This is a genomic window from Streptomyces sp. NPDC047061, assembly GCF_040643955.1.
GTDB lineage: Bacteria > Actinomycetota > Actinomycetes > Streptomycetales > Streptomycetaceae > Streptomyces.
Genome location: NZ_JBEYVI010000060.1, coordinates 1 through 45,155 on the forward strand (window position 1 = coordinate 1; position 45,155 = coordinate 45,155).

Annotated in this window: 27 protein-coding genes; 17 read left to right on the forward strand and 10 right to left on the reverse strand. The window is 70.0% G+C overall.

Translation table 11 applies throughout. The features are described 5' to 3' along the window. The 3 genes from ABZ887_RS46490 to ABZ887_RS46500 form a co-directional block, all read right to left on the reverse strand. Nucleotides 1-2,382, reverse strand: a 2,382-nt coding sequence (locus ABZ887_RS46490; protein ID WP_361304910.1) for a type I polyketide synthase, incomplete at its 3' end; no start/stop codon positions are given. A gap of 129 nt (nucleotides 2,383-2,511) precedes the next feature. Further along, nucleotides 2,512-3,270 (reverse strand): helix-turn-helix transcriptional regulator, encoded by a 759-nt coding sequence (locus ABZ887_RS46495; RefSeq protein ID WP_361304912.1) that lies wholly within the window; start codon nucleotides 3,268-3,270, stop codon nucleotides 2,512-2,514. A 120-nt stretch (nucleotides 3,271-3,390) separates the two neighbouring features. After that, complete coding sequence (locus tag ABZ887_RS46500) at nucleotides 3,391-7,074, reverse strand: S8 family serine peptidase (protein WP_361304914.1); 3,684 nt, start codon at nucleotides 7,072-7,074, stop codon at nucleotides 3,391-3,393. A gap of 301 nt (nucleotides 7,075-7,375) precedes the next feature. Between ABZ887_RS46500 and ABZ887_RS46505 the strand changes: the two genes are divergently transcribed. Both ABZ887_RS46505 and ABZ887_RS46510 read left to right on the forward strand, forming a co-directional pair. Continuing rightward, nucleotides 7,376-8,101 (forward strand): response regulator transcription factor, encoded by a 726-nt coding sequence (locus tag ABZ887_RS46505; RefSeq protein WP_361304916.1) that lies wholly within the window; start codon nucleotides 7,376-7,378, stop codon nucleotides 8,099-8,101. Continuing rightward, entirely contained in the window at nucleotides 8,098-9,609 is a 1,512-nt protein-coding gene (locus ABZ887_RS46510) for an ATP-binding protein (RefSeq protein ID WP_361304917.1), read from the forward strand. Before ABZ887_RS46505 ends, ABZ887_RS46510 begins: the two co-directional genes overlap by 4 nt. 85 nt (nucleotides 9,610-9,694) lie before the next feature. Here the strand turns inward: ABZ887_RS46510 and ABZ887_RS46515 are convergent, their stop codons facing one another. Beyond that, a complete protein-coding gene (locus ABZ887_RS46515) occupies nucleotides 9,695-11,962 on the reverse strand; it encodes an NEW3 domain-containing protein (protein ID WP_361304919.1) in 2,268 nt (755 codons plus the stop codon). Between the two features lie 375 nt (nucleotides 11,963-12,337). On the opposite strand from ABZ887_RS46515, the gene ABZ887_RS46520 reads away from it, so the two are divergent. Together ABZ887_RS46520 and ABZ887_RS46525 are read left to right on the forward strand one after the other, a co-directional pair. Beyond that, nucleotides 12,338-13,429 (forward strand): lytic polysaccharide monooxygenase, encoded by a 1,092-nt coding sequence (locus ABZ887_RS46520; RefSeq protein ID WP_361304921.1) that lies wholly within the window; start codon nucleotides 12,338-12,340, stop codon nucleotides 13,427-13,429. Nucleotides 13,430-13,816: 387 nt separating this feature from the next. Beyond that, the gene (locus ABZ887_RS46525; protein WP_361304923.1) at nucleotides 13,817-17,089 is read left to right on the forward strand and encodes a GH92 family glycosyl hydrolase; all 3,273 of its coding nucleotides are present in this window, start codon (nucleotides 13,817-13,819) and stop codon (nucleotides 17,087-17,089) included. Between the two features lie 60 nt (nucleotides 17,090-17,149). Here the strand turns inward: ABZ887_RS46525 and ABZ887_RS46530 are convergent, their stop codons facing one another. After that, nucleotides 17,150-20,893: a GH92 family glycosyl hydrolase gene (locus ABZ887_RS46530; RefSeq protein WP_361304925.1), complete on the reverse strand. Its 3,744-nt coding sequence runs from the start codon at nucleotides 20,891-20,893 to the stop codon at nucleotides 17,150-17,152. A gap of 424 nt (nucleotides 20,894-21,317) precedes the next feature. On the opposite strand from ABZ887_RS46530, the gene ngcE reads away from it, so the two are divergent. The 10 genes from ngcE to ABZ887_RS46580 all read left to right on the forward strand — a co-directional run bounded on the left by ngcE (nucleotide 21,318) and on the right by ABZ887_RS46580 (nucleotide 35,315). After that, complete coding sequence (gene ngcE, locus ABZ887_RS46535) at nucleotides 21,318-22,769, forward strand: N-acetylglucosamine/diacetylchitobiose ABC transporter substrate-binding protein (protein ID WP_361304927.1); 1,452 nt, start codon at nucleotides 21,318-21,320, stop codon at nucleotides 22,767-22,769. A 29-nt stretch (nucleotides 22,770-22,798) separates the two neighbouring features. Next, entirely contained in the window at nucleotides 22,799-23,725 is a 927-nt protein-coding gene (locus ABZ887_RS46540) for a sugar ABC transporter permease (protein ID WP_361304929.1), read from the forward strand. A gap of 4 nt (nucleotides 23,726-23,729) precedes the next feature. Further along, nucleotides 23,730-24,629, forward strand: coding sequence for a carbohydrate ABC transporter permease (locus ABZ887_RS46545; RefSeq protein WP_361304931.1), 900 nt, complete (start codon nucleotides 23,730-23,732; stop codon nucleotides 24,627-24,629). A 363-nt stretch (nucleotides 24,630-24,992) separates the two neighbouring features. After that, nucleotides 24,993-26,192 (forward strand): ROK family transcriptional regulator, encoded by a 1,200-nt coding sequence (locus ABZ887_RS46550; RefSeq protein WP_361304933.1) that lies wholly within the window; start codon nucleotides 24,993-24,995, stop codon nucleotides 26,190-26,192. 133 nt (nucleotides 26,193-26,325) lie between these two features. Further along, complete coding sequence (locus tag ABZ887_RS46555; RefSeq protein WP_361304935.1) at nucleotides 26,326-27,417, forward strand: substrate-binding domain-containing protein; 1,092 nt, start codon at nucleotides 26,326-26,328, stop codon at nucleotides 27,415-27,417. A 328-nt stretch (nucleotides 27,418-27,745) separates the two neighbouring features. After that, nucleotides 27,746-28,537, forward strand: coding sequence for an ATP-binding cassette domain-containing protein (locus ABZ887_RS46560; protein ID WP_181803054.1), 792 nt, complete (start codon nucleotides 27,746-27,748; stop codon nucleotides 28,535-28,537). Nucleotides 28,538-28,578: 41 nt separating this feature from the next. Then, nucleotides 28,579-29,886 carry a sugar ABC transporter permease gene (locus ABZ887_RS46565; protein WP_361304957.1) on the forward strand — a complete coding sequence of 436 codons (1,308 nt, stop codon included), beginning with the start codon at nucleotides 28,579-28,581 and terminating at the stop codon, nucleotides 29,884-29,886. A gap of 255 nt (nucleotides 29,887-30,141) precedes the next feature. Next, nucleotides 30,142-32,055 carry a 1-deoxy-D-xylulose-5-phosphate synthase gene (gene dxs / locus ABZ887_RS46570; RefSeq protein ID WP_361304937.1) on the forward strand — a complete coding sequence of 638 codons (1,914 nt, stop codon included), beginning with the start codon at nucleotides 30,142-30,144 and terminating at the stop codon, nucleotides 32,053-32,055. 239 nt (nucleotides 32,056-32,294) lie between these two features. Then, entirely contained in the window at nucleotides 32,295-33,791 is a 1,497-nt protein-coding gene (locus tag ABZ887_RS46575) for an amino acid permease (protein ID WP_361304939.1), read from the forward strand. Nucleotides 33,792-33,863: 72 nt separating this feature from the next. After that, a complete protein-coding gene (locus ABZ887_RS46580; RefSeq protein WP_361304941.1) occupies nucleotides 33,864-35,315 on the forward strand; it encodes a glycosyltransferase family 39 protein in 1,452 nt (483 codons plus the stop codon). A 90-nt stretch (nucleotides 35,316-35,405) separates the two neighbouring features. Here the strand turns inward: ABZ887_RS46580 and ABZ887_RS46585 are convergent, their stop codons facing one another. After that, entirely contained in the window at nucleotides 35,406-35,774 is a 369-nt protein-coding gene (locus ABZ887_RS46585) for an NTP pyrophosphohydrolase (protein ID WP_361304943.1), read from the reverse strand. Between the two features lie 64 nt (nucleotides 35,775-35,838). Here ABZ887_RS46585 and ABZ887_RS46590 point away from each other — a divergent pair, with 64 nt between their 5' ends. Together ABZ887_RS46590 and ABZ887_RS46595 are read left to right on the forward strand one after the other, a co-directional pair. After that, nucleotides 35,839-36,855 (forward strand): hypothetical protein, encoded by a 1,017-nt coding sequence (locus tag ABZ887_RS46590; RefSeq protein ID WP_361304945.1) that lies wholly within the window; start codon nucleotides 35,839-35,841, stop codon nucleotides 36,853-36,855. Nucleotides 36,856-36,896: 41 nt separating this feature from the next. Then, complete coding sequence (locus tag ABZ887_RS46595) at nucleotides 36,897-37,283, forward strand: hypothetical protein (protein WP_361304959.1); 387 nt, start codon at nucleotides 36,897-36,899, stop codon at nucleotides 37,281-37,283. Between the two features lie 85 nt (nucleotides 37,284-37,368). Here the strand turns inward: ABZ887_RS46595 and ABZ887_RS46600 are convergent, their stop codons facing one another. From ABZ887_RS46600 to ABZ887_RS46610, 3 genes are all read right to left on the reverse strand, one after another. Continuing rightward, nucleotides 37,369-39,498 (reverse strand): 3-hydroxyacyl-CoA dehydrogenase NAD-binding domain-containing protein, encoded by a 2,130-nt coding sequence (locus ABZ887_RS46600; RefSeq protein WP_361304947.1) that lies wholly within the window; start codon nucleotides 39,496-39,498, stop codon nucleotides 37,369-37,371. Beyond that, nucleotides 39,495-40,712, reverse strand: a complete 1,218-nt coding sequence (locus ABZ887_RS46605) for an acetyl-CoA C-acyltransferase (protein WP_361304949.1) — start codon at nucleotides 40,710-40,712, stop codon at nucleotides 39,495-39,497. Before ABZ887_RS46605 ends, ABZ887_RS46600 begins: the two co-directional genes overlap by 4 nt. Before the next feature lie 340 nt (nucleotides 40,713-41,052). Then, a complete protein-coding gene (locus ABZ887_RS46610; RefSeq protein WP_361304951.1) occupies nucleotides 41,053-42,084 on the reverse strand; it encodes a hypothetical protein in 1,032 nt (343 codons plus the stop codon). Between the two features lie 848 nt (nucleotides 42,085-42,932). Here ABZ887_RS46610 and ABZ887_RS46615 point away from each other — a divergent pair. Beyond that, nucleotides 42,933-43,664 carry a TetR/AcrR family transcriptional regulator gene (locus tag ABZ887_RS46615; RefSeq protein ID WP_361304953.1) on the forward strand — a complete coding sequence of 244 codons (732 nt, stop codon included), beginning with the start codon at nucleotides 42,933-42,935 and terminating at the stop codon, nucleotides 43,662-43,664. A 61-nt stretch (nucleotides 43,665-43,725) separates the two neighbouring features. Here the strand turns inward: ABZ887_RS46615 and ABZ887_RS46620 are convergent, their stop codons facing one another. Then, on the reverse strand, nucleotides 43,726-45,006 hold the full coding sequence (locus ABZ887_RS46620; RefSeq protein ID WP_361304955.1) for a ribonuclease D: 1,281 nt from the start codon (nucleotides 45,004-45,006) through the stop codon (nucleotides 43,726-43,728). Between the last annotated feature and the right edge of the window lie 149 nt (nucleotides 45,007-45,155).

Consider the following 45,155-nt stretch of genomic DNA (forward strand, 5'->3'; position numbering starts at 1 on the left):
GGGGTCGGTGAGTTGTTCTTCGGTGGCGGTGCGTCCGGTGATGTTGGAGATGACGGGCAGTTGGGTCGGGTGGTAGGTGACGGTCTCGGCGGTCTTCTGGAAGTCGGTGAGCATGGGTTCCATGAGGGCCGAGTGGAAGGCGTGGCTGACCACCAGGCGGCGTGTCGTGATGCCCTGGGTGGCGAGCCGGTCCGCGAGGGTGTCGAGGGCGTCGAGGGGGCCGCTGACGGACGTCGCGTGCGGCGAGTTGACGCCCGCGACGTCGATGCCGGTGCCGTCGAGGTGGGGGAGCAGCTCGGTCTCGCCCGCCTGGACGGTGAGCATGCCTCCGCCGGCGGGGAGTGCGCTCATGAGCCGTCCGCGTGCCGCGATGAGCCGGGCGGCGTCGTCGAGGGTCCAGAGTCCGGCGAGGTGGGCGGTGGTGAGTTCGCCGATGGAGTGCCCGAGCAGCTGGTCGGGGCGGACGCCGTGGTCTTCGAGGAGCCGGAAGAGGGCGACCTGGAGCGCGAACAGCGCGGGCTGTGCGTAGGCGGTGTCGTTGATGATCTCGTCGCCGCCGAGGATCACCTCGTCGAGCGGCCGGTCGAGATACGGGGTGAACGCGGCGCAGACCTCGTGGAAGGCGGCGGCGTAGACCGGGAACGCGGCATGCAGGCCCCGGCCCATACCGGGGGACTGGCTGCCCTGTCCGCTGAACAGGAACACGGTCCCGCCGTCGCCGGGCTCGCCCGTCACCAGGCGTGGGTCGGGCGCACCGGAGGCGAGCGCCGACAGGGCTCCGGCGAGCGACTCCCGGTCGGAGCCGTCCACGATGACGGCTGCCCGCCGCGTGAACAGGGCACGGGCCGTCAGGGACGCCGCGAGCCCGGCGGGGGACGCCTCCGGGGCGGCGGCCAGATGACCGGCCAGCCGGGCGGCGGCGGTGCGCAGCGCCTGAGGGGTCCGCGCCGACAGCGTCACCACGACCGGGCCGGCGGGCGGCTCGGCGGTCTCCCGCCCGGGAGCCTGCTCGAGGATGACGTGGGCGTTGGTGCCGCTGATCCCGAACGACGACACCGCGGCCCGGCGCGGACGTCCCGTGTCCGGCCAGGACGTGGCCTCGGTGAGCAGCGCGACATGGCCGTCCGCCCAGTCGACGTGCGGCGACGGCGCGTCCACGTGCAGCGTCTTCGGCAGGACGCCGTGCCGCATCGCCTGCGTCATCTTGATGACGCCCGCGACGCCCGCCGCGGCCTGCGTGTGCCCGAGGTTCGACTTGACCGCGCCCAGGTAGACCGGCAGGTCGGCGGAGTGCGCGCGCCCGTAGGTGGTGAGCAGCGCTTGTGCTTCGATGGGGTCGCCGAGGGTGGTGCCGGTGCCGTGCGCCTCGACGGCGTCGACCTCGTCGGGGGAGAGCCCGGCGTTCGCCAGCGCCAGCTCGATGACCCGCCGCTGGGCCGGTCCGTTCGGCGCGGACAGCTGCGTGGTCGTCCCGTCCTGGTTGATCGCCGAACCCTTCAGCACCGCGTGCACCGGATGCCCGAGCCGGACGGCGTCCGACAGCCGCTCCAGCAGGACGAGCCCGATTCCCTCGCCCCAGCCGGTGCCGTCGGCGGCGGCCGCGAACGACTTGCACCGGCCGTCGGGGGACAGGCCCCGCTGGCGGCTGAACTCCAGGAAGACCGACGGCGTCGACATCACGGTGACGCCGCCCGCCAGCGCCATCGAGCACTCGCCCGACCGGAGCGCCCGCGCCGCCAGATGGATCGCGACCAGCGACGACGAGCAGGCGGTGTCGATCGTCACGGCGGGCCCCTGGAACCCGAACGCGTGCGAGACCCGCCCCGAGGCGACGCTGCCCGCGCTGCCCTGCCCGAGATACCCCTCGACCTCGGCGGGCGCCCGGACGATCCGCCCCCCGTAGTCGTGGTACATCACCCCGGCGAACACGCCGACGTCGGTCCCGCGCAGTTCCGCGGCGTCGATTCCGGCGTTCTCGACGGTCTCCCACGTCGTTTCCAGAAGAAGCCGCTGCTGCGGATCCATCGAAAGCGCCTCACGCGGATTGATCCCGAAGAATTCGGCGTCGAATTCCCCGGCGTCATGCAGAAATCCCCCGTACCGCGTATAACTCGTGTGCGCCTTCCCTGGATCGGGGTCGTACAGCGAGGCGACGTCCCACCCCCGATCGGACGGAAACTCCGAAACGGCGTCCCGCCCGTCGGCGACCAGCTCCCACAGTTCCCGAGCCGACCCCACCCCGCCGGGATACCTGCACCCCGTCCCGACGATCGCGATCGCCTCACCCTGCCGCTCTTCGAGCTCCCGCACCCGCTCCCGCGTGCGATAAAGGTCGTTCGTCGCCCGCCGAAGATATTCGCGAATTTTCTCCTCGCCGGACATCCAACCTCCCACACAGCGCGACAGAAGCTCCTCCGCGCAGCGTAGGTCCGCCCCCTAACACCCCCCTTCAACTCCCCTTAAGCGGCACCGAAACCCCACCTCACCTCGGGGACACGGCGCCCCGTTCCGCTACAGCCAGCCGCGTTGAGCGGCCCGCAGACCGAGCTGGAACCGGCTCGCCGCCCCGAGCCGTTCCTGCAGGTCGCTCACCCGCCGCCGCAGCGTTCGCAGACTCACCCCCAGATGACGGGCCACCGCCTCGTCCTTCATCCCGGCCGCCAGCAGCCGCGTCAACGTCTGCTCGTCCTCGGAGAGTTCGCCGCCCACTTCGGGCCGGCCGAGCGGGGTCGCCTGCTGCCAGGCCAGTTCGAAGAACTTCTGCAGAGCCTCGGTGACCGCCGAGTGCCAGACGACGACGGCGCAGTAGCCGCCCGCCGCGGACGAGGTCAGCGGGAGCATCGCCCGGCGTCCGTCGACCACCAGCAGCTTCAGCGGCACGGACGGCAACACCCGGGCCTGCTCACCGAGTTCGACCATGTTCTGGACGCGGGACAGAGCGTTCGGATCCTCCAGGTCGCTCGCCGCGTAGAGGCCGCGTGAGACGATCCCGCGCTTCAGCAGGTCGGCCTGGAGGTCCGCCTGCGGTGCGGGCGGGGCGAGGTACGGCGGAGTGTCGAAGAGGCACACCTCGTGCTCGGCGCGGGCGTACATCTCCTCCAGGCGGGCCGCGATGGCGCCCTCGCCGGAGGCGACCTCGATCAGCCGGGACGGCTCCTCGCGCAGCTGGGCCGGGGTCGCCCTGGTCAGCAGCGCCCAGCCGGCCGCTCCCGCGTCGGGCTGATGCAGGATCGACTGGTACACCACCTCGTCGAAGGCGGAGACCCCCACCGCGGCCCAGGGGCTCGCGGCAGGGGTCTGTCTTGCAGGATCTTGTGCCCTGTTCACCATGGCTCGCCACGGTAGAGGGTCTTTGCTAAGGATCCTTACCGTGGCTCGTCGGGGCGTTGCTCACTTCAGGCCGAACGCCCGCAGCACGGTCTGGTCGATCCCGTTGCCGTCCAGGTCGGTGGCCCGCACCCGCAGCGACACCGTCTCGGCACCCTTCGCCGGCCTGAACCGCGCCGTGCCCTTCCTGACCTTCACCTCCTTCCAGGACGTGCCGTCGTCGTAGGAGACCCAGGCCTGCAGAGTGCTCGCCCGCACGCTCCCCAGCTGGTTCGCGACCGGCAGCCCGATCTTCACCGTGTGCCCGCGGTCGGCCCGGTTGAGCAGGTCCAGGCCCTTCGGGTTGATGCCGACCGTGAGCAGCGGCAGTGCCGTCTTGGTGTCGGTGTGCGCCGAGGGGAAGGTCCACTCGGTGTGCGTGCTCGTCGAGTACCTGGCCCACTCCGCCCTGCGCTGCACGTCCAGTTCGAAGCGGTACGCGGCCCGGTCCGCCGCCACGTCGAAGATGCCGTACCCGCCGAGCGTGGAGTCGCCGACCAGTTGCCCGTCCGCGTAGAGCTTGCCCTTCGCGGTGTTGTCGATGCCGTCGATGGCTCCGTAGTGGCCCGGCGTGGAGTCGGTCAACTCCGGTACCCGGAAGGTGAGTCTGTCTCCGTCGCGTGCGGAGAGCCCGTACTCCGTGCTGCTGCCCGGCCGGACGACCTGGCGCAGCCAGTCCTCGGCGGGCTCGGTTCCCGGCTCGGTGAAGGTGCGCAGCGGGCTCCACTCGCCCTTCAGCGTGTCCCACTTCGGATAGACGACGTGCCAGGTACGGGTGTCCGGGTCGACGTAGTAGTACTCGTCACGCTCCGTGCCCAACTGCGTGGGCACGCTGGTCTCGATGCCGAAGCGCTGCCAGGGCCGGAAGGTGTACAGGGTGTCCGCGCCCATGTCGCCTGCCGTGGCACCGTAGTAACGCGCCGTGCGCTGCACCGTGTCGGACTTGTCCAGGCGGTAGGTCTGGTTCGCGGTGATGGCGCCGCTCTGCGCGGCGAGCAGGTTGTAGACGTAGGGGCTGGTCGGCGTGCCGTTCAGCTTCAGCTTGACCTTCTTGCCGGTCTTCAGCAGGCTGCCGAGTTCGGCGCCCTGCTCACCGGTGGCGATCATCAGCGGGACGGTGGTCGCCCGGTCCACCGCCTCGATCCAGAAGCCCGGGGTCTTGCGGTAGGCGATCAGGTAACCCGCCCCGGCCCTGGTCGCGTTGTCCAGCGCGGACTGCGCCCGCTCCGTGGCGCCGAGCGCGACCACCGCCACCTTGCCCTTCACGTCGAGCCCCGCGAAGTCCGCCTCGGTACCGCCGCCCGCGTCCACCGCCTGGACCGTGTGCTCACCGCTGAACTTCAACGGGAAGTCCTCGTACGTCTGGCAGTAGTAGAGCGAGGAGAGCGACGTCTTCGGCGAACCGGTGACGCTCGCCGTCAACTCCTTCGCGTACAGGCGGAACTTGGCGTAGAAGCTCAGGGTGCCCTCGGTGACCTGCTGGGTCGGCGCCACGTAGACGTGATCGGTCCAGAAGCCCTGGCTGTAGGTGAGCCCCCAGGCGCTGCCCGGCCCGCTGCGGTACCAGTTGGTGCTGAAGCCCTGGAACTCGGAGTCCTCCTTGGTCTTCGGCTTGATCTCCACCGCCTTGCGGGCGTCGAGCACCACCGCGGTGTCCCCGTCGACCTTGATCTCCGGGTTGCCGACGATCGACGTGCCCACGGCCAGACCGCCCGCGTCCCGGTCCGGGATCCAGGTCGCGATGGAGTAGGTGCCGGCCGGTACCCGCCAGGTCCAGCCGGTGCCGATGAAGCCGTACTCGTCGGGGTAGGCGCCGTTCAGCTCCTGGAGCGTGTAGATCGACGCCCCGGTGGACGGGTTGCCCTCGCGGTCCACGATCGAGAGCTTGAGGTCGTAGGTCTTCGGCGCCCTCTGGAAGCCGACGCCCGTGGTGACCTGGACGCCGTCGGCACTCGCCGTGACATGGCCCGTGTAGCGGCCCTGGGCCTCCTGCGCCGGGTCGACGGTGACCGGGAGCGTGGCGGTGCCGTGCGCGGGCACGGTCAGCGCGTCGGCGCCCAGCGTGAGGGCGGCGAGCGACGACGAGACCTTCAACTCCACCGCCTTGTCGGTGGTGTTGGTGTACGTGATGTCCTTTTCGACGACCCCGGTGTCGCCGTCCTCGAACTCGCCGAAGCTCAGCGTCGGGGTCGCGAAGACACCTTGCTCGACCGCCCGCACCGCGTCGACCCGCCCGTCGCCCTGCTCGAACACGGAGTTGACGGTGTTCGTCTTCGCGGTACTGGCGAGGGACTCCTTGATCTGCTCGCCCGTCCAGTCCGGATGCGCCTCGGCGACCAGCGCCGCCGTGCCCGCGACATGCGGGGTGGCCATCGACGTACCGCCCGCCGTCGTGTAGTAGTCGTCGACCGGCGTGCTGCCGGGCATGCTGGTGCCCGCGGCGCGGGCCGCCGTGATGTTCACGCCCGGCGCGGTGATCTCCGGCTTGACCGCGTAGTCGCCGATGCGCGGGCCCCGGCTGGAGAACGAGGCCAGCTGGTCCGACTTGTCGACGGCGCCCACCGTCAGTGCCGAGTCGGCGATGCCCGGGGTGCCCACGGTCTGCTCGCCCGGCCCCGCGTTGCCCGCCGCGATCACGAACAGCGTGCCGGTGGCCGCGGACAGGTCGTCGACGGTCTCGCTGAGCACGTCCGAGGGGCCGGACGCCGTACCGCCCAGGGACATCGAGACGACCTTCGCGCCGGAGTGCGCCGCCCACTCCATGCCCGCGATGATCCAGGAGGCCTGACCGCTGCCCGTGTTGTCCAGCACCTTGCCGACCAGCAGCCGGGCGCCCGGGGCCACCCCCTTGTACCGGCCGCCCGAGGCAGCGCCCGAGCCGACGATCGTGGACGCCACATGGGTGCCGTGGCCGAAGCCGTCCTGCACGGTCTCGTCGGGTACGAAGCTCTCCGAGTCGGCGATCTTGCCCGCCAGGTCCGGGTGCCCGAGGTCCACGCCCGTGTCCAGGACCGCGACCTTGATGCCCGTGCCGTCGTATCCGGCCTTCCACACCTCGGGTGCGCCGATCTGCGGCACGCTCACGTCGAGGGACGCCTTCACCTTGGCGTCCAGCCAGATCTTGTCGATGCCGTCGCCGAGCCGCTTCGCGGCCTTCGCGGTGGGCGCGGTGCCGAGCGGCGGGGCGATGTCCGACCAGAACGCGCTCGACTTCCTCGCGCTGAGCGCCGCTCCGTCGATCCCAGGCAGCGCCAGCGTCCGGCGCGCGCCCTCGGGGGTCTCGGCGCCCTTGCCGTACGTCGCGATGACCGGGGTGCTGCCGGTCTTCGCGTCCGTGTACCCCTGTGCGACCAGCTGGGAGACGTTGAACAGGGCAGGGTCGAGGCGGCCCGCCTTGATCAGCGGGATGGCGTCCGCCGGCACGACGCTGACCTGGCCGTCCTTCTCGCTCGACAGGAAGGTGGCGGCCTCACGACCCTTGCCGCGCCGGACGTCGACGGCGTTCTTGCCGTCCGCTCCGACGGTGAGCGTCACGGTGTCGCCGGTGATGAGGGTGACGGTCTGCGGTGGGGTGGTGGTGCTCGGACCCGTGAGGGACGTGACGGGTGTGGTGACCGGGGACCCCGGAGCGGCTGCCGCGGGCGTGATCGCCCCCGCGAGCAGTCCGGCCGCTCCTGCCACGGCCCACAGGGCGTGGAGTCTTCGCATGGGTGGACGTCCTCCCCTGAACATGGAGACGCTTCCGCCCGGTAAAGCGGAAGCCAGAGATCAGAGTGGGCGCCGGGTCAGCGGTGGCTCAAGGGATCACGGTGGCCGGAGCGTGCCAATGCCCGCTTCGATCACGGCAGTTGGCGCACACGCCTCGTCCGGCGGATCCGGTCGCGACCGGCCGCGACCGGCCGCCCCCGGACCTGACGTCCGCGTTCCGGCCCCCGCACCCGCCCCGTCCCACGGCTTCGGCTCAGTGGGAACACAGCATTCCCTCAGCGAACCGGCACAGACTTGCTACATGTCTGCCACCGCAGGGGTCCGAACCGGCCGGGTCCGCGTCCTCATCGTCGACGACGAGCCCGGTCTCACCGAGTTGCTCTCCGCCGCCGTCGCCGACGCGGGCTGGCGGCCCTACCCCGCGCTCGACGGGCAGACGGCACTGCGGCTGGCCCGCGGCTGCGCCCCGCACGCGGTGGTGCTCGACGGCATGCTGCCCGACCTCGACGGCCTGCAGGTGCTGCGCAGACTCCGCTACGAGATGCCGAGGCTCCCCGTCCTGATGCTCACCGCCCGCGACGCCATCGAACACCGTATCGACGGCCTGGAGGCCGGGGCCGACGACTACGTCACCAAGCCCTTCTCCCTGGAGGAGGTCGTGCTGCGGCTGCGCGGACTCCTGCGCCGGGCCGGCACCGAACAGCCGCCCGCCGACGACTCGGTACGGGTCCTCGGCGACCTGGTGCTCACCGGAGAGTCCCGCGAGGTGCAGCGGGCCGGCACCCCGATCAAGCTCACCGCCAAGGAGTTCGACCTGCTCAGCCTGCTCCTGGACCATCCGCGCCAGGTGCTCAGCAAGGCCCAGATCCTCGACCACGTCTGGAGCACCTCCTTCGACGGGGGCGGCAACCTCGTCGAGGTCTACATCTCCAGCCTGCGGCGCAAGATCGACCGGGGGCGGGCCCCGATGATCCACACTGTGCGCGGCATGGGCTACGTCGTCCGGCCCGTGGAGGAGAGCAGATGACCGCCCGGCTGCAGAGCCGCTCGCTGCGCACGCGACTGCTCGTCTTCATCACCGCCGTCCTCGTCTGCGTGTGCGCCGCGATGGCCCTGACCACGGTGTTCGCCCAACGCGCCTATCTCATGGGCAACCTGGACAACCAGGTGGGCGACGCGGCCGAGCGCGGCGTCGGCGGCGCCGCCCTGCACCCCGACCTCACCCGCGACCTGACCTTCCTCAACGAGAGCGGCCACCCGGCCGGCATGCTCGCCGCCCGCCTGGACGCCAAGGGCGACATCATCAACGCAGCCGTCGTCAGCCAGGACGCACCCCCGCGCTCCCTCAGCACAGCCCAGACCGACGCCCTCGAAGGCCTCGCACAGGACGGTTCCACCCACACCCGCCAGGTCCCCGGCCTGGGCACCTACCGGGTCACCGCCCTGAACGCGAGCGGTGTCCGCGTCCTGGCCGGGCTCCCCATGGACAACGTCCTGGACACCATCAGCGGCCTGGTGGAGGTCGAGACCGTGGTCGCCGGCGTCGGCCTCACGATCGCGGGTTGCGTCTGCGCGGTGGTGATACGACGACAGCTGCGCCCCCTCGGCCGGGTCGCCGCCACCGCCGTCGAGGTCTCCCACGCACCGCTCGGCCGCGGCCAGGTGACCGGCCTGACCCGGGTGCCCGAGCGGGACACCGACCCCGGCAGCGAGGCCGGGCAGGTCGGCGCCGCCCTCAACCGCATGATCGACCACGTCGAGGCGTCCCTGGCGGAACGCCAGCGCAGCGAGGAACAGGTGCGCCGCAGCGAGGAGCGCATGCGCCGCTTCCTCGCCGACGCCAGCCACGAACTGCGCACCCCGCTCGCCTCGATCGCCGGGTACGCCGAGCTGATGAACCGCGGCACGGACCGTATCGAACCCGGCCTGGCCTGGCGCCGGGTCAACGCCGAGTCGGCCCGGATGCGCAGCCTGGTGGAGGACCTGCTGCTGCTGGCCCGCCTCGACGAGGGCCGTCCGCTGCAGTCCGCCGAGGTGGACATGGCCGCACTGGTCGCGGAGGCCGTGTGGGACGCGCGGGCGGCCGGCGCCGGGCACGTCTGGCAGCTCGAACTCGGCCTCGACAGCCCGTCGCTGGTGCTCGGCGACGAGGCCCGCCTGCACCAGGTGGTGGCCAACCTGCTGGCCAACGCGCGGGTCCACACCCCCGTCGGGACCACCGTGACCGCCACGGTCGACGTCACCCCGACCACCTGTGTGATCCGGGTCCGCGACGACGGCCCCGGCATCCCGCCCGCCCTTCTCCCGACCGTCTTCGAACGCTTCACCCGGGCCGACACCTCCCGCACCCGCGCCGGCGTCCTGGAGGGCGGCTCGGGCCTGGGCCTCGCGATCGCCTCGGCCATCACCACGGCCCACGGCGGCCGCCTCGACGTGGACAGCGTCCCGGGCCGCACGGAGTTCACCCTGGAACTCCCGGTCACCGAACTCCCGCCGACCGGAACGGCGATCGGCGCCCGCACGGCACCCGTGTAGCCGGGCACCGTGCGGGCGGACACCGAGATCGCCCGGACCGCTGGGGATCGGACCGTTGAGGATCGGACCGCTAGGGATCGGATCGCTAGGGAGTGGTCGTGAACGTGTCGAAGTCGGCCTCGCCGGTGGTGCCCGAGGCGTGCGAGGTCTGGGTGAGGCCGACGTCCTGGGTGGCCGCGGCGGTCGGGACGGTGATGGTGCCGACCAGGTTCCAGGTGGTGTCGTCGGTGGAGTAGTAGCCGCTGTACGTGGTGCCGTCGCGGACCAGCTTCAGCCACGAGGGGTAGGTGGCGGTGCCGGTGGAGTCCTGGGAGTCCAGCTTTCCGTCGCCGTCGCTGTCCCAGTCGAGGAGGTAGCCGTTGGAGGGGGTCGCGACCAGGGCCAGGTAGCCGGCGGAGCTGTCGGGCTGGGTGATGTCGTTGCGGACCATGATCCCGGCCTTCGCCCAGACGCTCGTGTTCGACTGGGAGTCGAGCTTCACGGTGGTCACGGAACCGTCGTGCTCGGCCCCCGGCAGATAGACCGTGCCGTATTCGTTGGTGCCGTTGTACAGGTCGGCGCCCTGGGCCCGGATCCCGAGCCGGCTGCCGGACTCGCTGAAGCCCGCCGTGGTGGAGGCGAACGTCCGGTACGGGGCCGTCACCTGGTGGTTGACGGTGATCGTGTCACCGGCGGTGAGCCTGGTCCTCGCACCCGACCGGAAGCGGTAGACGGCCGTCCCCTGGAAGTCGCTGGAGGCGAAGAGTTCCGCCGAGGGCGGGATGGCGACGGAGTAGGTGGCCTTCAGCGCGTGGCCGCCCCGGATCGTCCGGGCCGACGTCGCGGACTTCGTGGTGATCTTCGTGCCGGACGGCCCGGTGAGGGTCAGAGCGGTGTCGGTGACCGGCCGCGACCCGTTGTCGGACAGGACCGCGGTCACGGTGCGCGTGGTGCTGTCGCTCGACGCGGGGGCCCAGTTCAGCGCCAGCGAGACGTCCGGAGCCGCACCGGCCACCGGATGGCGGCTGGGATGCACCCGGTACAGGACCACACCGTGCGGCGGCACGTTCGCCGCGATCCGGCCGGCGGACTCGGTCAGCCGCTGGTTCCACAGGTCCCGCAGGGCGTAGTCGCGTGCCGCGGGCAGACCCAGCGCGGCCGCGGTCGTGGCGACCTCCCGGGGAGCCGAACCGGTGTTGAACAGACCGACGACCACGTCACCGTCGCGCTCGGTCTTGGCGAACACCTGGGAGTTCGTGTCCGAGGAGATCCGCCGGGCGTCGATGCCGTCCTGGTCGACCGCGAGCACGTCGGTGTTCTTCAGCAGGGCGAGGTCGGCGGGATCGAGGTGGGTGAGGTCGGTGCCGAGGATCAGCGGGGAGGCGGCCAGCGACCACAGGCTCATCTGCGTCCTGCGCTCGTCGGGGGTCAGGCCGTTGTGGTCGCCGTTGCCGATCTCCAGGGAGTCGTAGTCGTTGTACCCGCCGGGGCCGCCGTACGGGGCCCACGCGGCGACCTGGTCGAACCGGGAGGCGACCGAGGCCCAGGTGGTCAGCGGATAGCTGCTGTCGTCCGGCCCGCAGTAGCACTCGATGTCGCCGCCGGTGCGCCAGCCGTTGGACAGCTTGGCCCAGGTGGCCGCGTTGTTGATGTCGAGGTTGTTGGACAGCTCCAGATGGATGGGCCGGCCGGTGTGCTTCAGCGCGTCCGACCAGGCCTGGACGTCCTGTTGGTCCCAGGTGCCGACTCCGTCGATCTTGAGATAGTCGATGCCCCAGCCGGCGAACTGCCCGGCCCAGGAGTCGATGAACGCCTGCGCACCGGGCTTGGTGTAGTCGATGCCCACCATGCCACCGCAGTTGTAGTTGTTCTCCGAGGTCGTCGTGGCGATGTCCCGGGCGTGGTACGGGGTTCCCTGGATCGCGGTGTTCTGCGCGACCGCCTGCTGGGAGATGCCGGGAGTGACGTACAGGCCGAACTTCAGCCCGAGGGAGTGGACATGATCGGCTACCACCTGGACGCCGTTCTCACCGCCCCGGGGCGGGAACTTGGCGGGGTCGGTGACCCAGCGGCCGTACTGGTCGACGTCCGGCCCCTGGCTGCCCGGGCACTGGTACCAGAAGTCGTCGACGTTGGCGTAGACGAACCCGTTCTTCGCGAGCCCGCTGTCCTTGAGCGCCTTCGCCTGCGCTTCTATGGTCTGTGCGGTCGGATTGCGGCGGACGAAGCTCCAACTGCTCCATCCGAGCACGGGTTTGAGCCCGACATCGTTGTCATCGGCCAGCGCAGACCCCGCTCCCGCACCGGTGATCCCTGTGGCGAGCAGCAGCGCTCCGGTGAACGCGGCCAGCAGGCCGCGGATCTGTCTTCTCATGAGTTCTTCCTCCATCGCAGCGCCCTGACAGCGCGACGGTCGGTATCGGAAGGCCAATGGCTCAGAAACCGTCAAGAACCAACCTCATGGCCGCGTCAAGTGAACATGACCGAACTCCAGTCACCACATGGCGTGGTTGGCCAAAAAAGGGTCAAGCCTGTGCGCCCACTGTGGTGACCCGGCTGTCCGATTTCGTCGGCCGTCCGCCGTTTACAGCCGCCCCCGACCGCGCTAGCTTCACAGGGGAGTGGGGTGGGAGCGCTCCCATCGGCTTCGGCGGACCGGAACCCGTTGACGCGCCGGGCTCGCTTCCACCCCGCGCTCGTCCCCGTGACCCGCGCACGGCCATTCACCCCACACAGAGGTAGATCTGTCATGCCTATGACAAACAGGCAACTCCTCTCCCGTCTCCCCCGATTACCCCGCCCCACCAGGGACCGAGCCCTGTTCCTCACCCTCCTCGCCGTCCTCACCACGGTCCCCGCCCTGGCCCTGATCCTGGCCGCCGGCACCCCGGCCCAGGCGCACGGCACCCCGATGAAACCCGGCAGCCGCACCTTCCTGTGCTGGCAGGACGCGCTCACCGACACCGGGGAGATCAAGCCCGTCAACCCCGCCTGCAAGGCGGCCCAACAGGTCAGCGGGACCACGCCGTTCTACAACTGGTTCTCCGTGCTCCGCTCGGACGGCGCCGGCCGCACCCGCGGCTTCGTGCCCGACGGGCAGCTGTGCAGCGGCGGCAACCCCAACTTCACCGGCTTCGACCTGCCCCGCGACGACTGGCCGGTCACGCATCTCACCTCCGGCGCCACCGTCGACTTCTCCTACAACGCCTGGGCGGCGCACCCGGGTTGGTTCTACGTTTACGTCACCAAGGACGGCTACGACCCGAACCGGCCGCTGACCTGGGACGACATGGAGAACACGCCGTTCCTGACCGTCGACCACCCGCCGCTCAACGGCACCCCGGGCACGGTCGAGGCCAACTACTCCTGGACCGGGCAGCTTCCGGCCAACAAGAGCGGGCGGCACATCATCTACATGGTGTGGCAGCGCTCGGACAGCACGGAGACCTTCTACTCCTGCTCGGACGTCGTCTTCGACGGCGGCAACGGCGAGGTCACCGGCATCCACGACCCGGGCAACCCCACCGAACCCCCGCCCGGCACCTGCACCGCCACCCGGACCACGACCAACAGCTGGCCCGGCGGCTACCAGTCCGAGGTCACCGTCACCAACAGCGGCGACGTCCCGATGCTCGGCTGGATGGTCGACTGGACGCTCCCCGGCGGGCAGTCGGTGGCCAGCCTCTGGAACGGCAACGCCACCTACAGCGGACAGGACGTGATGGTCCACAACGCCGGCTGGAACGGCTCGCTCAGTCCCGGACAGAGCACGACGTTCGGCTACGTCGTCCAGGGCGACGGCGGGGACAGCGCGACCGGCCTGCCGTGTCAGGTCGGTTGACGCACGCGATCCGCTCTGGGCGGACCCGGTGTCGGTGCGCACCGGGTCCGCGAGCCGGGCAGGCGAGGGGGGGTGGGTGGGCCTGTCCGGGTGGGAGTTGCTCGAAATGCCTCTTGAGCGCCTTGCTGTGCGCCTTGCCGTGTGCCTTGCTGTGCGGCTTGTGTCGACGCCGCGGCGGGCGACAACGTTGTCTCATGGTTTGTGCGTGACTTTACCGTCTCAACCGACAACGATGTCAAGGCATTTCGGATCGCCCGACCGGGTGAACCGGTCCGATGGCCTGCGGGGAATTCGCGGTCTTCCGTGGTAACGGTGGCGCACGTTACTGTCCCTGCGGCTTGTGCGACCCGTGGTGCGCGACCCGTCCGGAGGAGGAAGGGCCGCGTCATGCGTTTCCGACCCATGTCCCTGCTGCTGGCCGCGGTACTCGCGGCAGGCGGCGCCACCCCCGCCCTCGCGGCGACCACCAGCGCACCCCCAGAACTGGTCAAGGACCCCACGGCGTACGTCGATCCGCTGATCGGCAGCAAGAACGGCGGTGACACCTTCCCGGGCGCCGTCGTGCCGTTCGGCATGCTCTCCTGGAGCCCGGAGAACACCAGAGGCGACGCGACGAGAACGGCCGCACCGGGCGGCTACCAGTACGACGCCACCCGCATCCGCGGCTTCAGCCTGACCCACATGTCCGGCACCGGCTGTGCGGGCGGCAGCGGCGACATCCCCTTCTTCCCGTACGCCGGCGAGGTCACCTCGTCCCCGGCGGGGGACACCAAGGACGCCGTCTACGCCTCCGACTTCAGTCACGCCGACGAGACCGCCGAGCCCGGCCACTACAAGGTGGGCCTCGCCTCCGGTGTCACCGCCGACCTCACCGCGACCACCCGTACCGGCTCGGGCCGCTTCACCTACCCGGCCGACAAGCCCGCCTCCCTGCTGATCCGCACCGCCAACTCCGAGGTGGGCTCGGCTGATTCGACGGTCTCCATCGACCCGGCGACCCGCACCGTCTCCGGCTCGGTCACCTCCGGCGACTTCTGCGGCTATCTCGACCCCGAGGGCCAACGCTCCTACTACACCCTCTACTTCACCGCCCACTTCGACCGGGCCTTCACGGCCACCGGCACCTGGCAGGACGACCGGCTCAGCCCGGGTTCGACGACCGCCTCCGGCGGCACCGGCGGCTTCTCGGCGAACGGCGGCAGGCCCGTCGCCGGCAAGGGAGCCGGCGGATACGTGCAGTTCGCGCCCGGCTCGGACCCGGTGAACGTCAAGGTCGGTATCTCGTACGTCAGCCAGGCCGCCGCCGAGGCGAACCTGCGGGCTGAGAACCCGCCGCACCGCTCCTTCGACGCCGTCCGCGACGCGGCCCGCCGCGCCTGGCGCGACCGCCTCGACGCCATCCGGGTCGGCGGCGGCACCGACGCCGACCGCACCACCTTCTACACGGCGCTCTACCACTCCCTGTTCCACCCCAACGTCATCAGCGACGCCGACGGCCGCTACCGGGGCAGCGACGACAAGGTCCACCGGGTCGCTCGCGGCCACCGGGCGCAGTACGGCACCTTCTCCGGCTGGGACGTCTACCGCGACCAGGTCCAGCTGCTCACCCTCCTCGACCCGCGCACCGGCTCGGACATCGCCCAGTCGCTCTACGAACTCGCCCGGCAGAACGGCGGGGTCTGGGACCGCTGGCTGCACGGCGCGAGCGGCACCCACGTCATGAACGGCGACCCGTCGCCCACCGCCCTCGCCGGCATCCGGGCCTTCGGCGGCACCGACTTCGACCTGAAGGGGGCCCTTGACTCGCTGGTGAAGGCGGCGACGGTCCCGACGGCCCAGGACCTGTCGGCGGCCGGCAAGCCGGTCCTGTCGGTGGGCCAGCGCCCGTCCCTGGACAAGTACCTGGCCAACCACTACATGCCGTCCGTGTCCAACGCCTGGGGCGGCGCCGCCGAGACCCTGGAGATGTCCACCGCCGACTTCTCCCTCTCCCAACTCGCCGCGGCGGCAAAGGAGAAGAGCACGGCCGCGGCCTTCGCCGACCGGTCCCAGTGGTGGCAGAACAACTTCGACATCGCCGCCGACCCCACCGGCGGCTACATCGCCAACCGCAAGGCCGACGGCAGCTGGGTCACCGGCTTCACCCCGGGCACCGGCAACGGGTTCGTGGAGGGCACGGCCGCCCAGTACACCTGGATGGTCCAGCACAACCCGGCCGGGCTCTTCGCCGCGATGGGCGGCACCGACCGGGCACTCGCCCGCCTCGACGCCTTCTTCCACAACAGCGACGGCAGCTGGGCCTTCACCGGCAGCGGCGGCGACAAGTCCGAACTGGACAACGAACCCTCGCTCAACGTGCCCTACCTGTACGACTACGCCGGTGCCCCCTACAAGACGCAGGAGACCGTCCGCGCGGCGATGACACAGCTCTGGTCGACACAGCCCGGCGGCATCCCCGGCAACGACGACCTCGGCGCGATGTCCGCCTGGTACGTCTTCTCCGCGCTCGGCATGTACCCGCAGGTCCCCTCCCGCGCCGAACTCGTCCTCGCCTCACCCCTGTTCGAGCGGGTGGAGATCGACCGCCCGGACGGCAACGACATCTCGATCCACGCGCCGGGAGCGGCCGCCGGCGCCCCGTACGTCCAGTCCCTGAAGGTCAACGGCAGTACCAGTGACCGCCCTTGGCTCGACAGCTCCTTCGTCCGCGACGGCGGCCGGCTCGACTACACCCTCGCCGCCACCCCGAACCGCACCTGGGGCACCTCCTCCGCACCCCCGTCCTTCCGCCGGGGCGAGCAGCCGTACCAGATCGGCGTCGGCCCCACGGCGGCGACGATCGCCCCCGGTGACAGCGCGAAGGTGGACATCCGCGCGCTCTCCCTGACGGGCGGCACCGGCCCGGAGGTCCGCTTCCGCGTCCAGACCCCGGACGGCGTCGAGGCCACCCCCGCCGAGGGCACGGTGACCGACGGCTCCCAGCAGCTCACCCTCGCCACCACCCCCGACACCCCGCAGGGCTACTACGACGTACAGGTCACGGTGACCTCCGCCGACACCTCCTACTCCCAGCCGGTCGCCCTCACCGTCGCCGCGCCCGGCAGCCTGCTCGCCGCCTACGACAACACCGGCGTCTCGGACGACTCCGGCGAGCACGACGAGGCCGACTTCGACGGCGGCGGCTGGAGCTACTCCCGCCAGGCCCTCGCGGCGGCCGGCCTCACCGCGGGCGGCCAGGGCACGATCGACGGCCTCACCTACACCTGGCCGAACGCCCCCGCAGGCCGCCCGGACAACGCCACCGGCACCGCCCAGACCATCGAACTCCCCACCCCCGCGGCCACGTTGTCCTTCATCGGCAGCGCCACCAACGGCAACCAGGCCACCCGGGCGGCCGTCACCTACACCGACGGCACCACCGACACGATCGACCTCTCCTTCACCGACTGGACCATCGGCGGTGGCGGCGGCACCGTCCAGTACGGCAACGAGATCGTGGCGAGGACCCCGTACCGCAACGTCGCGGGCGCGGACAAGGATCCGGTGGCCACCTACGTCTTCGCGACCAGGCCGTTCACGGCCCCGGGCGGCAGGACCGTCAAGAGTGTCCGGCTTCCCGAGAACAGCGACCTGCACGTGTTCACTCTCGCCACCGGCTGAACCGGCCAGGAGAGAGGGGGCGGACCCGAACGGGCCCGCCCCCCTTTTCGTGCCGCCGGCTCAGGCCAGCAGTTCCACCTCCGCCAGGGTCGATTCGCCGTCCAGGACGAGCCGGTAGTGCGCGTACGTCCCGGGTTTCTGGATCGTGAACGCCCTTGTCTGGAGGTCCCAGGCGAAGGTCTCGCCCGAACGGTGGTCCACCGTCCGCCAGTTGACGCCGTCCGTGGAGGCCTGCAGGGTCCAGCCCGTCGGGGCCTTCGTGTGGTCCGACGGGGAGGTGAGGGTGTACTGGATGCCCTTGGCCGACCTGGTCACCGGCAGGTCCACCGAGGTCACCGTCTCCTGGGTCGCCGACGTGTTGTCGAACAGGGCGCCGTTGGCCTTCAGGACGTCCGTGCGCGGGGTCGGCACCTTGTCGTCCTTGGTGATCGAGACCGGGGCGGCGTTCTTGCCCGTGCCCCAGGCCGACGGCTTCGGGCCCATCGTGAAGTCGATGACACCGCCCTTGGAGACGAGCGAGTGGGGGAGTGAGGTCGACGTCCAGCTGCGGCCGTTGACGCGGACGCCCTGCACGTAGACGTTCTGCGCGCTGTTCCGCGGCGCCCGGATCACCAGGTCGTGGCCGTTCTCCAGGTGGACGGTCGCCTTCTTGAACAGCGGGGAGCCGATCGTGTAGTCGCCGCTGCCCATCACCAGCGGGTAGAAGCCGAGGGCCGAGAAGAGGTACCAGGCCGACTGCTCGCCATTGTCCTCGTCGCCGTGGTAGCCCTGGCCGATCTCGCTGCCGAGGTAGAGCCGGGAGAGCGCCTCACGGACAGTGGCCTGTGCCTTCCAGGGTTCGCCGGCCGCGTCGTACATGTAGATGACGTGGTGGGCGACCTGGTTGGAGTGGCCGTACATGCCCATCCGGACGTCCCGGGCCTCGGTCATCTCGTGGATGACCCCGCCGTAGGAGCCGACGAAGTCGGGGGAGGCCGTCTCGGGCGTCGCGAAGTACTCGTCCAGCTTGTCCGCGAGGCCGGACCGGCCGCCGTACAGGTTGGCGAGGCCCCGGCTGTCCTGCGGGGCGGTGAAGGCGTAACCCCAGCCGTTGGTCTCGGTGTAGTCGTAGCCCCACACCCGCGGGTCGTACGACGCCGAGTCCAGCCGCCAGTCGCCCTGGGCGTCCTTGCCCTGGAAGAAGCCGGCCTGGGAGTCGAAGAGGTCCACGTAGTCCTGGGCGCGGTTGAGGAAGTAGTCCGACTCCTCCTTGTACCGCTTCTCGCCGGTCTTCTTGTACAGTGCCTTGCCCATCTCGGCGATGCCGTAGTCGTTGACGTATCCCTCCATCGCCCAGGACAGGCCCTCGCGGGTGTCGTCGCTGGTGTAGCCGAGGAAGGGGGAGGTGGACATGCCCTTGCGGCCGACGCCCGAGGAGGGCGGGACCACCGTCGCGTTCTTCAGAGCCGCGTCGTAGGCCGCCTTCGCGTCGAACTTCACGCCCTTGACGTACGCGTCGGCGAACGCCACGTCCGAGGAGGTGCCGGTCATCAGGTCGGCGTACCCGGGGGAGGACCAGCGGGAGGTCCAGCCGCCGTCCTTGTACTGCTGCACGAACCCGTCGACCATCTCACCGGCCTGCGAAGGCGTCAGCAGGCTGTACGCGGGCCAGGTCGTGCGATAGGTGTCCCAGAAGCCGTTGTTGACGTACACCTTGCCGTCCACGATCTTCGCGCCGGTGTGCGTCGGGGTGTCCTGGCTCGTCATCGGCGAGAACGGGGAGGCGTACTGGTACGTCGAACCGACCTTCTCGAAGCCGGAGTTGGGGTACAGGTACAGCCGGTACATGCTGGAGTAGAGGGAGGTCAGCTGGTCGGCCGTGGCGCCCTCCACCTCGACCTTGCCGAGCAGCCTGTCCCAGACCTTTTGGGCCTGCGCCTTCACCGTGTCGAAGGAGGTGCCGTCCGGGATCTCCTGGCGCAGGTTGTCCTTGGCCTGGTCGACGCTGATGAGGGAGGTGGCCAGGCGGAGCGTGACGGTGTGGTCGGAGCCCGCGTCGAAGCGCAGGTAGCCCTTGACCCCGCTGGAGTCGCCGCCCGTCACCGGCTTGTCGAAGACGCCGTAGACGAAGAGGCGGGTCGCGCCCGTCGACAGGCCCGACTTGACGTCGGAGTAGCCGGTGACGATCCCGTGCTCCTTGTCGAGGGTCAGGCCCGCCTGCTCGGTCACGTTGTCGAAGATCACGCTCGCGTCGTCGCCCGGGTAGGTGAAGCGCAGCGCGGCCGCGTGGTCGGTCGGCGTTATCTCGGCCTTGAGGCCGTTCTCGAACGTGACCCCGTAGTAGTACGGCCGCGCGGTCTCGTTCTCGTGCCGGAAGGCCAGTTCGCGCGCCTCCCGGCCGGTGTCCGGGGTGCCGGAGGCGGCGGACGGCATCATCTGGAAGGTCTGCCGGTCGCCCATCCAGGGGCTCGGCTCATGGCTCGCGCTGAACGCCTGGATCGTCGGCAGGTTGGCGTCGTTGTTCGCCCGGGCGTACTCGTACAGCCAGCTCTCCGAGGACGCGTTGGTCACCGGCGTCCAGAAGTTGAAGCCGTGCGGCAGGGCCGTGGCCGGGAAGTTGTTGCCGCGCGAGAAGCTGCCGCTGGAGTTGGTGCCGCGGGTGGTCAGCGCGTAGTCCGACAGATGCGCCTTCGGCTTCTCGGGAGCCACCGTCTTCAGCGACACGTCGTCGATCCAGCCGCGGAACTTCGCCGGCCCGGCGGTGGAGTCGTAGCCCACCAGGATCCGGTCCACCGTCTTTCCGGCCGCGACCGAACCGATCACCGACGAGACGTTGTTCCACTGGTTGACGTACAGCGCCTTCGACGCGCCCTGCGCGCGCGGTGACAGCCCGAACCCGTGCTGGTCGACGGCCCCGAGGTCGCTCAGATAGGTGCCGTCCGTGAAGGCCAGGTCCACCGCCACGTTCGTGGCGTCGTAGTCGAGGTCGCCGTCGGCCATGGACGGGAAGATCCGGTAGCCCAGCTGCGTGTCGCGGCCGACCTTCACGTTCACGTCGAAGACCTTGTTGTACGAGTACCCCCGGCCGCTCGCCGTGTGCCGCCCGGCGTAGCGCAGTGCGTGCGTCCCCGTGAACCCGGCCCGTGCCTTCGCGGTCGGCGAGCCGTTCGGACCCTTGTCGACCAGCGAGAGCATGTCCTGGGGCACCGGACCGCCGCTGCCGCCCGTGGAGAACTGCACGTCGGCGATCTGCAGGATGTCCGAGGCGCCGTTGTTCTTCGAGACGTCGAGCCGGAAGTGCTGGTACTCGGCGGGCGCGGCGAGGTCGTACGACCTGGTCTGGAACCGCTCCGAGAAGGACTCGCCGGTCCGGGTGTCGACGGTCTTCCAGTCCTTGCCGTCCGTAGAGCCCTGGAGGGTCCAGTCCTTCGGGTCGCGCTCGTCGTAGTCGTTCGCCGAGGTGAGGGCGTACGTCACCAGCTTGATGGGCTTGTCGAAGTCGAACTCGACCCAGCCGGTGGGCTCGAAGGTGAGCCACTTGGTGCCGGACTCCCCGTCGACGAGGTTCTCCTTGACCTCGCCCGCGCCGGTGTTCTCGCCGCTCGCCCGCACGTCGGTCACGTGGTCGGTGACATTGCCGGGGATGCCGGTGCTGTAGCCGCCGTCCACCCCGGCGGCGCGTGGTGCGCCACTGGCGTCCGTGTCCACGGTGTCGGTCCAGTCCGGTGACGGATCGCCAGACTCGAACGAGGATGCGAACTGTGTCGCGGCGGCCGGTGCCTTCGCCGGCAACGCCACCGCGGCTCCCTGGGAGCCCAGGGTCATGACTACGGCGGCCGCTATCACGACCGCCGTACCAGATCGGTGTCCTGTTCTTCGCTGCGTTCTCCGCTGCATCACAACGGGTACCCTCCCTGCCACATGAGACAACGTTGTCAGCTGCTGGCGCAGGAACCAGTAGGTGGTCAAGTGACCCGTGATGTCAAGGGTGTTGAGTGCGGCATTCAGGGGTGTATGTCAGCTCTTTTTCCGGCAAGGCGTACAGAGATCGCTCATATTTCCGACAGGTCTCAACTAGGAAAAGACCCATGGGCAACCATGCACTCGATCTTGCCTCGCTGACGGGAAGTGGACTATACCTGTCGGCGTTTCCCGCACGACTTTCCTGCACGACCCAGCACTACCCGACCGCGGTGCCGGGGAGGATCCGGTTCACCGCCTGAGTCCTGGAGAAGGCGAGGACTTGAGCATGGGATCCACTTCCGCAGCGAACCACGGTTCCGAGGGTGTCGGCCGCCGCGATCTGATCAAGCGTTCGGCCGCACTCGGCCTGATTTCGCTCCCCACCGCCGGATTCCTCTCCGCCTGTGCCAGCAGTGGCGGCGGCGGTCAGTCCAAGGACAAGGCCGGCAAGAAGACGGCCAAGAACCCGCTGGGCGTCAACGACACCGCACAGATGGAATTCGTCCTCTTCGACGGCGGTTTCGGCAAGGAGTACGCCGAGGACGCGGTGAAGATCTACGAGAAGGACTTCCCGAAGGCCAAGGTCAAGTTCTCCGCCACCCAGAAGATCCAGTCCACCCTCCAGCCGCGCTTCAACCAGGGCACCCCGCCGGACCTCATCGACAACTCCGGCGCCGAGCAGATGGACATGGGCGTGCTCGTCGGCAAGAAGCAGCTCACCGACCTCACCCCGCTCCTCGACGCCCCGTCGTACGACGACCCGGACAAGAAGGTCCGCGACACGCTGCGCCCCGGCATCGTCGAGATGGGCCAGTTCGACGGCGACCCGGTCTGGATCATGTACTACGCCTACACGGTCTACGGCGTCTGGTACTCGCAGAAGGCCCTGGACTCGCTGGACGCCGAGTACCCGCAGACCTGGGACCAGATGATCGCCGTCTGCGAGAAGGCCAAGAAGAAGGGCATGGCCGGCTGGACCTACGCGGGCAAGTACCCGTACTACATCCCCTTCTCGCTCTACCCGATGATCGGCAAGGTCGGCGGCGTCGAGGTCCTGAACGCGATCGACAACCTGGAGCCGAACGCCTGGAAGCACCCGGCCGTCAAGGCGTGTTTCGAGGCCTACTACGAGCTCTACAAGAAGGGCTACATCCTCAAGGGCACCCCCGGCCTCGACCACATCCAGTCGCAGACCGCCTGGGCGCAGGGCAAGGCCCTGTTCATCCCGAACGGCTCCTGGGTCGAGAACGAGTCGGCGAACGTCATCCCCTCCGACTTCAACCTGGCCGTCTCCGCGCCCACCGGCATCGACAAGAACGACAAGATGCCGTTCGGCACCATCTGGGCCTCCGGCGGCGAGCCGTTCATCGTCCCGGCCAAGGCGGCGAACGCCGAGGGCGGCATGGAGCAGCTGCGCATCATGCTCAGCGAGGCCTCCTCCAAGAACTTCACGACCAAGGTGAAGTCGCTGACCGCCTACAACGGCGGCACCGACGGCATCACCCTCACCCCGGGCCTCACCTCCGGGGTCGCTGCCCTGAAGCTGGCCGGGTCGAATGTGGTCAATCCGCGGATGCAGGACTGGTACGTGCAGCTTCAGAAGGAGAAGATCGGAGTCGCCGGTCTCGGCGAGCTGATGGCCGGCCGGCTGACCCCGGCGGAGGCCATCAACAAGATCCAGGGCTTCGCCGACGAGGCCGCCAAGGACACCTCGATCAAGCACTACAAGCACCAGTAACCAGCAACCCTCTCGGCACCGGAGTGGCGATGCAGCACGGCAAGTACCGGTTCATCGTGGGGTTTCTGGCGTTGCCCCTCGGACTGTACGCGCTCTTCGTGGTGTGGCCGTTCATCCAGTCCATCTACTACTCGTTCACGGACTGGACCGGCCTGAGCCCCGAATTCAAGATGGTCGGCCTGGACAATTACCGGCGGATGCTGCACGACGACATCTTCTGGAAGTCCTTGCAGCACAGCTTGATGTTCGCGGTCGTGCTGCCGCTGGTGACGATCAGCCTGGCGCTGTTCTTCGCCTTCATGATCAATGTGGGCGGCCGGAGAAGGAAGGGCGGCCCGGTCGTCACCGGGGTCCGGGGCTCTTCCTTCTACAAGATCGTCTACTTCTTCCCGCAGGTGCTGTCGATCGCGATCGTCTCGCTGCTGTTCGCCTTCGCCTACAACCCGGACAGCGGCGCGATCAATTCACTGCTCCGCGGAATTGGTCTGGACAATATCCAGCCGCTCTGGCTGGGCGACCCGAGTCTCGCCCTGTGGTGCGTGATGGCCGTACTGGTCTGGTCCACGGTCGGTTTCTTCGTGGTCCTCTTCTCGGCGGGCATGGCGTCCATCCCCACGGACCTCTACGAGGCCGCGCTCCTCGACGGCGCCGGCCGCGCCACCACCTTCTTCCGCCTCACCCTGCCGCTGCTGTGGGACACCGTGCAGTCCGGCTGGGTCTACATGGGCATCCTCGCGCTCGGCGCCGAGTCGTTCGCAGTCGTACAGATCATGACGACCGGACCGGGCGGTCCCGACTACTCGACGACCGTGATGGTCCTGTACGTGTACCAGAAGGCGTTCCGGGACGGTCAGGCCGCCTACGCCACCACCATCGGCGTCGCCCTGCTGATCGTCACGCTCGCCTTCGCGGCGGTCGTGATGCGGCTGGGCCGTCGCGAGCGGCTGGAGTACTGAAGCGATGACGACGACCGAGACCGACGTCACTGTCACCGAGGCCGAGCCCGCCGCGCCGAAGCCGCCCCGGCGCCGGCGCGAGGGCGGGGTCCTCAACGTCTTCTCCCACGGCGTCCTGGTCATCTGGGCGTTCATGGTGGTCACGCCGCTGCTCTGGGCGGTGATGACGTCCTTCAAGGACGACCGGTCGATCTTCACCTCGCCCTGGGCGCTCCCGGACAGGCTCCACTTCGAGAACTGGGCGCGCGCCTGGACCGACGCCAACATGAGCGACTACTTCCTGAACACCGTCCTGGTGGTCGGCGGCTCGCTCATCGGCACCCTGGTCCTCGGCTCGATGGCGGCCTACGTCCTGGCCCGCTTCGACTTCCCGGGCAACCGCTTCATCTACTACCTCTTCATCGGCGGCATGAGCTTCCCGATCATGCTCGCGCTGGTCCCGCTGTTCTACGTCGTGAACAACATGGGCCTGCTGAACACGATCCACGGCCTGATCCTCGTCTACATCGCCTACTCGCTGCCGTTCACGGTCTTCTTCCTCACGGCGTTCTTCCGGACGCTGCCCACGTCCGTGGCCGAGGCGGCCTTCGTCGACGGCGCCTCGCACACCCGTACGTTCTTCCAGATCATGTTGCCGATGGCGAAGCCCGGCCTGATCAGCGTGGGGATCTTCAACTTCCTCGGCCAGTGGAACCAGTACATGCTCCCGACGGTCCTCAACACGGACCCCGACAAGCACGTCCTCACCCAGGGCCTGGTCCAGCTGGCGGTCAGCCAGGGCTACAAGGGCGACTGGTCCGGCCTCTTCGCCGGCCTGGTGATGGCGATGCTCCCGGTCCTGGCGGCATACATCATCTTCCAGCGCCAGGTGGTGGCGGGCCTCACGGCCGGCGCTCTGAAGTAACCCGAACGTTCGCAACCCGAAAGTGGGCGCCCTTGTAGCGGGCGCCCCCGACCGCGCCCCGACAGGGGCGCGGGGCTGTGTTCAATATGCGGCTCCGCCGCGTGGGCGCGACCAGCCACAACGGCGCCGCACCCACACTCGACACGCGCCCTCCCACCTGCTGACCAGTGGCCTAGACATGTCGAACGCATGTCCCCCAGGCAACCCCCGAACCGCCAACGATTTCTGTCAAGGACTTGACGGCGGTAACCCGTTCAGCAGAGCTTGGAGTTCATAACTTGTAAGTGACCCGGTCTCAGTGAGGTGATCTGGGTCACGTTGGCGGCACCGTGGCCGCCTCCGATGGCGGGAGTGGATGGGTCGATGGAGACTCCGGGGTCGCAGTCGTCGCTGCACCGAGCCAACCTGGAACGTGTCGTACGGGCCGTACGACTGGCCGGATCGCTCACGCAGGCGGAGATCGCGCGTACGACCGGCCTGTCGGCCGCAACGGTCTCCAACATCGTGCGCGAACTCAAGGACGGCGGAACCGTCGAGGTCACGCCCACGTCGGCGGGCGGCCGCAGGGCCCGCAGCGTGAGTCTGAGCGGTGACGCCGGCATCGTCATCGGGATCGACTTCGGCCACACCCACCTGCGCGTGGCGATCGGCAACCTCGCCCACCAGGTGCTGGCCGAGGAGTCCGAGCCCCTCGACGTGGACGCGTCGTCCAGCCAGGGCTTCGACAGGGCGGAAGAGCTGGTCAACCGCCTGGTCGCGGCGACCGGCGTGGACCGCTCGAAGATCGCCGGCGTCGGCGTCGGCGTCCCCGGCCCGATCGACGTGGAGTCCGGCACCCTGGGCTCCAGCGCCATCCTGCCCGGCTGGATCGGCGCGAGACCCGCGGAGGAGCTGCGGCTCCGCCTCGGCGTCCCCGTGCACGTCGACAACGACGCCAACCTCGGCGCCCTCGGCGAGCTGGTCTGGGGCAGCGGCAAGGGCGTACGTGATCTTGCTTACATCAAGGTCGCCAGCGGTGTCGGCGCCGGTCTGGTGATCAACGGGAAGATCTACCGGGGCCCCGGCGGCACGGCGGGCGAAATAGGGCACATCACGCTCGACGAGTCCGGCCCGGTCTGCCGCTGCGGCAACCGCGGCTGCCTGGAGACCTTCGCGTCGGCCCGCTATGTGCTGCCGCTGCTCCAGCCCAGTCACGGCACCGACCTGACCATGGAAGGCGTCGTCCGGCTGGCCCGGGAGGGCGACCCCGGCTGCCGGCGGGTGATCGGGGATGTCGGACGTCACATCGGCAGCGGTGTGGCCAATCTCTGCAACCTGCTGAACCCGAGCCGGGTGGTCCTCGGCGGCGACCTCGCCGAGGCCGGAGAGCTGGTCCTGGGGCCCATCAGGGAGTCCGTGAGCCGCTACGCGATCCCCAGTGCGGCGCGCCAGCTCTCGGTGCTTCCGGGAGCCCTCGGCGGTCGTGCGGAGGTGCTCGGCGCGCTTGCTCTCGCACTCAGCGAGATGGGCGATTCGACCCTTTTGGATGGATCGTTGCCCGCTGTTGCACCTGCCTTCACTTAGAGAACGAATGGCGCCGTTGCCATCTCGTTAAGTATTTACTTCTTGACGTCGAACTTTCGGCCGAGTTGACTTCGAGCCACCTCGGCCGCAGCGTTGCGGCCCTGTCAGGGAGGCACCCCCAATGAACGCAACGATGCGTAGAGTCGTGATCGGCACCGCCGCGGTTTCCATGGCGCTGTCGCTCGCCGCCTGTGGCAAGGCCGGCGATGACAAGAAGAGCGACTCGTCGAGCAGCAGCTCCTCCGGTAGCAAGACCATCGGCCTGCTGCTCCCCGACAGCGTGACCGCTCGCTACGAGAAGTTCGACAAGCCGTACTTCGAGCAGCAGGTCAGCTCGCTGTGTGCCGACTGCAAGGTCGAGTACGCGAACGCTGCCGGTGACGCCGCCAAGCAGGCCCAGCAGGTCAGCAGCATGGTCACCAAGGGCGTGAAGGTCATCGTGATCTCCGCCCAGGACTCCGCGGCCATCAAGTCCTCCATCGACGCGGCCGTGGCCAAGGGCATCAAGGTCGTCGCGTACGACCGCCTCGCCCAGGGCAACGTCTCTGCCTACGTCTCGTTCGACAACGTCAAGGTCGGCGAGCTCCAGGGCCAGGCCCTGCTCGACGCCCTCGGCTCCAAGGCGACCACCAAGTCCAAGGTCGTCATGATCAACGGTGACGACGCCGACCCGAACGCCGCCATGTTCAAGAAGGGCGCCCACGAGGCCCTCGACGGCAAGGTCGACATCGCCTACGAGCAGTCCGGTCTGTGGAAGGACACGGTCGCCGCGCAGAAGGTGAAGGCTGCCATCACGCAGCTCGGTGCCAAGAACATCGCGGGCGTCTACTCCGCCAACGACGGCATGGCCGGTGGTATCGCCACCACCCTCAAGGGCGCCGGCATCAGCGGCATCCCGCTGACCGGTCAGGACGCGGAGCTCGCGGGCATCCAGCGCATCGTCGCCGGCACCCAGTCCTCCACCGTCTACAAGGCGTTCAAGCCGGAGGCCGACGCCGCCGCCACGATCGCGGTGGACCTGCTGGAGGGCAAGAGCATCTCCTCGCTCGCCACCACCACGCAGACCAGCGGTTCCGGCAACAAGGTGCCCTCGCAGCTGCTGACCCCGGTGTCGGTCACCAAGGCCAACATCAACGACACGGTGATCAAGGACGGTCTGTACACCGTCTCCGACATCTGCACCAGCGAGTTCGCCAAGGCCTGCAAGGCTGCCGGCCTGCAGTAGTCCGGCCCCGGAGCCGCAAGGCTCCGGCCGTCAGCGCCCGGGTGATCGCAGTACGACACCCGGGCCCCGGCCGCCCGACGAGCCCCCGGCCCCTCCGCAAGGTGCCCGGTCCGTCCGACGGCCTCGCGAAACCCCTCCGACGCCCGCTCCGGCCTTCATACCCCGCTGCCGGAGCGGGCGTCGGACGGACCCGTTGCCAAGCGCAGCGGATTCGCGCATGTTCATCTTGTAAACCGCGTGCGTACACCGAAGACAACCCGAGGTACCGCACGACCCTCCGCGCCTGATCACCAAGCGCGGCATCCCCGCCGGTCAGGCGGCGAAGGAGATGGTTCACGTGTCCGCTACGCCCGTGCTGGCGTTGCGCGGAGTCTCCAAGCGATTCGGTGCGGTCCAGGCCCTCACCGATGTCGAACTGGAGGTTCACGCCGGAGAAGTGGTCGCCCTGGTGGGCGACAACGGCGCAGGAAAGTCGACCCTGGTCAAGACGATCGCCGGTGTGCACCCCATCGATGAGGGCGTCATCGAGTGGGACGGCAACCCGGTCAGCATCAACAAGCCGCACGACGCCCAGGGTCTCGGCGTCGCGACGGTCTACCAGGACCTCGCCCTCTGCGACAACCTCGACGTGGTCGGCAACCTCTTCCTCGGCCGTGAGCTGCTGCACCGCGGCGTCATCGACGAGGTGACGATGGAGAAGCAGGCCCGCGAGCTGCTGAGCACGCTCTCCATCCGCATCCCGAGCGTGCGCATCCCGATCGCCAGCCTCTCCGGCGGCCAGCGCCAGGTCGTGGCCATCGCCCGCGCCCTGATCGGCGACCCCAAGGTCGTCATCCTCGACGAGCCCACCGCCGCCCTCGGTGTCGAGCAGACCGCACAGGTCCTCGACCTGGTCGAGCGGCTGCGCGAGCGCAACCTCGCCGTCATTCTCATCAGCCACAACATGGCCGACGTGAAGGCGGTCGCGGACACCGTCGCCGTGCTGCGTCTGGGCAAGAACAATGGTTTCTTCCCCGTGAAGAGCACCAGCCAGGAAGAGATCATCGCGGCGATCACGGGTGCCACGGACAACGCCGTGACCCGTCGTTCGGAGCGTCGCACCCCGGAGGCGGCAAAGTGAGCGAGACGTCCAAGACCGTGCAGGGCGACGAGTCGCCCAAGATCGACAAGGTCGACAAGACCGAGCCGGCCGAGACGCCGGCCGCGGCGGCCCCCGCCGACCCGACGGCCGCGCCGGTGACGGTCATCGACCCGCGCCTGCTCGTCCGTGAAGAGGGCTTCAAGGGCTACCTCACGGAGTTCAAGCGCCGGGTGCGCGGCGGCGAGCTGGGCTCGCTGCCCGTGGTCGTCGGTCTGATCATCATCTGGACCATCTTCCAGGTGAAGAACAGCCTGTTCCTCAGCGCGGACAACCTCTCCAACATCAGCTACTTCCTCTCGGCCACCGGCATGCTCGCCATCGGCCTGGTGTTCGTGCTGCTGCTCGGCGAGATCGACCTCTCCGTCGGCTCGGTGAGCGGTCTGGCCTCCACGGTGTTCGCCGTCTTCGTGGTCAACCACGGGATGAACCAGTGGCTGGCGCTGATCCTCACGATCATCACGGGCATCGGCATCGGTGCGCTGCACGGCTGGTTCTTCGCCAAGATCGGCGTACCCGCGTTCGTGGTCACCCTGGCCGGCTTCCTCGGCTGGAACGGTCTGATGCTGTGGCTGCTGGGCGACAGCGGCACGATCAACATCCCGGCCGACAGCGGTCCGGTGCACATCGTCGGCCAGAGCTCATACTTCATGGACCAGGCCGTCATCGGTGCCTACCTGCTGGCCGGCCTCGGCGTCGTACTGTCGGCCCTCGGCCAGTTCAACGAGCAGCGCCGGCGCCGTGCGGCTGGTGTGCCGTTCCGGCCCACCAGCGAGATCGTGGTCCGTGTCGCGCTGCTCGCGATCGCGTCCTTCGTCGCGGCGGCCGTGCTGAACAACGCGGCCGGTGTCTCCAACGCGCTGGTGATCTTCCTCGCGTCGCTGGTGATCGTCGACTTCGTGCTGCGTCGTACGACGTACGGCCGCAAGGTCTTCGCGGTCGGCGGCGGCATCGAGGCCGCGCGCCGTGCCGGTATCAGCGTGCCGATGGTCCGCATCACCGTGTTCGCGATCTCCGGCGGCTTCGCGGCCATCGGCGGTATGTTCTTCGCCGGTCAGACCGCGAGCGCGACGCTCAACGCCGGTGGCGGCAACACCCTGATGCTCGCCATCGCGGCGGCCGTCATCGGTGGTACGTCGCTGTTCGGTGGCCGCGGTACCGTCTGGTCCGCCCTCCTGGGCATGCTGGTCATCCAGTCCATCCAGACCGGCCTCGATCTGCTGAACATGAACACGTCGATCCAGTACATGATCACGGGTGGCGTTCTGCTGGGTGCCGTTGTCATCGACTCGGTCTCCCGTAAGAGCCAGAAGGCCGCGGGTCGCGGATAGCGCCGTGGGGGGTGCGGCCCGTGGGCGGCTGACCGGCCGTCGTGGCTGGTCGCGCAGTTCCCCGCGCCCCTAGGTGGGACTTGTGCCCGGTGCCGATCAGGTACCGGGCACAGTCGTGTCATAGGAAGGGCTCTCGATGGGTACGGCCGTTCGCGTGACGTATGACGTACAGCCCGCGCGTCGGCCGCGCGGGCGGAACATTAGACTCGACAGGCCCGGCAACAGCTCGATCAGCTCTACTGCAAGGAGGCACGGGTGCCGCTGCTGACCCGTATCAGGGGACCGCGCGATCTGGACCGGCTCAGCCCCGAGGAGCTGGTCCAGCTGGCAGAGGAGATCCGGAGCTTCCTCGTGGAAGCGGTCTCCAAGACCGGCGGACACCTCGGTCCCAACCTGGGCGTGGTCGAGCTCACCATCGCCCTGCACCGCGTCTTCGACTCCCCGAAGGACAAGGTGCTGTGGGACACCGGCCACCAGTCCTACGTGCACAAGCTGCTCACCGGCCGGCAGGACTTCTCGAAGCTGAAGCAGAAGGGCGGCCTGTCCGGCTACCCCTCGCAGGCCGAGTCCGAGCACGACGTCATCGAGAACAGCCACGCCTCCACGGTGCTCGGCTGGGCCGACGGCATCGCCAAGGGCAACCAGCTCCGCAACCGCGGCAGCCACGTCGTCGCCGTGATCGGTGACGGCGCCCTCACCGGCGGTATGGCCTGGGAGGCGCTGAACAACATCGCCGACGCCAAGGACCGCCCGCTGGTCATCGTCGTCAACGACAACGAGCGGTCGTACGCCCCGACCATCGGCGGCCTCGCCAACCACCTGGCCACCCTGCGCACCACTGACGGGTACGAGCGTTTCCTGGCCCGGGGCAAGGACCTGCTGGAGCGCACGCCGGTCGTCGGCAGGCCGCTCTACGACACCCTGCACGGCGCCAAGAAGGGGCTGAAGGACTTCATCGCCCCGCAGGGCATGTTCGAGGACCTGGGCCTCAAGTACGTCGGCCCGATCGACGGCCACGACATGGAGGCGCTGGAGTCGGCCCTCGCCCGCGCGAAACGGTTCGGCGGCCCGGTGATCGTGCACTGCCTCACCGAGAAGGGCCGCGGCTACCAGCCCGCTCTCCAGGACGAGGCCGACCGCTTCCACGGCATCGGCCCCATCCACCCCGACACCGGCCTGCCGGTCAAGGCCTCCGGCGCCGACTGGACCTCCGTCTTCGGCGACGAGATGGTGAAGCTCGGCAAGGAGCGCGAGGACATCGTCGCCATCACGGCGGCCATGCTCCAGCCGGTCGGCCTGAAGAAGTTCGCGGACACCTTCCCGGACCGCATCTACGACGTCGGCATCGCCGAGCAGCACGGCGCGGTCTCCGCGGCGGGCCTCGCCACGGCCGGCCTGCATCCCGTGTTCGCCGTGTACGCCACCTTCCTCAACCGCGCCTTCGACCAGGTCCTGATGGACGTGGCCCTGCACAAGTGCGGGGTGACCTTCGTCCTGGACCGGGCCGGCGTCACCGGCACCGACGGCGCCTCCCACAACGGCATGTGGGACATGTCGATCCTCCAGGTCGTCCCCGGCCTCAGGCTCGCCGCCCCGCGCGACGCCGACCAGGTCCGCGCCCAGCTCCGCGAGGCCGTCGAGGTCGACGACGCCCCGACGGTCGTCCGCTTCTCCAAGGGCGCGGTCGGCCCCGCCGTCGCCGCCGTCGGCAGGATCGGCGGCATGGACGTGCTGCGCGAGCCCGGCACCGACACCCCGGACGTGCTCCTGGTCTCCGTGGGCGCCCTCGCCCCCATGTGCCTGGAGATCGCCGGCCTCCTCGACAAGCAGGGCATCTCGACGACCGTGGTCGACCCGCGCTGGGTCAAACCGGTCGACGAGGCCATGGCCCCGCTGGCCGAACGCCACCAGGTCGTCGTCACGGTGGAGGACAACATCCGCGTCGGCGGCGTGGGCTCCGCCGTCGCCCAGGCCCTGCGTGACGCGGGCGTGGACGTACCGCTGCGCGACTTCGGCATCCCGCCGCGCTTCCTGGACCACGCGTCCAGGGCCGAGGTGATGGCGGAGATCGGCCTGACGGCCCCGGACATCGCCCGCCAGGTCACCGGTCTGGTCGCAAAGCTGGACGGCACGACGGAGGTCGACTCGGTGGAGCCCGCGAGGGATTGAAGGGATTGAATGTGAGGCGCCCCAGCTGGAGCGCCCCGTAAGGGGCGCGGGGAACTGCGCGACCAGCCCCCCACCGGGCCCGCACCCCCCGACGAAACCCGCACCACCCCAATGGGTCGGTTTCACCACACTTCCAAGTGGCGAAACCGACCCATCTGCGTGACCCTGCCCTTGCCGGGGCATACGCACCCCCGGCCCTCTCGATCATGTCGAGGACGACAAACGTGGGAGGTAGGCACGTGAGCAGTACCCTCTTCAGGACCAAGAACGTCGAACAGTCCATCAAGGACACCGAGGAACCGGAGCACGCGCTCAGGAAATCCCTGTCGGCCCTGGACCTCACGGTCTTCGGCGTGGGTGTCATCATCGGCACCGGCATCTTCGTCCTGACCGGCACGGCCGCCAAGAACACCGCGGGCCCCGCCGTGGCACTGTCCTTCGTCGTGGCCGGCGTCGTCTGCGGCCTCGCCGCGCTCTGCTACGCCGAGTTCGCCTCCACCGTCCCGGTCGCCGGTTCGGCGTACACCTTCTCGTACGCCTCGCTGGGCGAGTTCCCCGCCTGGATCATCGGCTGGGACCTGGTCCTTGAGCTGGCGCTGGGCACGGCGGTGGTCGCGGTCGGCTGGTCGGGGTACATCCACTCACTGCTCGACAACGCCGGCTGGCACCTCCCCGAGTCCCTCAGCGGCCGCGACGGCGCCCACGGCTTCGGCTTCGACATCCTCGCCGCCGCCCTGGTCCTCGTCCTCACCGCGATCCTCGTCGTCGGCATGAAGCTCTCCGCCCGGGTCACCTCGGTCGTCGTCGCCATCAAGGTCGCCGTCGTCCTGGTCGTCATCATCGCCGGCGCCTTCTTCATCCACAGCGGCAACTACAGCCCCTTCATCCCGCCGAAGCAGCCCGTGCCGGCCGGCGGCAACCTCAAGGCACCCCTCATTCAGCTGATGTTCGGCTGGGCCCCCTCCAACTTCGGCGTGATGGGCATCTTCACCGCCGCCTCCGTCGTCTTCTTCGCCTTCATCGGCTTCGACGTCGTCGCCACCGCCGCCGAGGAGACCCGCAACCCCCAGCGGGACGTGCCCCGCGGCATCATCGGCTCCCTGATCATCTGCACCGCGCTGTACGTCGCCGTGGCCGTCGTGGTGACCGGCATGCAGAAGTACAGCGAGCTCTCCGTGGACGCCCCGCTGGCCGACGCGTTCAAGGCCACCGGGCACCCCTGGTTCGCCGGCCTGATCAGCTTCGGCGCGGCCGTCGGCCTGACCACCGTGTGCATGATCCTGCTGCTCGGCCAGTCCCGGGTGTTCTTCGCGATGAGCCGGGACGGGCTGCTGCCCCGGTTCTTCTCGCACACCCACCCGAAGTTCCGCACCCCGTACCGGCCGACCATCCTGCTCGGCGTCGTCATCGCGATCGTCGCCGGCTTCACCAGCCTCAGTGAACTCGCCGAACTGGTGAACATCGGCACGCTCTTCGCCTTCATCGTCGTCGCGATCAGCGTCGTCATCCTGCGCAACACCCGGCCCGACCTGGAGCGGTCCTTCCGCACCCCGTGGGTACCGGTGCTGCCGATCGTGTCCGTGCTGGCCTCGCTGTGGCTGATGCTCAACCTGCCCGCCGAGACCTGGCTGCGGTTCGCCATCTGGATGGTCATCGGCTTCGTCGTCTACTTCCTCTACGGCCGTACGCACAGCCGCCTCGCCCAGGCCGAGCGGGCTCCTGCCGACGCTCCGTGAGCGACAGGCTCGCCGCTCCGGCCCCGTATGTCCCGTCCGGGTGGGACTGCGGGGCCGGATAGCGTGCTCCCCATGCTTCTCGTGCCCCTCGCCCCACCACGGTCCGTAGTCGCAGGGAAGGGGTACTGGACGCGGCTGCTGCCCCTGCTCGCCGTACTGGCCTGCGTGACCCGGGTGCCGTCCTTCCTCCGGCCGCTGTGGAACCCGGACGAGGGCTATCTCGCCGTACAGGCCCGCCTGCTGGCGCGCGGCGGGCAGCTGTACGAGACGGTCGTGGACCGCAAGCCGCCGCTGCTGCCGTGGCTGTACGAGGGGACGTTCGCGGTCTTCGGGTCCGGGTCGCTCGCGCCGCTCCGGGTCCTCGCCGTACTGGCCCAGCTGGCCACCGCCGTCCTGCTCGCGTCGATCGCCCGGCGGCGCTGGGGAGACCGGGCGGGCCGCACCGCCGGGGCGCTGTACCTGCTGGTCTCGGTCGGGCTCAACCCCGAGGACGCGCAGGCGGCCACCTTCGAGGTGTTCATGCTGCCGTGCACGGCCGCCGCGATGTGGTGTGCCGACCGCCGCCGCTGGGGAGCGGCCGGTGCCGCCGTCGCCTGCGCCTTCCTCACCAAACAGACCGGCGGTGCGGTCCTGCTGCCGGTGCTCTACCTGCTCCACCGGTACGGCGGCCCGCGCGCGGGCCTGCTCCGACTGGCGGCCGGCGCCGCCCTGCCTGTGCTGGGCGTGGCCCTGGCTACCGACCCGGCAGGGTTCGCCTTCTGGACGGTCACCGGCTCCGGCGCCTACGCCTCCTTCACGGGCTCGGAACTCCACGTCCTGGCCCGGGCGTTGACCAATATCGCGATCCTCGGTGCGGCCTCGGCGGGCCTGCTCCCGCCCATCGTGCGGGCGTTGCGCATCGCCCGCACCGGCGCCGTCGACCTGTGGCTGTGGCTGGCCGCGTCGGCGGTCGCCGTCACCCTCGGCTTCCACTTCTTCGGCCACTACTTCCTGCAACTCACCCCGCCCCTCGCGCTGCTGGCCACGGCCGCGCTGCAGATCCTGCCCCGGGAACGGAATCCGGCCGCGGTCCTCGCCTCGGCCTGCGCCTGCGCGCTGTTCCTGACCTGGGGCGTCCTGGCCCCCCGGCCCGAACTCGCGCACGCCCAGCGGCTGGCTCTCACCCTCGACCGCCGTACCGCGCCCGGCGACCGGGTCCTGGTCTGGGGCATACACCCGGAGACGTACTGGCTCGCCGACCGCACCCCCGCCACCCGCTACCTCACCGCCGGCCTTCTCACCAACTTCAGCGGCGGCAGGGACGGTCCGCAGGTCGGCGAGAAGTACGCCGTCGAGGGCACCTGGCCGGTCTTCCGCGCGGAGCTGGCCGACCGGGCACCGGCCCTGGTGATCGACGACTCCCGGGGCAAGCCGTACGGCCCCGACCACGTCCCCAGCCTGCGCAGGCTGCTCGCAGCCGACTACGAACAGGCAGGCGAGGTGGACGGCGCGGTGCTGTATGTGAGGGCGCCGAGCGCCCCGTAAGGGGCGCGGGGAACTGCGCGACCAGCCACGACGGCGCCGCAGTCGACACTCGGCATGTCGTGGCACGTCACGGCGCTTCCAGCGGAGCGCCTAGTGCAGCGCGCTCGGCCCGATCACCTCGGCGCCCAACTCCGTCACCCGGCCGCGCAGTTCACGGTCGGCGGTGACGACGAGGCGGGGCCGGCCGGGGTCCTCGGCGGCCAGCTCCACGATCCGGTCGTCGCCGCTGCCGGGCGCCGATTCCACCCGTACCCCGGGCACCGAGGCCACCCCGCGGGCCGCGCCCTCGACGACGAGGACCAGCTCCACCGGTGTCGGCCTGCCTGGCAGCCCCCGCTCGGCCAGCCGGTCGCGCAGCCGCTCGGCGGCCCCCTTGCGGTCCCGCCACCAGCCGTCCGGCCGTGACCCGACGACGTTCGCGCCGTCGACGATCACCAGCAGGGGAGCTTCGTCTTCCATGCCCCAAGCCTCGCACGCCCGGGGCCCCGGCACTGCCGCGAACGGCCCCGCTTAGAGTGAAGCGGTGAACGGCGACTGGCTCCTCCGCGGCCGCGACGGCCGGCTCAGTGTCCATCTGCCGTCGGGCGACGCCGTGCTGTGCCGGGCCGAGCGCGGCCCCGGCGGCCCCTGGGGCTCCCCGCGGAGGATGGGCGGCGACCAGCGGCTGCACCCCGGCTTCTCGGTCGGGCACGGAGCCGACGGATACGCCCACCTGGTCGCCTGGCGGCCCACCGTGAACGGCGAGTCGGGTCTCGTCCACTCCACGCACTACCGGCCTCATCTGGCTGCCCTGGACTGGCAGTCGATCGGCCACCCGAGCAAGAGGGGCGACGTCACCGGTACCCCGGCCGTCGCGGTGGACGCGCAGGGCCGCGCCCATGTCTTCGTCCGCAACCGGGGGCGCGGGGTGGGCATGGTCGCCCAGAAGGCGAAGGGCGGCTGGGAGCCGTGGCGGGACCTGAAGGGGCGGCTGGTCGAGGACGGGCTCGCGGCGGTGACCGGTGAGTCGGGGCGGGTCGAGGTGTACGCGGCCGTGCCCGGCGGGATCGTGCACTGGCGTCAGGAGGCGGCCGGTAAGCCGCCCGTGCTCCTGGAGGCCCTGGAGACCCCGGTCAGGCCGGGCACCCTCACCGCTCTCGCCACCTCCCCGGAGAGCACGACCCTCTACTACACCGACGAGTCCGGCGACCTCTGCGCCTGGCGTCCGGGCGGCAAGCCGTACACCCTGCTGCCCTCCGCCGGACCCGGCCCGGTGGCCGCGGTCCGCTGCGAACTCGACGGGCACGACTGCACCCTGCTCGCCCAGCGCTCGGCGAGCGGCCGGGTGGCCTTCGCGGCGTATCCGACCGAGGACGAGCAGGCGGGCGCCTGGTGGACCGAGTCCGGCCCGCAGCTGCCCGCGGACGCGACGGTCGCCCTGACCACGGACGAGGAGGGCCGGGTGACCGCGGCGAGCCTGTCCCCGTCCACCGGCCAGCTCCTCCTCACCCGCCGCAAGGACGAGCCGGGGCTGGCGCTGCAGGCCTGGCAGGAGGTCTGAGACGTACTCCGGGCCGTCACGAACGGTGTGCGTGCGCCATGATGACCACCGTGGAAAACCAGACACTCATCGACACCTGGCAGCGTCTGCTCACCGGCTCCGGCAAGTCCTGGGTGCTGTTCGAGCACGGCACCTGCGTGGTACTCGAACACCCCACCGGTGACATCGCCGAGCAGGCCGTCGGTATCCTCCGCGAGTTCGGCCCCATGCATGTCGCCACCGCGGCGGGTGACTTCCGTGTGCTCGAACTCAACCAGGGCGAGGGCTGGCTGGTGACGAGCCACCATCCGGACGTCGTCACCTTCGTGCCGCGCGACGATCCCGAGGACCCGTCCCACCTGGCCGTCGGCATCCTGGGCCGCTCCCGCCGCGACCTCGACGGCACGGAACTGGGAGTCGTACACGTGGAGGCGGCCCCGCCCGCCTGAAGCGGGTGCGGCTGGTGCGTCCCCCGGCACGCCGATGCCCGGCACACCAGCCGGTGTGCCGGGCATCGGGTCCGTACGGATGCGGTTACGCCGGGACGCTCGCCACGCCCGGGGCCAGGAACTTCTTGCCGTTCACGCGCTCCGAGACGCCCTCGCGGTCCAGGTACGGCGTGATGCCGCCCAGGTGGAAGGGCCAGCCGGCGCCCGTGATCAGGCAGAGGTCGATGTCCTGCGCCTCGGCGACGACACCCTCGTCGAGCATGAGCCCGATCTCCTGGGCGACGGCGTCCAGGACGCGGTCCCGGACCTGCTCCTCGGAGAGGACCACGTCACCCTGCTTGAGCAGCGCGGCGACCTCGGGGTCCAGCTCCGGCTTCCCGCTGTCGTACACGTAGAAGCCGCGCTTGCCCGCCTTGACGACGGCCGCGAGGTTCGGGGAGACCGTGAAGCGGTCCGGGAAGGCCCGGTTGAGGGTCTCCGAGACGTGCAGGCCGATGGCCGGACCGACCAGCTCCAGGAGGACGAGGGGAGACATCGGCAGGCCCAGGGGCTCCACCGCCTTCTCCGCGACCTCCACCGGGGTGCCCTCGTCGATGACGTTCTGGATCTCGCCCATGAAGCGGGTGAGGATGCGGTTCACGACGAACGCGGGGGCGTCCTTGACCAGAACCGCGGTCTTCTTCAGCTTCTTGGCGACGGCGAAGGCCGTGGCCAGCGAGGCGTCGTCGGTCTGCTCGCCGCGGACGATCTCCAGGAGCGGCAGGATCGCGACCGGGTTGAAGAAGTGGAAGCCCACGACCCGCTCGGGGTTCTTGAGTTTCGACGCCATCTCCGTCACCGAGAGGGAGGAGGTGTTCGTCGCCAGGATCGCGTGCGCCGGGGCGACCGCCTCGACCTCCGCGAACACCTGCTGCTTGACGCCGATCTCCTCGAAGACCGCCTCGATGATGAAGTCGGCGTCGGAGAAGCCCTCGGCCTTGTCCAGGACACCCGTCACCAGCGCCTTGAGACGGTTGGCCTTGTCCTGGTTGATCCGGCCCTTGCCGAGCAGCTTGTCGATCTCGGCGTGGACGTAGCCCACACCCTTGTCGACGCGCTCCTGGTCGATGTCGGTCAGCACGACCGGCACCTCCAGGCGGCGCAGGAACAGCAGCGCGAGCTGCGAGGCCATGAGGCCCGCACCCACGACGCCCACCTTGGTGACCGGACGCGCCAGGTTCTTGTCGGGCGCACCCGCCGGACGCTTGCCGCGCTTCTGCACCAGGTTGAACGCGTAGATGCCGGCGCGCAGTTCGCCGCCCATGATCAGGTCGGCGAGGGCCAGGTCCTCGGCGTCGTAGCCCTGCTGGAGGTCGCCGTTCTTGGCGGCGGCGATGATGTCCAGGGCGCGGTAGGCGGCCGGGGCGGCGCCGTGCACCTTGGAGTCGGCGATGAAGCGGCCGCGCGCGACGGCCTGGTCCCAGGCCTCGCCGCGGTCGATCACCGGGCGCTCGACCTCGATGTCGCCCTTCAGCACCTGGGCGGTCCAGATCAGCGACTGCTCCAGGAAGTCGGCACCCTCGAAGAGGGCGTCGGCGATGCCGAGGTCGAAGACCTGCTGCCCCTTGAGCTGCTTGTTCTGGTTGAGGCTGTTCTCGATGATGACCGAGACGGCCTTGTCGGCGCCGATCAGGTTCGGCAGCAGCGCGCAGCCGCCCCAGCCCGGGACCAGACCGAGGAAGACCTCGGGCAGGGAGAACGCCGGGATGGCCTTGGACACGGTCCGGTACGTGCAGTGCAGACCGACCTCGACGCCACCGCCCATGGCGGCACCGTTGTAGTACGCGAAGGTCGGCACCGCGAGGCCCGCGAGGCGCTTGAAGACCTCGTGGCCGCCCTTGCCGATGGCCAGCGCGTGCTCGTGCTCCTTGAGCAGCTCGACGCCCTTGAGGTCGGCGCCGACCGCGAAGATGAACGGCTTGCCGGTGATGCCGATACCGACGATCGTGCCCTCGGCGGCCTCCTTCTCGACCTGGTCGACGGCGGTGTTGAGGTTCGCCAGCGAGGCCGGGCCGAAGGTGGTCGGCTTGGTGTGGTCCAGGCCGTTGTCCAGGGTGATCAGCGCGAAGCGGCCGGCCCCGGACGGCAGGTCGAAGTGGCGCACGTGCGCCGACGTGACGACCTCGTCGGGGAACAGGTCCGAGGCCTGCTTCAGAAGCTCGGCGGTGGTGCTCACTTGTCCCCCTCGAAGTGCGGGTTCTCCCAGATGACCGTCGCGCCCATGCCGAAGCCGACGCACATGGTGGTCAGGCCGTAGCGGACGTTCGGCTGCTCCTCGAACTGGCGGGCCAGCTGCGTCATCAGACGCACACCCGAGGAGGCCAGCGGGTGACCGAAGGCGATCGCGCCGCCGTACTGGTTGACGCGCTCGTCGTCGTCCGCGATGCCGTAGTGCTCCAGGAAGGCCAGCACCTGCACGGCGAAGGCCTCGTTGATCTCGAAGAGACCGATGTCGGAGATCGACAGACCCGCCTGCGCGAGGGCCTTCTCCGTGGCCGGGATCGGGCCGTAGCCCATGACCTCCGGCTCGACACCCGCGAAGGAGTACGCCACGAGACGCATCTTCACCGGCAGGTTGTTCTCGCGGGCGAAGTCCTCGGACGCGATGAGCGAGGCGGTCGCACCGTCGTTGAGACCGGCCGCGTTACCCGCGGTGACCCGGCCGTGCACACGGAACGGCGTCTTGAGACCGGTGAGGTTCTCCAGCGTCGTGCCCGGGCGCATCGGCTCGTCGGCCGTCACGAGACCCCAACCGGTCTCGCCGCCCTCGGGGTTGGTGCGACGCACCGAGATCGGCACCAGGTCGGCCTGGATCTTGCCGTTGGCGTACGCCTTGGCGGCCTTCTCCTGGGAGCGCACGGCGTACTCGTCCGCGCGCTGCTTGGTGATCGTCGGGTAGCGGTCGTGCAGGTTCTCCGCGGTCATGCCCATGAACAGCGCCGACTCGTCCACCAGCTTCTCGCTGACGAACCGCGGGTTCGGGTCCACGCCCTCGCCCATCGGGTGGCGGCCCATGTGCTCGACACCGCCGGCGATGGCGACGTCGTACGCGCCGAAGGCGACGGAACCGGCGACCGTGGTGACGGCGGTCAGGGCGCCGGCGCACATGCGGTCGATGGAGTAGCCGGGCACGGAGGTCGGCAGGCCCGCGAGAATGCCCGCGGTACGGCCGATGGTCAGACCCTGGTCACCGATCTGCGTGGTCGCGGCGATGGCGACCTCGTCGATCTTCTTGGTGTCCAGCCCGGGGTTGCGGCGCAGCAGCTCCCGGATCGCCTTCACGACGAGGTCGTCGGCGCGGGTCTCGTGGTAGATGCCCTTCGGGCCCGCCTTGCCGAACGGGGTACGGACGCCGTCGACGAAGACGACATCCCTGACGGTACGAGGCACGATTGGCTCTCCTCCAGGGTGCGGGATGGCACTGCTGCGATGCGCTGAGCGCGCGCTCAGGCCCCATGCTACTTATGAGTAACGTGGCTGCCCAGTCCTGGCGGGTGGAGCGGCGAACGTCACATGGAAAGGCGCCTGCGCGGAGGCGCCCCACGGCGCATCACCGGGGCGGCGCACGGACGCCGCGGAGACGGCTCGGTCCGCGACGTGCCCAGTTCGAAGATGCGGGTGTTGCCCGTCAACAGCCGCCGGGTGCGGGCGGGGTGGGACCGAGGCGCGGGTGACGAGAGCACGGGGGCTCCTCTCGGGTGGTGGTGTACGCAGGCGGACGGGCGTCGGGTCATGAACGGTCCCGGAAGAACGGGACGGCGGGAGCGGGCCAGGGGTCCGGCACACCCGAGGCCCGGTGACAGCCGGTCGTCGGACGCGGTGCCTCGTCGGCCCGTGCCATGACGGGCGCCGCGATCGCGCAGATCAGCAGCGGCCCGCGGCGGGCCGTGTCGCCGTCGCCGTACGCGAGCCTGGTGGTGGCCGGGCCGCACACCACGCCGAGCGCGTCCAGCACCCGGGCCGTGTAGCGCGTGAGGGCGGGTGCCGGCGGGCCGTCCGGCGCGTACGGACCGGCAGGGCCGGCGGGACCGGCGGGAACGTCCGCCTGCAGGCCGGTGACGAGGTGCTCGGGCCGTCCGTCCGGGCCCGGGCGGGTGACGGTGTCGACCGTGTACCGGTGGCGACCGGGCAGCTCGCTGAGCACCAGGTGCGGGCTTGCGGAGTGCTGGGCGGTCGCGTGCCACAGCGCCGGCCAGGCCGCGCCGATCTGGCGTTCGTCCGCGCATTCCACCGCGTCGACCGGGGTTCCGACGGCCGCCGGGGCGAGCAGGTAGCGGGCCGCCGGGTGCGACCGTGCCCAGGTCACGGCGTCGGCCGGACGCGCGGTGCGGATGCCGCGCAGCGCCGGGATCCCCAGCCGGGACAGCCGGGCCGCCTGGGCACCGCGGTCGTACCTCAGCTCCGAGGACACCGGATCGGCTCCGGGCAGTCCGAGGTGCCAGGCGATCCGCTCGGCCAGCTCGACCCCCTCGGCGCCGCCCGCGACGACGGCGGTCACCCCCAGCGCCCGCAGCGCCTTGACCGTCTGCCGCAGCCCCCGGTGTACGACCCTGTCGCCGTACCCGACGGGCGGTGGCGCGTTCCGGTACGCCGGCGGGCGCAGCCGGTGCTCCGGGAGGACGGCCACGGTCCGCAGGCCCTGCCGCTCGAAGGCCCACTGATACGGGCCCCCGCCGTCGTACGGGGCGACCACCGCCACGGCGCCGATGGGACCGGCCCGCAGTGCGGCCGCGACGGCGGAGGACGAGGGGAGGGTGGTCATGGCGGCGGGCTCCCGAGCGGGTGGCGGCTGGCTGCTGGACGGGGTCAGCGGGTGTCGGCGGGTGCGCAGCCGGGGTTCGGCTCGCCGCTCGGCCGGTGAAAGTGTCTGAAAGGGCACTGCCGCGCCGTGCCCGGTGGCGGTGCCGACCGCCAGCCCAGGTGTTCGCCGGACACATGTGAACGGCCGCGTGCGTGCACAGAGACTCCCCTCGGTGAGGCGGGGGCCGACGGTCCTCGATCGGGCGTGTGCCATGACGCCCGCTCCATGCGCCCCCGTGCATGGGCTGGGCAGTGGTCCGGATGGTGTTTCCGGCCCCTGGGTCACCAGGTCTTGTTCGGACCGAATGGTCTCTTGTGCTCCGTCCCTCGTCTGTTGCGGCAGAACAGCACGCTGGTCCCCCAACTGCAGGGCTTTTCCCCGGATTCGGGCGACAATCCCCTGCCTGGGCGGTCGGCCGGACGCTCAGGGCAACCGGTATGTCCCGCCCCGAAGGAGGGATGTCCGTGTTGCCCGGATGGCGCCTGCGCCAGAAGGGACCGATCGGTCTGTTCTGTCAGGCGCCCAGTCTGGAACCCTGGCCCGATCACGTCAAGCGAGCGTCGGTCGCAGGTGGTGTCCGGGGTGGCGGGTGGCGGGGCCGGTCAGTGCCGACAAGGGGCAGGGGTCCTTACGTGTCACCACTGCCGCGTATGGTCACGAACAATGACTCAAGCCCCTCGCCCGGTCCGATCTTCGAGGTAATATCAGGGGGCTGAATTGGCGCGTACGCGGTTATCCCGGACAAATCATGTTCAGTCGCGAATCCGTGAACCTGTGAACCCGTGAGCGGGTCTCGAAGGCGAGATCGAATGAGTAATCCGCGCAGACCGCGACGTCAGCAACAGCGTGCGATCGACACGAGGCAGCGCATTCTCGACGCCGCCGGTGCGCTCTTCGTGGTGGACAGCTACGAAGGGGCGTCGGTCGGTGACCTCATCACCGCCGCACGGACCAGCAAAGGAGCCTTTTACCGGCATTTCCCGGGCGGAAAGGTCGAAGTGGCGACGGCCATCATGCGGGACACGCTGTCCATGGACGGTCTGCGGGCGCAGCGGATCATGCTCCAGGAAGTGGTCGACATCGGGATGATCCTCGCTTACCGGATCTCCCGCGAGAACGCCCTGCAGGCCGCTTTGAAACTGTCGTTCCACAGTAATGCGCCGGAGACCTATGGCACCCCGTGGCCGGACTGGATCGCTTTCAACGCGGGACAGCTTTCCGAAGCGCGGCGACGCGGCGAGCTGAAACAGTTCGTCGACGTGGAGCAGCAGGCCTACCAAATCGCGGGCGACTGGGCCGGAGCGGTGCTCATCTCGGACATCGTCGACCGGCACCTGGGAAATGTCGAGGCACGGATCTCACGCATGTACCGCAATCTGGCGACCGCGATCGCGGTCCCGGACCTCCTGCCCGAGATCGACTTCTCCGTGAACCGGGGCAGACATCTCTACACCGCGTTCCTCGAAGACCCGGCCGGTCACGCCGACGCGACCGGTCCGGAACCGGCGCGGGACGAACCGGCCGGAGCAGGCCCGGTCTGAGTGCGGGGGCCGGGCGCCGGATGCCGGATGCCGGATGCCGGGCGTCGGCCGCGCCGTCCGCCTAGGCGGACAGCGCCGCCACCAGCACCGGCGTCACCTGGTCCACCTGCCAGGGCCGCGCGCCGTACCCCACCAGCGCGGTCCCCACGGTCTCCGCGTCGACCACCTTCGGGGGCTCCCAGCAGAGCCTGCGCACGGTGTCCGGCGCGATCAGGTTCTCCTGCGGCATGGTGAGCCGCTCGGCCAGCTCGGAGACGGCGGCCCGGGCCGCCGACAGGCGAGCCGCCGCGGCGGGGTCCTTGTCGGCCCACGCCCGGGGCGGCGGCGGCCCCGTCACCGGCTGCCCCGGCTGCGGCAGCGCGGTGTCCGGCAGCGCCTTGGCGCGGTCCACCGCCGCCTGCCACTGCTCCAGCTGCCGCCGCCCCATCCGGTGGCCGTAGCCGTTCAGCCCCGCGAGGGCGTGCACGTTGACCGGCAGTGCCAGCGCCGCCTCCACGATGGCCGTGTCGCCGAGCACCTTGCCCGGCGACACGTCGCGCTTCTGCGCGATCCGGTCCCGGGTCTCCCACAGCTCCCGCACCACCGCCAGCTGCCGGCGCCGGCGCACCTTGTGCATCCCGGACGTCCGGCGCCAGGGGTCCTTTCTCGGCTCGGCCGGCGGTGCCGCCGCGATGGCGTCGAACTCCTGCCGCGCCCACTCCAGCTTCCCCTGCCGGTCCAGCTCCTTCTCCAGGGCGTCCCGCAGGTCGACGAGCAGCTCGACGTCCAGCGCCGCGTACCGCAGCCAGGGCTCGGGCAGCGGCCGGGTCGACCAGTCGACGGCGGAGTGGCCCTTTTCGAGCACGAAGCCGAGGACGCCCTCGACCATCGCGCCCAGCCCGACCCGAGGGAACCCGGCGAGCCGCCCGGCCAGCTCGGTGTCGAAGAGGCTGCTGGGCGTCATGCCTATCTCGCGCAGGCAGGGCAGGTCCTGGGTGGCCGCGTGCAGCACCCACTCGACGCCGGCCAGCGACTCGCCGAGGCCCGACAGGTCGGGGCAGGCGACGGGGTCGATCAGCGCGGTCCCGGCGCCCTCGCGACGCAGCTGGACGAGGTAGGCGCGCTGGCCGTAGCGGTAGCCGGAGGCGCGCTCGGCGTCGACGGCGACGGGGCCGGAGCCGGCGGCGAAGGCGGCGATCACGCGGGCCAGTGCGGCCTCGTCCACGACCACCGGCGGAATGCCCTCACGGGGCTCCAGCAAAGGGATCGGCGCCTCCGTCACAGAAGATCCGGCGTCGTCCGGAGGGGTGCCCCCGGTGGTGCGCAGTGAACTGTCTGCTGCGGTGTCTTGGGCGTCGGTCACATGTCAAGGGTATCTGTGTGTGGACGGCGCCCGTCGACGGAACGTTCCGTCGACGGGCGGGGGCGGGTGGGGAAACAATCGGGGGGCGGGTATCTACAAAGCCCCCACGGGGGCGGCGCGGGTTCTTAAAGAAGGCGGGCCAGCGGGCG

Coding starts and splice junctions, on each gene's coding strand:
- ABZ887_RS46500 (WP_361304914.1), bottom strand. CDS start 7,074: ATGCGAAGACTCCACGCCCTGTGGGCCGTGGCAGGAGCGGCCGGACTG.
- ABZ887_RS46505 (WP_361304916.1), top strand. CDS start 7,376: ATGTCTGCCACCGCAGGGGTCCGAACCGGCCGGGTCCGCGTCCTCATC.
- ABZ887_RS46510 (WP_361304917.1), top strand. CDS start 8,098: ATGACCGCCCGGCTGCAGAGCCGCTCGCTGCGCACGCGACTGCTCGTC.
- ABZ887_RS46515 (WP_361304919.1), bottom strand. CDS start 11,962: ATGAGAAGACAGATCCGCGGCCTGCTGGCCGCGTTCACCGGAGCGCTG.
- ABZ887_RS46520 (WP_361304921.1), top strand. CDS start 12,338: ATGCCTATGACAAACAGGCAACTCCTCTCCCGTCTCCCCCGATTACCC.
- ABZ887_RS46525 (WP_361304923.1), top strand. CDS start 13,817: ATGCGTTTCCGACCCATGTCCCTGCTGCTGGCCGCGGTACTCGCGGCA.
- ABZ887_RS46530 (WP_361304925.1), bottom strand. CDS start 20,893: ATGACCCTGGGCTCCCAGGGAGCCGCGGTGGCGTTGCCGGCGAAGGCA.
- ngcE (WP_361304927.1), top strand. CDS start 21,318: ATGGGATCCACTTCCGCAGCGAACCACGGTTCCGAGGGTGTCGGCCGC.
- ABZ887_RS46540 (WP_361304929.1), top strand. CDS start 22,799: ATGCAGCACGGCAAGTACCGGTTCATCGTGGGGTTTCTGGCGTTGCCC.
- ABZ887_RS46545 (WP_361304931.1), top strand. CDS start 23,730: ATGACGACGACCGAGACCGACGTCACTGTCACCGAGGCCGAGCCCGCC.
- ABZ887_RS46550 (WP_361304933.1), top strand. CDS start 24,993: ATGGAGACTCCGGGGTCGCAGTCGTCGCTGCACCGAGCCAACCTGGAA.
- ABZ887_RS46555 (WP_361304935.1), top strand. CDS start 26,326: ATGCGTAGAGTCGTGATCGGCACCGCCGCGGTTTCCATGGCGCTGTCG.
- ABZ887_RS46560 (WP_181803054.1), top strand. CDS start 27,746: ATGGTTCACGTGTCCGCTACGCCCGTGCTGGCGTTGCGCGGAGTCTCC.
- ABZ887_RS46580 (WP_361304941.1), top strand. CDS start 33,864: ATGCTTCTCGTGCCCCTCGCCCCACCACGGTCCGTAGTCGCAGGGAAG.
- ABZ887_RS46585 (WP_361304943.1), bottom strand. CDS start 35,774: ATGGAAGACGAAGCTCCCCTGCTGGTGATCGTCGACGGCGCGAACGTC.
- ABZ887_RS46595 (WP_361304959.1), top strand. CDS start 36,897: ATGACCACCGTGGAAAACCAGACACTCATCGACACCTGGCAGCGTCTG.
- ABZ887_RS46610 (WP_361304951.1), bottom strand. CDS start 42,084: ATGACCACCCTCCCCTCGTCCTCCGCCGTCGCGGCCGCACTGCGGGCC.
- ABZ887_RS46615 (WP_361304953.1), top strand. CDS start 42,933: ATGAGTAATCCGCGCAGACCGCGACGTCAGCAACAGCGTGCGATCGAC.